The 57,671-nt window shown below is 64.0% G+C and carries 40 protein-coding genes and 3 rRNA genes (2 of these 43 only partly in view); 25 read left to right on the forward strand and 18 right to left on the reverse strand.

Annotated elements, in window-relative coordinates:
- Positions 1-613: the beginning of a helix-turn-helix transcriptional regulator gene (locus KG104_RS02865; protein WP_207348546.1), read on the reverse strand. It extends 1,754 nt beyond the left edge of the window; only the first 613 of its 2,367 coding nucleotides appear in the window; it begins with the start codon at positions 611-613; the stop codon falls past the left edge of the window.
- Between the two features lie 238 nt (positions 614-851).
- Between KG104_RS02865 and KG104_RS02870 the strand changes: the two genes are divergently transcribed.
- From KG104_RS02870 to KG104_RS02880, 3 genes are all read left to right on the forward strand, one after another.
- Complete coding sequence (locus KG104_RS02870) at positions 852-3,563, forward strand: CshA/CshB family fibrillar adhesin-related protein (protein ID WP_207348547.1); 2,712 nt, start codon at positions 852-854, stop codon at positions 3,561-3,563.
- A 69-nt stretch (positions 3,564-3,632) separates the two neighbouring features.
- Positions 3,633-5,117: a SpaH/EbpB family LPXTG-anchored major pilin gene (locus tag KG104_RS02875; protein ID WP_237687279.1), complete on the forward strand. Its 1,485-nt coding sequence runs from the start codon at positions 3,633-3,635 to the stop codon at positions 5,115-5,117.
- An 85-nt stretch (positions 5,118-5,202) separates the two neighbouring features.
- On the forward strand, positions 5,203-6,102 hold the full coding sequence (locus tag KG104_RS02880; protein ID WP_207348549.1) for a class C sortase: 900 nt from the start codon (positions 5,203-5,205) through the stop codon (positions 6,100-6,102).
- An 88-nt stretch (positions 6,103-6,190) separates the two neighbouring features.
- Here KG104_RS02880 and KG104_RS02885 read toward each other — a convergent pair whose 3' ends face one another.
- The 4 genes from KG104_RS02885 to uriT (KG104_RS02900) all read right to left on the reverse strand — a co-directional run bounded on the left by KG104_RS02885 (position 6,191) and on the right by uriT (KG104_RS02900) (position 11,326).
- Positions 6,191-7,105, reverse strand: a complete 915-nt coding sequence (locus tag KG104_RS02885) for a ribokinase (RefSeq protein WP_207348550.1) — start codon at positions 7,103-7,105, stop codon at positions 6,191-6,193.
- Positions 7,106-7,154: 49 nt separating this feature from the next.
- Positions 7,155-8,585, reverse strand: coding sequence for a uridine transporter UriT (gene uriT, locus KG104_RS02890; protein WP_372434208.1), 1,431 nt, complete (start codon positions 8,583-8,585; stop codon positions 7,155-7,157).
- Positions 8,582-9,529, reverse strand: a complete 948-nt coding sequence (gene uriH, locus KG104_RS02895; RefSeq protein ID WP_207348551.1) for a uridine-preferring nucleoside hydrolase UriH — start codon at positions 9,527-9,529, stop codon at positions 8,582-8,584. The genes uriT (KG104_RS02890) and uriH overlap by 4 nt, the downstream gene beginning before the upstream one ends.
- A 321-nt stretch (positions 9,530-9,850) precedes the next feature.
- The gene (gene uriT / locus KG104_RS02900) at positions 9,851-11,326 is read right to left on the reverse strand and encodes a uridine transporter UriT (RefSeq protein WP_273545204.1); all 1,476 of its coding nucleotides are present in this window, start codon (positions 11,324-11,326) and stop codon (positions 9,851-9,853) included.
- Between the two features lie 214 nt (positions 11,327-11,540).
- Between uriT (KG104_RS02900) and KG104_RS02905 the strand changes: the two genes are divergently transcribed.
- On the forward strand, positions 11,541-12,209 hold the full coding sequence (locus tag KG104_RS02905) for a CE1759 family FMN reductase (RefSeq protein ID WP_207348573.1): 669 nt from the start codon (positions 11,541-11,543) through the stop codon (positions 12,207-12,209).
- A 116-nt stretch (positions 12,210-12,325) separates the two neighbouring features.
- Entirely contained in the window at positions 12,326-13,351 is a 1,026-nt protein-coding gene (locus KG104_RS02910; protein WP_207348552.1) for an NAD(P)-dependent oxidoreductase, read from the forward strand.
- 35 nt (positions 13,352-13,386) lie between these two features.
- Here the strand turns inward: KG104_RS02910 and KG104_RS02915 are convergent, their stop codons facing one another.
- Entirely contained in the window at positions 13,387-14,187 is an 801-nt protein-coding gene (locus KG104_RS02915; RefSeq protein WP_104162164.1) for a cyclase family protein, read from the reverse strand.
- 140 nt (positions 14,188-14,327) lie between these two features.
- On the opposite strand from KG104_RS02915, the gene KG104_RS02920 reads away from it, so the two are divergent.
- Positions 14,328-16,019, forward strand: a complete 1,692-nt coding sequence (locus KG104_RS02920; RefSeq protein ID WP_207348553.1) for a thiamine pyrophosphate-binding protein — start codon at positions 14,328-14,330, stop codon at positions 16,017-16,019.
- 8 nt (positions 16,020-16,027) lie between these two features.
- On the opposite strand, the gene KG104_RS02925 is transcribed toward KG104_RS02920, so the two are convergent.
- From KG104_RS02925 to KG104_RS02945, 5 genes are all read right to left on the reverse strand, one after another.
- Positions 16,028-16,477 carry a MarR family winged helix-turn-helix transcriptional regulator gene (locus KG104_RS02925; protein WP_104104929.1) on the reverse strand — a complete coding sequence of 150 codons (450 nt, stop codon included), beginning with the start codon at positions 16,475-16,477 and terminating at the stop codon, positions 16,028-16,030.
- A 575-nt stretch (positions 16,478-17,052) separates the two neighbouring features.
- A complete protein-coding gene (locus tag KG104_RS02930; protein WP_207348554.1) occupies positions 17,053-20,418 on the reverse strand; it encodes a DEAD/DEAH box helicase in 3,366 nt (1,121 codons plus the stop codon).
- 279 nt (positions 20,419-20,697) lie between these two features.
- Complete coding sequence (locus KG104_RS02935) at positions 20,698-22,314, reverse strand: HNH endonuclease signature motif containing protein (RefSeq protein ID WP_207348555.1); 1,617 nt, start codon at positions 22,312-22,314, stop codon at positions 20,698-20,700.
- Positions 22,315-22,471: 157 nt separating this feature from the next.
- Positions 22,472-23,482, reverse strand: a complete 1,011-nt coding sequence (ppk2, locus tag KG104_RS02940) for a polyphosphate kinase 2 (protein ID WP_207348556.1) — start codon at positions 23,480-23,482, stop codon at positions 22,472-22,474.
- Positions 23,483-23,560: 78 nt separating this feature from the next.
- Positions 23,561-25,531 carry a S8 family serine peptidase gene (locus tag KG104_RS02945; protein ID WP_237688651.1) on the reverse strand — a complete coding sequence of 657 codons (1,971 nt, stop codon included), beginning with the start codon at positions 25,529-25,531 and terminating at the stop codon, positions 23,561-23,563.
- Positions 25,532-25,700: 169 nt separating this feature from the next.
- Between KG104_RS02945 and KG104_RS02950 the strand changes: the two genes are divergently transcribed.
- The gene (locus KG104_RS02950; protein ID WP_207348557.1) at positions 25,701-26,606 is read left to right on the forward strand and encodes a GmrSD restriction endonuclease domain-containing protein; all 906 of its coding nucleotides are present in this window, start codon (positions 25,701-25,703) and stop codon (positions 26,604-26,606) included.
- Positions 26,607-26,648: 42 nt separating this feature from the next.
- Here the strand turns inward: KG104_RS02950 and KG104_RS02955 are convergent, their stop codons facing one another.
- Positions 26,649-28,454, reverse strand: coding sequence for a glycoside hydrolase family 15 protein (locus KG104_RS02955; protein ID WP_207348558.1), 1,806 nt, complete (start codon positions 28,452-28,454; stop codon positions 26,649-26,651).
- Positions 28,455-28,639: 185 nt separating this feature from the next.
- Between KG104_RS02955 and KG104_RS02960 the strand changes: the two genes are divergently transcribed.
- On the forward strand, positions 28,640-29,644 hold the full coding sequence (locus KG104_RS02960; protein WP_207348559.1) for a TIGR03557 family F420-dependent LLM class oxidoreductase: 1,005 nt from the start codon (positions 28,640-28,642) through the stop codon (positions 29,642-29,644).
- 3 nt (positions 29,645-29,647) lie between these two features.
- The gene (gene cofE, locus KG104_RS02965) at positions 29,648-30,454 is read left to right on the forward strand and encodes a coenzyme F420-0:L-glutamate ligase (protein ID WP_207348560.1); all 807 of its coding nucleotides are present in this window, start codon (positions 29,648-29,650) and stop codon (positions 30,452-30,454) included.
- On the opposite strand, the gene KG104_RS02970 is transcribed toward cofE, so the two are convergent.
- From KG104_RS02970 to KG104_RS02980, 3 genes are read right to left on the reverse strand one after another with little or no spacing between them, the layout of a single operon-like run.
- Positions 30,451-31,299, reverse strand: coding sequence for an ABC transporter ATP-binding protein (locus tag KG104_RS02970; RefSeq protein WP_207348561.1), 849 nt, complete (start codon positions 31,297-31,299; stop codon positions 30,451-30,453). The genes cofE and KG104_RS02970 overlap by 4 nt on opposite strands.
- Positions 31,296-32,378: a putative F420-0 ABC transporter permease subunit gene (locus tag KG104_RS02975; protein WP_372434209.1), complete on the reverse strand. Its 1,083-nt coding sequence runs from the start codon at positions 32,376-32,378 to the stop codon at positions 31,296-31,298. The genes KG104_RS02970 and KG104_RS02975 overlap by 4 nt, the downstream gene beginning before the upstream one ends.
- Positions 32,375-33,373 carry a putative F420-0 ABC transporter substrate-binding protein gene (locus tag KG104_RS02980; RefSeq protein WP_207348562.1) on the reverse strand — a complete coding sequence of 333 codons (999 nt, stop codon included), beginning with the start codon at positions 33,371-33,373 and terminating at the stop codon, positions 32,375-32,377. Before KG104_RS02980 ends, KG104_RS02975 begins: the two co-directional genes overlap by 4 nt.
- Positions 33,374-33,748: 375 nt before the next feature.
- Between KG104_RS02980 and KG104_RS02985 the strand changes: the two genes are divergently transcribed.
- The 10 genes from KG104_RS02985 to rrf all read left to right on the forward strand — a co-directional run bounded on the left by KG104_RS02985 (position 33,749) and on the right by rrf (position 47,084).
- A complete protein-coding gene (locus KG104_RS02985; protein ID WP_207348563.1) occupies positions 33,749-34,597 on the forward strand; it encodes a nitrilase-related carbon-nitrogen hydrolase in 849 nt (282 codons plus the stop codon).
- Positions 34,598-34,646: 49 nt separating this feature from the next.
- Positions 34,647-36,068, forward strand: a complete 1,422-nt coding sequence (hydA, locus tag KG104_RS02990) for a dihydropyrimidinase (protein WP_207348564.1) — start codon at positions 34,647-34,649, stop codon at positions 36,066-36,068.
- A 44-nt stretch (positions 36,069-36,112) separates the two neighbouring features.
- The gene (locus KG104_RS02995) at positions 36,113-37,129 is read left to right on the forward strand and encodes a TIGR03842 family LLM class F420-dependent oxidoreductase (RefSeq protein ID WP_104056214.1); all 1,017 of its coding nucleotides are present in this window, start codon (positions 36,113-36,115) and stop codon (positions 37,127-37,129) included.
- A gap of 7 nt (positions 37,130-37,136) precedes the next feature.
- Positions 37,137-38,018, forward strand: a complete 882-nt coding sequence (locus KG104_RS03000; RefSeq protein ID WP_207348565.1) for an ABC transporter permease — start codon at positions 37,137-37,139, stop codon at positions 38,016-38,018.
- A complete protein-coding gene (locus tag KG104_RS03005; RefSeq protein ID WP_207348566.1) occupies positions 38,015-38,866 on the forward strand; it encodes an ABC transporter ATP-binding protein in 852 nt (283 codons plus the stop codon). The genes KG104_RS03000 and KG104_RS03005 overlap by 4 nt, the downstream gene beginning before the upstream one ends.
- Positions 38,863-39,690, forward strand: a complete 828-nt coding sequence (locus KG104_RS03010; RefSeq protein WP_237688652.1) for an ABC transporter permease — start codon at positions 38,863-38,865, stop codon at positions 39,688-39,690. Before KG104_RS03005 ends, KG104_RS03010 begins: the two co-directional genes overlap by 4 nt.
- An 82-nt stretch (positions 39,691-39,772) precedes the next feature.
- Positions 39,773-40,918 carry an ABC transporter substrate-binding protein gene (locus KG104_RS03015; RefSeq protein ID WP_104056220.1) on the forward strand — a complete coding sequence of 382 codons (1,146 nt, stop codon included), beginning with the start codon at positions 39,773-39,775 and terminating at the stop codon, positions 40,916-40,918.
- Between the two features lie 557 nt (positions 40,919-41,475).
- Positions 41,476-43,002 (forward strand): 16S ribosomal RNA (locus KG104_RS03020).
- Positions 43,003-43,505: 503 nt separating this feature from the next.
- A 23S ribosomal RNA gene (locus KG104_RS03025) occupies positions 43,506-46,670 on the forward strand.
- Between the two features lie 297 nt (positions 46,671-46,967).
- Positions 46,968-47,084: ribosomal RNA gene (gene rrf / locus KG104_RS03030) — 5S ribosomal RNA — on the forward strand.
- Together the 16S, 23S and 5S rRNA genes form the textbook arrangement of a ribosomal RNA operon.
- 98 nt (positions 47,085-47,182) lie before the next feature.
- On the opposite strand, the gene KG104_RS03035 is transcribed toward rrf, so the two are convergent.
- The 3 genes from KG104_RS03035 to KG104_RS03045 are packed head-to-tail and all read right to left on the reverse strand — an operon-like array spanning position 47,183 to position 49,910.
- Positions 47,183-48,418, reverse strand: a complete 1,236-nt coding sequence (locus tag KG104_RS03035; protein ID WP_207347207.1) for an N-acetylglucosamine-6-phosphate deacetylase — start codon at positions 48,416-48,418, stop codon at positions 47,183-47,185.
- Complete coding sequence (locus tag KG104_RS03040; RefSeq protein ID WP_207347208.1) at positions 48,418-49,134, reverse strand: glucosamine-6-phosphate deaminase; 717 nt, start codon at positions 49,132-49,134, stop codon at positions 48,418-48,420. The genes KG104_RS03035 and KG104_RS03040 overlap by 1 nt, the downstream gene beginning before the upstream one ends.
- A 38-nt stretch (positions 49,135-49,172) precedes the next feature.
- Positions 49,173-49,910: a FadR/GntR family transcriptional regulator gene (locus KG104_RS03045; RefSeq protein WP_237686967.1), complete on the reverse strand. Its 738-nt coding sequence runs from the start codon at positions 49,908-49,910 to the stop codon at positions 49,173-49,175.
- Positions 49,911-50,209: 299 nt separating this feature from the next.
- On the opposite strand from KG104_RS03045, the gene KG104_RS03050 reads away from it, so the two are divergent.
- The 6 genes from KG104_RS03050 to KG104_RS03075 all read left to right on the forward strand — a co-directional run.
- Positions 50,210-51,814, forward strand: coding sequence for an ABC transporter substrate-binding protein (locus KG104_RS03050; RefSeq protein WP_207347209.1), 1,605 nt, complete (start codon positions 50,210-50,212; stop codon positions 51,812-51,814).
- An 81-nt stretch (positions 51,815-51,895) separates the two neighbouring features.
- The gene (locus KG104_RS03055; RefSeq protein ID WP_104054897.1) at positions 51,896-52,855 is read left to right on the forward strand and encodes an ABC transporter permease; all 960 of its coding nucleotides are present in this window, start codon (positions 51,896-51,898) and stop codon (positions 52,853-52,855) included.
- A gap of 2 nt (positions 52,856-52,857) precedes the next feature.
- Positions 52,858-55,026, forward strand: a complete 2,169-nt coding sequence (locus tag KG104_RS03060) for a dipeptide/oligopeptide/nickel ABC transporter permease/ATP-binding protein (protein ID WP_207347210.1) — start codon at positions 52,858-52,860, stop codon at positions 55,024-55,026.
- Entirely contained in the window at positions 55,023-55,853 is an 831-nt protein-coding gene (locus KG104_RS03065) for an ATP-binding cassette domain-containing protein (protein ID WP_237686966.1), read from the forward strand. The genes KG104_RS03060 and KG104_RS03065 overlap by 4 nt, the downstream gene beginning before the upstream one ends.
- 88 nt (positions 55,854-55,941) lie before the next feature.
- The gene (locus tag KG104_RS03070) at positions 55,942-56,874 is read left to right on the forward strand and encodes a dihydrodipicolinate synthase family protein (protein ID WP_237688653.1); all 933 of its coding nucleotides are present in this window, start codon (positions 55,942-55,944) and stop codon (positions 56,872-56,874) included.
- A 2-nt stretch (positions 56,875-56,876) separates the two neighbouring features.
- Positions 56,877-57,671: the 5' portion of an ROK family protein gene (locus KG104_RS03075; RefSeq protein ID WP_207347211.1), read on the forward strand. 222 nt of this gene lie beyond the right edge of the window; 795 of the gene's 1,017 nt are visible here — the first part of the coding sequence; its start codon is at positions 56,877-56,879; the stop codon falls past the right edge of the window.

A 57,671-nucleotide genomic window follows, 5' to 3' on the forward strand; every position in this document is an offset into this window, starting at 1 on the left:
GCATTGAATCCGTGAAGAACGGCAAAAAGGCGGCTTCAGACAGGAAACCGGTTGGGTCCAGGCGGGAGACCCAAGGTGCGATGGCCCGGCCGAGAGAGCTCGCCACCTGCGTTTCTGCGGCGGGATTAGACAAGAGCGTTTCCACTCCGTACAGCCAACCGCCGGTCAGGCGCCACAGCTGCTCCGGCGACCGCTCGGGAACCGTGCCCGCTTCATAAGGAACGGTTGCGGCTGTCGGGCGACATCTGAACTGCGCGCTGACGAGCTCCACTTCGGACACCGTCAGAAAGAGGTCGGACGCGCCCACCATCTGCGCATCCGGTCTCTGAGCCAACCCGTAGGCCTCAGGTGATGGCGGAAGCACAGCGGCAACCCGGATATCCGGATGCTTCTGGTGCTCCGCGAGAACCTCGGCAACGGCCCTAGCCGGTGTGGTGCCTGTCGGCATCCCGCTGTAATCCACCACCCGTCCCTCGGTGCCCACCCAGGAACGAGCAAGACGCAGTCTGCCTGAACCCCGGGGAGCGATGACCACCAACAGGGAGGAACCCGGATCAAGGCTCGCCAAGATCCGCTCCCATACGGGGCTGGCAGGTGTTGGTTCAACGGTCATTTCCTGCCAGCTTATGACTCAAGCTCAAGAAAGACGCAAACTATCCCATTCAATAAGTCTGCTGTCAATATATTAAGGGTTAAAAATCGGGTGAATCGGTTGGAGTTCTGCCTCATCCCCGCCTTCCCCGACGGTTCCTCCGCGTTGAATGGAGGCAGATCTCCCTGCCGTCAATGACCACGCCGCGCCGCTCCGGCCCGTGCTGTCCGCAGGACCCTTCAAAGAATGAGGAATCCCTTTGTCGCGCATACCCAGCCGGCTCCACGCCGCCATTGCCGGTGTCCTGGTGCTTCTGTGTTTCGCTGCGTTGCCGCTTGTTTCCCCGGGCGAGGCCAGCGCCGCTACGGCGGCCGGCAACGGACGCTCTGCCAGTTCGGTCTACTGGCTCGACTGGTCCAAGGCGACAAACACGGCTGGGTCCGGCGTGTTCCGCAACCGCCCATATTTCAAGGTGCAGCCGGGAACCAAGCTTGTTGAAACACCGGCCCGGGACTTCGAAATCTCGGCAACCTTCGGACAAGTTTCCGCGGCACCGCGTGCCGGAGGAACGGGAACCCGCGCCGTCCACGTCACCCGCCAGGACCCGGACTGGTCTGAACTCAAGCTCAACGGGTACGACACCGGAAACCAGTACTCCGTGATCACTCCCAGCGATGACCGGAGCACAGTGTCCTTCACTCTGCAGTTGACCGCCACCTTCCGCGGGCAGCCTGTCGCCGTAGACGTGGTGGCCACGGACGGCGAAAGCGCCGGACCCTGGGCAAACGAAAGCAACGTTATTACCACCAACGGTGCTCCCTGGCAGAACATCGACAACAGCAGCCGTCCCGGAGCCGGAATGTGGACCTCGTCTCTGGCGAACGGTGGATTCGGAACACGGACCATGGGTCCCTGGCTCACCGAAGGGAAGTCAGGCAAGGGGACCGCTCCCATCGGCGTTTCCAGGGGTGCCACGGAAATCCGTGCGGATATCACGGCCACCGGCATGCAGAACGTGATGATCGGCGTCATGCTTCCCATGGATTTCGGTGACGCACCGGCGTCCTACGGTCCCGCTGTCCACCTCACCGATTGGACTGCTGTCGGCACCAATCCACAGGCTTTCACCGGGACGCCCGGCGCACCCGGAGTGGCTTTCAACACCGCCCTGGGCAATCCCTTCCTCGGCTGTGTTCCGGGCGACCCGGACCATGACCCCCTCTACGGACGTGACAACGCTGTCCCCTGGACCGGAGATGACGATACGGGGGCAGGAAACACGGAGAGCACCGGCCCGTGCGGCCTCGACGCATCCGGTATAAAGACGGGGGATGAGAACTGGTCTCAGCTCACGGGGACTTCTGCCCCGCCGCCGATCCCCAGCCGCACACAGGACTATTCCGTCACTTTGAACGCCGGCAAAGCTGACGGCATGACCGTCGCCGGTTGGATCGATTGGAACAACAACGGAACCTTCGACGCCGTGGAACGCGCCCAGGCGACGGTCGCCGGAGGCAAAGCGACCCTGACCTGGACCGGTGTAACCCCCGCTGCGGGAGTCACCGCCGTCGGCTCCCGATTCCGCATTGCCGCAAGAAGCAGCGAAACCACCCTCCCGACCGGAGCTGCAGCTACCGGCGAGGTGGAAGACCACCTGCTGCCGGTCACGCCGGACGCCGTCCTAACCAAGAGCTCCAATCCGGCTAGCGGCACCACCGTGCTTCCCGGCAGCCTCGTAACCTACCGCCTGCTTTTGTCCAACAGCACTAACGTCGCAGCCGCCGTGGACTTCACCGATCATCTGGGTTCCGTATTGGATGACGCTGTTCTGGACACCACCTCCATCTCGGTACCCGCCGGCATTTATGCGGAATTCGATCCGGATGCCCGTACATTGCGGATTACCGGATCCCTGGCGGCGAACTCCGAGGCAGAGGTTACGTACCGGGTTCGGGTAGCGCAGACCGGATTCGGGGATTCCCTGCTGGAAAACGCCGTGGTGCATCGGGATAGCCTGCCGCCCGCGGAATGCCTGCCCGCGAACTCCATGTGCACCTCCCACTCCGTAACGGATGTTCTGCTGTCCAAGGGAGCGGTACCCGTCACCGGCAGCACGGTATCCCCGGGGGACACCGTCAGCTACACCGTGTCTGCTCAAAGCCTGGCCGGACCGGCAGACGGCCTGATGATCACGGACAACCTCAGCGACGTCCTCGACGACGCTGTGTTCGTCCCGGGATCGGCCCGCCTGTCCGTCGTCGGTTCCCCGGCGCTAGCGGTGGCCGATCCCGGTGCCAACGGCATCCTGGCCGCCGGCCCCGTCACACTGCCCGCCGGAACCACTGCCGAGCTCACCTACTCAGTGCGGATCCGGGACGATGCCTGGGCAACCACCCTGCGCAACGTCGCCACCGGTGCCAGCAGCACCGAAGGCGCAGTGCGGTGTGACTTCTGTACCACCACGCACAGCACCAATGCCGTGGTCCTGATTCAAAAAATAGGCGAATCAGCCGATGCCGGCTGGGTTCCGATGGACGGTTCCGCGTGGAGCATCCGTCAGGACAACGCAGGCGCCCCCGGGCCTGAACCCGCCGGTGCTGCTGTGAACGCCGTTACCGGGAAAACGGGTGCGTTCCGTGCTGAGAACCTCCCTGCGGGGACCTACTGGCTTGAGGAAACCCAGGCACCTGCAGGCTTCAACCTGCTGGCTGAACCGGTGAAGTTTTCCGTCACGGCTGACGGGACCGCAGCCATCCTGGGCGGGGCCGGGAACGGCGTCGTCTCCGTTGCCAGGGAACCCGCGTCCGGCATCTATCAGATCACTGTTCGAGATGTACCGGCGCTGCAACTGCCTGAGTCAGGCGGGCGCGGAACCACCACTTTCCTGATTGCCGGCGGACTGCTTCTGGCAGCAGCCGCGCTTGCTCTTCTGATGCCGCGGTCTGCGCCGCGCCGCTCGAAGAGCACCTAAGACCGCACCACCTAAACCGCACCACCAAGCCTCACCACCTAAGAGGCAACCACTATGAGGAGCACTACATTGGAATCAAAGCAGAGGGGACTCCGCTGGCGCAGCGCGTCGGCACTGGTCGCCGGAGCGCTGGTAGCCCTGCTCGGCGTCTCGGCACCGGCCCACGCATCGCCCGTCGTCGACGCGGCCCAAAAGGGTTCGCTGACGGTCCACAAGTTCCACAAGCCCGATGCAGCAACAGGCCTGCCCGCCAACGGAGCAGCTGTTACCAGCGGATTGGACGGACTCACCCCACTGGCGGGCGTCGAGTTCACCATCGAACAGGTGAATCCCGTGGACCTGGCGGCGAACAGCGGATGGCAGGCTGCCGAGGACATCAGCAGGGTGTTTGACCCCGCCAACCCCGCCGGTTCCATCACCTCTGCCTCCGCCGTGCTCGGCGCAGCCAAAAGGGCGCTCACGGACAGCACGGGCTCGGCCGCCTTCAGCAACCTGGACCTGGGGCTTTACCTGGTCACGGAGACTTCCTACCCGGCCGGTGTTACCCCGGCGGCGCCGTTCCTGGTCACCGTTCCCCTCACGGACCCCAACCAGCGGGACGGGTGGCTCTATGACGTGCACGTCTACCCGAAGAACTCCGTCTCCACTCTGTCCAAGACCGTCACCGACAACGCCGACACCCGGGTTGGGGATGAAATCGACTTCACCATCACCGGCGATATCCCCAACGAAACAGTCATCGACGGCTACAAGTTCGTGGACGAACTGGATTCCAAGCTGAAGTATGTCCGTGCGGAGGTCGCCCTGACCAACGGCACAGCCATCGTCGAGGGAACGCACTACACGGTTGCCCATGAGACTGCCTCCAACCGGGTAACCGTCGAATTCACCGCAGACGGACGCGGGGTGCTGGCCGCGAACCACACCTCGGAAGTCCAGGTAATCCTCACCGCCGAGGTCACTGCCGCAGGCGAAATTGAGAACCAGGCTCTGCTGTACCCCAGCGCGCCCAGCTTCAGCGTCACCCCCGGTGATCCGAACGGACCTACGCCGTCTCCCACGGTCATCACCAAGTGGGGCGGGCTGACAGTGCAGAAGACCAACGAGGCCGGTGCAGCGCTCGCCGGAGCGAAATTCTCAGTCTTTACGAGCCAAGCCGACGCCGTCTCCGGCACCAACGCCGTGTCCCTGGAGGGCAGCACCGTCTTCACCACGGCCGCCGACGGCACCCTGACACTGTCCGGGCTCCGCTACTCGAACTGGGCAGACGGCCGGGAGATCACTGACGCCGCCGCGTTCCAGAAGTACTACCTGGTGGAAGTTGAGGCACCGGCCGGATACGAACTGCTCGCCCAGCCCATCGAATTCACCGTCACCGCAGCGACCACCGCTGCCGGCGTCGACCTGCAGGTCGAAAACGTTCCGTCCAACGGCGGTTTCAAACTGCCGCTGACCGGTGGCAGCGGCACCGCGCTGCTCTACGCAGCGGGTGTCCTGCTGGTGGGAGGAGCGGCCGCCCTGCTCCTGAACTCCCGCCGCCGCGCCGGGGAATAACCCGCAACAGGCCGGGGAGGACGCCGCGCGTCCTCTCCGGCCTAGTCGTTCTTAACAAACGCCCCAGACGGATCCGAAGGAAGCAATGGGAAGAAGGAAGCGCCAAGCGGCCCGGCACCGGAGCCGCAGTTGGGATCTCCGGCGGCTGCTGACTGTGCTGGCGGCCGCGGCCGGCGTGGCAGTACTGCTGTATCCGAGCGCCGCGGACTGGTTTTCCGACCGCGGCCACGCCGAACAAATCAATGCCTATGTGCACCAGTCCCAGGGCCTTCCGGAAGATACCCGCCAGGCGATGCTGGCCGAGGCGCGCCTCTACAACGCCAACTCGCCCGGAGGTCCGCTGCGGGACCCCTACACGCTGGAAGCCGACGGCAGCCCAAGCGAGGTCGGTGGCGGGGCCCAGACCTATCGTGAGGTACTGGGCGGGCTTCCCGGGGGGATGATGGCGCGGGTGCAGATACCTGCCGTGGGGGTGGACCTCCCCGTCTTCCATGGAACCGACGAAGATACCCTGGCCCGCGGCGTCGGGCACCTCTTCGGCTCCTCGCTTCCGGTGGGCGGGGCCGGCACCCACAGCGTCCTCACGGCACACTCCGGGCTGATGGATGCCACCCTGTTCACCGACCTGAACAAACTCGAAAAGGGCGACACTTTCTCGGTCACAGTGTTGGAGGAGCAGCTTCATTACCGGGTCGACCAGATCACTGTGGTGGAGCCGGGAGACACTCAGGCCCTGCGCCCTGACCCGGGCAGGGACCGTCTGACACTCATCACCTGCACTCCCACCGGCGTCAACTCGCACCGCCTGCTGGTCCGCGGCGAACGCACAGAGTCTCCTGTTGTCGCAGAAAAAGACGACGTCGAGTTGGAGTCAGGCGTGCGGATGCCCGGTTTCCCCTGGTGGTCTCTGGGGGTTCCGGCCGCCACCGCCGCTGCAGTTCTGCTGACCCGGCCGCGGCGCCGCGTCGTTGCCGAGGCTAACTAACTGCCATGCCCAGTGGAAGACATGCCAACGGCAGAGGCCCCGCACCATGTGGGTGCGGGGCCTCTTGTTCCAACCGGAGAAGCGGGTATTAGCCCGCCAGCTCAGCCAGTGCCGAGTAGGAGGACTGCGCACCCTCGCGGGTGGCGGCCAATGCACCGGCCCGAGCTGCGAAAGTCGCAGCCTCCACCAGCGAATCCCCGGCGGCAAGCCGCGCTGCGGTAGCCGCGGTGAAAGCATCGCCGCAGCCGGTGGTGTCCACTGCGGTGACACGGGTGGGTGCCACGGAGACCACTCGATCCGCTCCCTGGGCTGTGCCGTCCAGCACGACGGCGCCGTCCCCGCCGAGCGTGATGATGGTGCGCCGCACGCCGAGCTGTCCCAGGACAGCGATGACCGCTTCCCAGTCGGCGGCCGGATCAGTAAGACCGGTGACCAGCGCCGCTTCGTGGGTGTTGAGCAGCAGGACATCGGTGAGTGCGAGCAGCTCGGCCGGAACCTCCCGGTACGGGGAGAGGTTCAGCAGGACCTGCGCGCCGGCGTCGTGCCCCGCGCATGCCGCGGCAGTGACCGCGTCAAGCGGAACCTCCAGGCTCAGCGTAAGGACTGCGGCGTCGTCGAACAGGTTCTCCGGCAGCTCAGCGCCGGTGACGGTGCCGTTGGCGCCCGGGGAAACGATGATGGTGTTTTCCCCGGCTGCATCCACCACAATCATGGCCGTCCCGGTTGCCGTGTCCGTGCGGCGCAGGACGCGGGAGGCGTCAACACCGGCAGCAGCCGCGGCCTTCAGCAGCAGATCCCCGTGTCCGTCGGCTCCCACGGCGCCGAACAGTCGAACGTCGGCACCCAGGATGGCCGCTGCAGCAGCCTGGTTGGCGCTCTTTCCGCCTGGAACAATGACCAGTTCCGAGCCGTTGAGGGTTTCCCCGGGCTGCGGGAAGCGGTCGGTGCGGACGGTTAGGTCGGCGTTGAGCGACCCTACAACTACAACTTTTCCGGCGGACATGCGGGACGTTCTCCTTTGGGGCGGATCAGGCGGGTGAGGCGGACTGTGCTTACCGGACGGCTTTCTCAGCAGTGGTTTCCACTTCGGCGTTGGCCGGCTTCGGGATCAGGAAGGACGTGGCCAATGCCAGCACCAAAATGACCAGACCGGCGATGAGACCGCCGTAGTAGCCCTCAGTTCCGGATCCGTCCGCAGCCGTGGTGGCAGTCTTTACAGCGTAGATCACGGCGAAGCTGAGCCCGGCGCCCAGGTTGAACGCACCGGCGTTCAAACCCGGCAGGAAGCCGGGGTTCTCCTTGGGGGAAAGCACAATGCCCAGGCCGTTGAGCATGATGTTGCCGATGCCGGCGTAGGTGATGCCGATCAGCACCGAGACGCCCAACAGGCCCAGTTTGGAATCGCTGCCGACGACCAGGAGCATCAGGGCCAGCGCAATCACTGAGCCGATCATGCCGGTCCGCAGCATCTTGCCGTAACCCCAGGTGGCGGCAAGGCGGCCGGCGATCGGGCCCATGACCAGCCCGGCGATGGCGTACGGGGTGAGCGTCCACCAGGCTGACTCTTCGGCGCCCATGCCGAACCCGACGACGCCGTCCTGCGCCAGGGCGGGAATGATGCCGTTCATGACGGCGAAGACACCGGTCATGGTCAGCAGCGTGGTCAGCAGCAGCGCCCAGGTGGAACGCTGCTTCAGCAGATAGGTGGCCACCAGCGGCTCTTCCGTGCGGTTTTCAACCTTCCAGAACACCGCGAAGGCAATGGCGGCGATGACCATGAGGCCGATGACCAGCGGCCAGTTGGCGTCCGCCAGCTTGCCGGCCTCGTTGAAGGCGGTCAGCAGGGTGCCCACCGAGATGACCAGGGGAACCACGCCCACCCAGTCCATCTTTTCCTTCTTCTCGGCCCGGGATTCCGGCGCCAGGAACAGCAGGAGCGCGGTCGCCACGGCGCCCACGGCGGCCATTGCCCAGAACACCGACGCGAAGCCGTGGTTTTCAGCCAGATAGCCGCCGGCAATGGCGTCAACGCCGGCGATGCCGCCGTTGACAGCCGTGATGACACCCATCAGGGTGCCGTAGAGCTTGGCGTCACGAATTTCCACGCGCAGCATGATCAGGGTCAGGGGCACCACAGGTCCGGAGACGCCCTGGATCAGGCGGGCGATGAACAGGACCTCGATGCTGGGTGCCAGTGCGGCCACCACGGAACCGATGGTGAGGACCACCAGCATGCCGCCCAGGACCTTCTTGCGGCCGATGATGTCGCCCAGGCGGGGAAGGAACAGGGAGAAGAGGGCAGCGGCGGTGAAGAACGCCGTCTGGGTCAGACCCACGGCAGCGGAGGTGGTGTTGAGTTCCTCCTCGATCTTCACGAGAGCGGGGGAGAGCATGGAGGCGTTGAGCTGGAAGGCCACACAGGCAGCCAGCAGGGCCGTCATCAGGGCGGCCACATTGACGCGGCGCTGGGTTGTTTCGCTCACAGGTCTACCTCACCAATTCGCTCCAGAGCGTCGACAACCAGGTCCCAGAATTTCTGGTGATCCAGGTCAACAGCCACGGAGGTGTTGCAGTCAGCGGGCGCCGGTGCACGGAAATCCGCCACCGTCATGCCCAGGGTCAGGGTGCCGGTCAGTTCGACATCCAGCGGAACACGCCGGGTGGTCATGACCGAGGGGTCGATGACGTAGGCGACGGCGCACGGGTCATGGACAGGCGGGAAATCAAAACCCTGATTGTCCTTATAGGCCTGACCGAAGAATTCGAGGAGTTCCCCGACGAACTTGGCGGGCTTGGTGCCCACCGCGGCGATGCGGTTGGCAACCTCGTCCGTGGCCAGGGCCTGATGCGTGAGGTCCAGGCCGACCATGGTCAGCGGCCACTTTTCGTTGAAGACGATATGCGCGGCTTCGGGATCAATCTTGATGTTGAATTCGGCCACCGCAGACCAGTTGCCCACGTGGTAGCCGCCGCCCATGAGGACAACTTCCTTCACGCGCTCGGCAATGCGCGGTTCCTTGCGCACTGCCAGCGCAATGTTGGTCAGTCCGCCGGTGGGCACCAGGGTGACGGTGCCGGGGGCATGGGACATGACCGTGTCGATGATGAGGTCCACGGCGTGCCGCGGATCCAGGTCGATGGCAGGCTCGGGGAGCTCAGGGCCGTCCATGCCGGACTCGCCGTGGATGTCCGGTGCGTTTTCGATGGTGCGGACCAGGGGCCGCGGGCTGCCCGCAGCGAAGGGAACACCTGTGATATTTGCAACACGGGCAATCGCCAGCGCGTTGCGCGTCACCTTCTCTAAAGTCTGGTTTCCGACGACGGTGGTCACCGCCAGAAGCTCGATCTCCGGGCTGCCGTGTGCCAGCAGCAGGGCGACCGCATCATCATGGCCGGGATCGCAGTCCAGGATGATTTTGTGGGGCATTGCATCTCCGCTTCGTTGAGGTTCTCGCTGGGGGACCGGAGTCCCCGTGGTGCAGTGCCCCGCCTGGGCGATCCGTTCAGCAGGCGCAACAATGCGGTGCGGGAGGAGGCCACGGCGGAGTGCGGCGCGCTGCGGAACGGGTTCAGGCGTTGACCGGGAAACCGTTCGAAGGGCAGCACTTTCCCTTGACGGGAGGGGGCACTGCATTAAAGATAGCGGCGTTTTTAGGCCTCTATTTCCTGATGTTGCTGTCCCATCCCGCCGGACCCGCGGCCAATTTGCCTGTGTTCGGGGCAGGCCCTAACCTTTGCGCTGCAGCAGTCAGCGAAGGGCAGGTTCGGCAGGTTCGGCGTTGGCGAGCCGATCTGTTTCTGCGGCTGCTTCAGGGCTGGCGCCGGCTTCCGGCGTTGCCGGTTTGGGGATCAGGAAGGAGGCGGCCAGGGCCAGCACCAGGATGACCAGGCCGGCAATGATGCCGCCGTAGTAGCCCTCGGTGCCCGACCCGTCCGCTGCTGTAGTGGCCGTTTTGGCCGCGTAGATCACGGCGAAGCTGAGCCCGGCGCCCAGGTTGAACGCACCGGCGTTCAGCCCCGGCAGGAAGCCGGGGTTCTCCTTGGGGGACAGCAACACGCCCAGGCCGCTGAGCATGACGTTGCCGATGCCGGCGTAGGTGATGCCGATCAGCACCGAGACGCCCAGCAGGCCCAGCTGGGAATCGCTGCCGACGATCAGGAGCATCAGGGCCAGCGCAATGACGGAGCCGATGGTGCCGATCCGCAGCACCTTTGCGTAGCCCCAGCTGCCCGCGAGGCGTCCGGCGAAGGGTCCGATCACCAGTCCGGCGAGGGCATAAGGGGTAATGGTCCACCAGGCAGAATCCTCGGCGCCCATGCCGAACCCGACGACGCCGTCCTGCGCCAGAGCGGGAATGATGCCGTTCATGACGGCAAAGACGCCGGTCATGGTCAGTACGGTGGTCAGCAGCAGCGCCCAGGTGGAACGCTGCTTCAGCAGACGGGTGGCTATCAACGGCTGTTCGGTGCGGTTTTCAACCTTCCAGAACACGGTGAAGGCAATGGCGGCGATGACCATGAGGCCGATGACCAGCGGCCAGTTGGCGTCCGCCAGCTTGCCGGCCTCGTTGAAGGCGGTGAGCAGGGTGCCCACGGAGATGACCAGGGGAACCACGCCCACCCAGTCCATCTTGGCCTTTACTGCCGCGGAGGATTCCGGAACGACCACAATCACCAGAGCAGCGGCAAGGACCCCCACGGCGGCCATGGTCCAGAAAACGGAGGCGAAGCCGTGATTCTGCGCCAGGTAACCGCCGGCAATGGCGTCGACGCCGGCAATGCCTCCGTTGACCGCGGCGATGACACCCATCAGGGTGCCGTAGAGCTTTGGTTCACGGATTTCCACCCGCAGCATGATCATGGACAGCGCCACCGTGGGCCCGGAGACGCCCTGGATCAGCCGGGCGAGGAACAGCACTTCGATGCTGGGGGCGAGGGCGGCCACCACGGAGCCGATGGTCAGAACCACCAGCATGCCGCCCAGGACCTTCTTGCGGCCGATGATGTCACCGAGCCGGGGAAGGAACAGGGAGAAGAGAGCGGCAGCGGTGAAGAACGCCGTCTGGGTCAGGGCGACGGCCGCAGAAGTGGTGTTCAGCTCTTCTTCAATGGTCAACAGTGCGGGGGAAAGCATGGAGGCGTTCAGCTGGAACGCCATGCAGGCGGCCAGCAGCGCCGTCATCAGCGCTGCAACGTTGACGCGGCGTTTGGTTGTTTCACTCACAGGTGTAGTACGTCAATTCATTTCGGGGATCTTCATCGGGTCCAGGAGCTTTTGCGGGCCCGGCACTGCGTTAACGATATCTGCTTTCGGGTACGGGTTTACCGCCTTGCCGGGCAGGCGAGGGGCCGGCAAGGAATAACTGCCGACCCGCAAAGGTTGGATCAGGCAGGATAAAAAATAGATGCATATGCATGAAGTAGCGGAGGTTGCCGAGATGGCAGATCGCAGAATAGTAGTTGTAACGGCAGGATTGGGCGTTCCCTCGTCCAGCCGGATGCTTGCCGACCAGTTGGGGCAGGCCGCCCGCCGGGCACTCGAGACCTCCGGCGGCTCCGCCTCGGTGAGCACCTTCGAACTCCGCGAGTACGCCGTGGATATCGCCAACAACATGGTGACCGGTTATGCGCCGCCGAAGTTGGAGACGCTCATCAATGAAGTAGTGGCCGCAGACGCGCTGGTGGCCGTAACCCCCGTTTTCACTGCCTCCATGAGCGGCCTCTTCAAATCGTTCTTCGACGTTATCGACAACACCGCCCTGGATGGAAAGCCCGTGATCCTGGGAGCGACCGGCGGCAGTTCGCGGCATTCCCTGGTGCTGGACTTCGCAATGCGGCCCATGTTCAGCTATCTGCGGGCCAAAGCCACGCCGACGGCGGTCTATGCGGCACCGGAGGACTGGGGCTCAGCCGGCGACGCCGGATCCGCTCCCTCCGGCACAAGCGCATTGGATGCCCGGGTGCGCCGTGCGGCCTCCGAGCTCGCTGCACTCTTGGGAACCCAGGGAGCCCAAGGACCGCAGGGAACCCAGGAGCCTGCAAAGCGTCCGGATCCCATGGTTTCGCTGCCTTTTGAACAGTTGCTGGCCCAAACCCGCCGGGGATAGGGAGCCTCTTCTAACGCTGCCCGGCCGGAACTAAACTCGACAGGATCCGTCTCGGCCGGGCCCGGCCTTCAGGCCGGCTCGTAGGCCGGGAACCTCACCAGCGGCAGGAGCCGTGTATGGCCAAGCATGCCGATTCCGAATCCTCTTTCGCCGGTTCATCTTCCGGACCGTCCGTTGCCGGGAGTAACACGGTGCCCTCCGTTGATCCGTTCACACCCACTGCGCCCGCACCCTCCATTGCCATTCTTCCGGCGTCCACCTCGGAACTGGTGGCTGCCGTGGCCGAGGGCGGCGGCATTGTGGAGGCACTGTCGGACAGCACCGCCGGCGTGGTGCTGGCGGACGTCGTCGGTCCCGAAGCGGTGGAACGCGCAGTAAAGGGACGCCCGGGCATCCGCTGGGTCCAGCTGCCCCTGGCCGGGGTCGACCAGTATGACGATCTCATGCGGGCCCACCGGAATATTTCCTGGACCAGCGGGAAGGGTGCCTTCCGGCAACCGGTGGGGGAGTTCGCACTGACGCTGACGCTGGCGCTCATGCGCGGCATTCCGGTGTTCGCGCGGGCCGGCACCTGGGGGCCGCCGCAGGGCACATCACTGCACAACCGGCACGTGGTCGTGGTGGGAGCAGGCGGGGTTGGACAGGAGATCCTGCGGCTCCTGCGCGCCTTTACCGAGCACATCACGGTGGTTCGGGCACACGACCACCCGGGGGCGGGCGCCGAACGCACGGTCACCGATGCAGGGCTGGACGACGTGCTGAAAACGGCCGACGTCGTGATCCTTGCTGCTGCCATGACGGAGGGCACCAGGCACCTGATGGATGCCCGGCGGCTGGCGCGGATGAAGGATCATGCCTTTCTGATCAATGTTGCCCGCGGCCCGCTGGTGGATACGGATGCCCTGACGCAGGCGCTTGCCGAGGGCAAACTGGCCGGCGCTGCCCTGGACGTCACGGATCCCCAGCCGCTGCCGGACGGGCATCCGCTTTGGTCCGAACCGCGGGCCCTCATCACGCCCCACACCGCGGAAACTCCGGAGATGGTGGCGCCGCTGCTGGCCGGCCGGGTGCGCGACAACGTTCGCAGGCTCGCCGCGGGACAACCGTTGGACGGCCTCGTGGACGTTGACGCGGGGTACTGACTGGTTACTGACTCCTCAGCAGCTGCCGCTGTTCCCTAACGGCCGTGTTCCACCAGTGCCAGCACCCGGGCCGGGCTTGCGGTGCCGCCGGTAATTTTCAGGGGCGCCACCACGATCAAAGCGCCGGTGGGCGGAAGCTGGGCCAGGTTTTGCAGCAGGGTGACGCCGTACTTGTTGTTGCCCAGCAGGTAATAGTGCGCCGGGAAGGGCGGATCGAACGCTCCGGCGTTGCCGGCGTCGATGCCAACAGTTTCCACCCCCAGCCCGGCGATCCCCGTCTCCTCACCCAGCCATTTGGCGCACGCGGCCGAGATTCCCGGCGTGTGGGAGCCGCCGTCGTCGATGTTGAGGAAAGCGTCAGCATCCTCGGCGAACTTGTCCCACCCGGTGCGCAGGAGCAGCCAGCCGCCGTCGGGCAGCGCTCCGTGCTCGGCCTCCCACGTCTTGACGTGATCAATCTCGAGCACAAAATCGGGATCCTCTGCTGCCTGGGCGCTGAAGTCCAGGACGACGGCGGGTGCCACCAGGCGTGTCAGCGGAAGCTGTGAAACGTCGTCGCCGTCTCGCCCGGAAATCCAGTGCGACGGCGCATCCACGTGGGTGCCGATGTGCTCGCCGGTATGAATGTTGTTGTGTTTCCAGAACGGACCGGGTTCGTCGAAGGCGCTGACCGCTTCCAGGCTGAAATCGATGAGGTTGACGAACGGTGCGGGCAGCTTCAGGGTGGGGGTGCTGCTGCTCAGCGGAGCTGTCAGGTCCACTATTTCCAGCGTGCCGCCGGCAACGGCGTCCAGCAGGGTGTTGATCAAACCGGAATCAGTGCGGTTGAGGCTCATATCGGTTCCTGTCCAGGCGGGGAGGCTTTGCCTGAGACTACCGGTGCGTCTGCGGCGCCGTGTCACACAGGCGTCACATGGGCCGCAATATGTCGGCAGCGCGGTTGGTGCCCCTGCGGGCGGGACCTATTGTTCAGGGTATGGATGCTCCGAATATTGCAGCGCTCGTAGGCCGTACCCTGGCCCGGCTCGGGGCGGGACGCGCCTTTGGCGTGGTGGGCAGCGGCAACTTTCACCTCACCAACGCCCTGCGGGAGAACGGTGTTCCGTTCACGGCGGCGAGGCACGAAGGCGGAGCTGCCACCATGGCGGATGCGTACGCCAGGATGTCCGGCCGGGTGGCGGTGCTGACCACGCACCAGGGCTGCGGACTGAGCAACGCGGCCACCGGAATCGGCGAGGCGGCCAAATCCCGCACTCCTCTGATCGTGCTCACAGCGGATACCGCCTCGTCCGCCGTGCGCTCCAACTTCCGGATCGACCAGGACGGCCTGGCCCGCAGCATGGGCGCGGTTGCGGAGCGAATCCACTCAGCGGACAGTGCTCTTGCTGACACCGTCAGGGCCTACCGCACAGCTGTCAACGAACGCCGCACCGTGGTCCTGAGCGTCCCGCTGGACCTCCAGTCCGCTGCGGCCCCGCCGAGCACGCTGCGGCTCACCCGGCCGATGGTGCCGGCCGGCAGGATGCGCCCGGACGCGGTACTGGTACGGGGCCTGGCCGACCTTCTGGCCTCCGCCCGGCGGCCGGTGTTTGTTGCCGGGCGGGGAGCCCGTTGTGCAGGAGAAGAAATTGCATCGCTTGCGGCCCACTCCGGTGCACTGCTGGCGACTTCGGCCGTGGCCAGCGGACTGTTCAACGGGGAAGACTTCAATCTGGGCATCTCCGGCGGCTTTTCCACCCCGGACACCGCGGACCTGATCCGCGGCGCGGACCTCATCATCGGCTGGGGCTGCACCTTGAACATGTGGACTATGCGGCACGGTTCGCTCATTGGCCCGGATACCGCCGTCGTTCAAGTGGATGTGGAGGATTCCGCACTGGGCGCCAACCGCGAGATTCATCTGGGCGTGCTGGGTGACTGCGCTGCCACCGCGGCCGATGTGCTGGAGCAGCTGAAAGCCGGCGTCCCCGAGCCGGCACAAAAATACCGGACAGCGGAAACCCTGCAGCGGATCAAGGCCGGCTCCCGCTGGCAGGACGTGCCGGTGACCGATGCGTCCACAGCGGACCGGATAGATCCGCGGGTCCTGAGCCTGGAACTGGACGCCCTGCTGCCGGCTGAGCGGCTGGTATCCGTGGATTCGGGCAACTTCATGGGTTACCCGTCCACCCACTTAGCCGTCCCGGACGAGTTTGGTTTCTGCTTTACGCAGGCCTTTCAATCGATTGGCCTTGGTTTGTCCACCGCGATTGGCGCCGCTTTGGCCCGCCCGGACCGGCTTCCGGTCCTTGGGGCCGGCGACGGCGGGTTCCTGATGGGAATCTCTGAACTGGAAACCGCGGTGCGGCTCCAGCTGCCTCTGGTGGCAATTATCTACAACGACGCCGGGTACGGTGCCGAGGTTCACCACTTTGCTGCGGGATCCGGGGTTGGCGGCTCAGACGCGGATTCGACGGTGGACCTGGACACCGTAACGTTCCCGGACACGGACATCGCCGCCATTGCCCGCGGCTACGGAGCTGCGGGAATTACGGTGCGACGCCGTGCCGACTTGGAAGCGGTGAAGGGCTGGCTGGCCGGACCGCGGAACGCCCCCTTGGTGATCGATGCCAAGATTGCGTCCGACGGCGGCGCCTGGTGGCTCGCGGAGGCGTTCCGCGGGCACTGATTTGGGGTTCACGCTCCGGCAGTGTCCTCCACCGAACCGTCCCAGCCGAGGTTCGTTGCCATCCGCTGCAGTACGGCAACCAGGGCGCCGTACTCGTCTTCGGACACGTTTTCCGTGAGCTGCTCGCGGATGCGTTCGACAGCGCCGCGAAGGTTTTCCAAGCTTCGCCGGCCCAAATCGGTCAGCTGGTACTGGCCGTCGTCCAGGGATACCCAGCCGCTTTCCCGCAGTTCCTCGATCAGCTCCGCTGAGGTGATGCTGCCCTCGACCACCGGGAAAAACGGTTTCAATGCGTCGGAGAGCTGCTTTCCTGAGGCAGGGCCGTCCGTCAGGAGGTTCATCATCTGCCATTGCCGCCTGGTGACGCCGTGCTCTTCGAAACTGGCGCCAAACTGGTCATCAACCAGCTGGTCCACGAGCTTGAGCCAAAATCCGATGGGGCGTTCGTCAGTAGCCATCACCCCACTGTACAAACCAATCAGGATCTGCGGAATGGCAATCAGGGTCCGGGGAAAGGGCGGCCGCGCGAGAGCTGTGTTTACAGCTGCGCGCGCATGCCGCACCTTGGACATGGGGCGGAGCGGGCAAGATCTATGCAGACCAGACAGACAGGAAGGGTGCCGTTGTCGTCACGGAGGGGACGGTTGGGCATGGTCTTGCCGCAATAGGGGACAGGACGCTGTGCATGGTGCATGGCCCGGCGCTTGCAGGGAGTGCAAAAAACGTGCACGAGTTCATCTTCATCCTTGGCGGTCACGTCCAACGGGCGGATGAGGGTTGATGCCTGAGTGCTCATGATCCTTTCCTGACGGCGGCACCGGGTGACCGGTTGGAGTGGTGCTTGTGCCAGCATCATAATTCGCCTGCGGAGTGCCCGAACGGCAGGGATGCGGGCCCCCTGTGAGCCGCCGATGCCCGTAAATATGCGGTTTCGGCGGGTCTTTACGGGTGGCTGACGGGGACGGCGACGTGCCTAACTTCATAGTCTCCGGACCGGACATGTACAGGACCGAACAGCGGACGGACCGGACGGCTAATCCAAGAGGGAACGGATGTCCTCGGCGGTGAGTGCGGAGCTGAACACCGCGTCATCGTCCATCACGGAGGTGAAGAGCTTGGCCTTCTGCTCCTTGAGCGCCATCACCTTTTCCTCGATGGTGCCGCGGGCCACCATCCGGTACACCATGACATTGCGGGTCTGCCCGATGCGGTGCGTGCGGTCCACGGCCTGCGACTCCGCTGCCGGGTTCCACCATGGATCCAGGAGGAAGACATAGTCCGCTTCAGTGAGGTTCAAGCCGAACCCGCCAGCTTTGAGGCTGATGAGGAACACCGGGGCCTGGCCGTCCTTGAAGGAGGCAATGACCTCTCCGCGGTCCCGGGTGGAGCCGTCCAAATAGGCGTAGGGAATTCCGGCGGCGTCCAGCCGGGCTGCGGCCTTCTTCAGGAACGAGGTGAACTGGCTGAAGATCAGGGCGCGGTGTCCCTCGGCGGTGACATCTTCGAGCTGTTCAAAGAGGGCATCGAGCTTGGCCGAAGGCACGCCGGCGTAATCGTCATCCACCAGGGACGCATCCAGGCTCAGCATCCGCAGCAGGGTCAGGGAACGGAAGACGATCATCCGGTTGCGGTCCAGATCCTTGATCAGCCCCATCAGCTTCTGCCGTTCACGCTGCAGGTGCGTCTCGTAGATCTTGCGGTGCTTGGGACTCAGCTCCACCTCCAGCACCTGTTCCTGCTTCTCCGGCAGATCCTTCGCAACGGCTTCTTTGGTGCGGCGCATCAGCAGCGGGCGGATCCGGCGGCGCAGCCTGGCCAGAAGCTTGGAGTCCTCACCGCGCTCAATGGGCCGCTGGTATTCCTCAATGAACTTCCGTGCGGAGGGAAACAGGCCCGGCGCCACAATGGCGAACAGGCTCCACAGCTCCAGCAGGTTGTTCTCCATGGGGGTGCCGGTGATGGCCAGTTTGAACGGAGCGTTGAGATCCCGGGCGCACTGGTGGGCGCGGGTGGTGCGGTTTTTCACGAACTGCGCCTCATCCAGGATGAGCCCGTCCCACTCCAGGGCACGGTAGGACGCAAAGTCGAGCCGGAACACGGCATAGGAAGTCACAACGACGTCGGCGTCCGCCGTGAGTTCGGCCAGCGGCACCTTGGACTTGGCGGTGGTGTCCGGAACAGCGACCGCACGGAGGCCCGGGGTGAAGCGTGCCGCCTCGGAGAGCCAGTTTGGCACCACTGAGGTGGGGGCCACGACCAGGAAGGGCCGGCGGACCTGGGCGCCGGTGGACATGCCGTCACCGGCGGCCCCCGGCGTCCCGCCGTCGTCGGGCTGGACTCCCTGCTCCCGCGCATGGGCCAGCAGCGCCAGCGTCTGGAGTGTCTTGCCCAGGCCCATGTCGTCGGCCAGGATGCCGCCGAGTCCGTGCTCCCAGAGGAACGCCAGCCAGTTAAAGCCCTCGGCCTGATAGGGGCGGAGATCTGCCTTCAGCCCGGCCGGCAGCGGCACCTGCTCCACTGAATCCAATTCCAGCAGCCCGGTGACTGAAGCACGCCAGGCTGCGGCCTGTTCGGTTTCCTCTGCCAACTCCTCCAACTCGGACCACAGCCCGGCCTGGTACCGGCTGATGGTCATTTCGCCGGTTTCCCATTCTTGCAGCCCTTCGGCCTCTTCCAGCAGGGCGTGCAGCTGCGCGAATTCGGGCCGGTCGAGCGAGAGGTAGGTGCGGTCAACAAGCAGGATCTTTGTTTTGCCCTGGGACAGTGCCTTGAAGACATCGGCAAAGGGCACTAGCCGGCCTTCGACCGTGATCATGATGCCGAGGTCGAACCAGTCCCTGCGCTCGGTTTCCACCGTGGTGATCTTCAGCTCCGGCACGCTGGTGAGCTCGCGGTAGGCGGGGCGCTCGCCGACGACGTCCACCCGTACGCCGTCGACTTTTTCGATCTTGGGGAGTAGATATTCAGTGAATTCCGCGGTGTCGATGCCGGAGTAGGAACGGCTGCGCGGCACCGATCCCAGGACTTTGCCGACGGCGGTGAGCAGGTCCGCTTCCGCTGCCACATCACGGTAACCGGAAGCGGGATCCGCCCGGGTTCCCAGCGGAATGCGCGTGAGGTCATTTCCCTGCCGGTATTCCCATTCCCAGTCGAGGAAGAGGGAATCATCGGGCTGGAAGGAGGCTGTGAGCACCAGCAGGGGTGGAGAAATCTCCGGGAACTCGACTGACTCATCGCTGCTGGTTACCGGCAGCACCTGGCGAAGCTTGGGGTAGAACTTCTCCAGAAAGACCGGGGCGTCCTCTTCGGGAATCATTACCGGGGCGCCGTTCAACAGCAGGCCCTTGTCCTGGTCCGTCAACGGGCGCGCGGTTGGCGCCAGAGTGATGACGTTTTCCGGACTGCGCACGTAAATGCCGTGCCCGGCGATCAGTCCGGCGGCATCGGTGGGGTAGGGCGCGCCGTCGATCTCCAGGACGGGCTGCAACTGCAGAGGTACGGCGGCGTCCGTTCCCGGGGATTCTTTGGCCGCACGCACATCGAGGGACAGCGCTGCCCGCTTGCCCAGCCGGACACTGGTGTCTTTCTTGGTACCGACAAACTGCACGCCGATGCGCTGAGCTTCTTCCAGCAGCTGCCACAGCAGGGGGTTGGAGAAATCATCCAGGTAAAGCCAGGAGTCATTCTGGCCGAAGTAGCTCACGCCGTTGGACCGGTGCAGAGCCGGAAACTGGGAAAACCAGCGGTGCTGTTCTGGATCCAGCTGCAGCCCGTACGTCTGATAGGCGATGTTGCTCCAGGCCAGATTGTTCTTGACCCAGTTGCCCTTCGTGTTGCGGACCACCGGGCGGACACCGAGCCGGAAAGAGGTCTTGCGGTGCGCGCTGCGGGGAGCCGGAGCACCCCAGCGGGCACTGATACCTGCGTCCGATGTCCGGATTTCAAACTGGAGCGCCAGGGGAGTGGCCGATGCCTTGGTGCTGCCCGTGAGCGCATGAAGGTCGGCGTCAATCAGCGTCTGCAGTGATTCCTGCCAGGCCGGCACCGCTGGTGCGCTGGCGGCGGAGGGCCGGATGAATTCCTGCCGTGCCACCAAATGATCGGTATTGCTTTGCAGTGCGACGGCGGCCACGTGCTTGCAGTCGAATCCAACGGGACAGCTGCAGTGGTTGTCCAGCAGGCGGTAGTCGCCCTGCCGCTTTTCCCCCAGCTGCAGCATGGTGCGGTACGGCACGGAAGAATGGCCTCGAACCTTGGCGCGGAGCACTTCGGCCTGCGGTTCCCACTCCAGTTCCGCTACTGCACCGCCCTTGGCATAGGTTTGGCCACGTTGAAACGCAGCTCCTCCGACAACCCGGATGATGTCCGTGACGTCGATCAGAGGCGGTGAGGAAGGCATGTTTTTATCGTCTCACGCAGGCCTGACACTTCCGCGATCGGACTCCTTGGGGCCTGATCCTCGGGGTTTGGTTCAGCATCCTCGGCGGGCCTTCCCTGCAAAGGACATGAAATATAGCTAACATCGTGGGCAACGCAGATCACAATGGCGTGATCTGCGTCTGACCACATTTACTGCACGAGGCCGACTGCAGTGGGCAATCCTGCCGCCGTCGGCGGATCATGAGACTGGCCGACAGCAGGGCGGCGGTTCGTCCGAACTATCTCGTCCGAACTATCGTCAAAAGGGTGGCGGATCGTCGCCGTAGTCTTCCGGAGGTTCTCCCGCAGGGATCCAGCCCGACATCCGGCTTACAGCAGCTTTCGTGGCTTCCACCCTGGGTCCCGCGCTGGGTCCTGTGTTTGGTGCTGTGGCCAGGGTGAGATGCGGATCGGTCCGGTAGGTCCGACCGCCCGGCGACGTCCACTCAATAATTCCGGGACTGTGTTGTTGTGCTTTCCAGAATCCCCGCGACTTGAACATGTGATGCCGCCGGCACAGATGCTCCAGGTTGTCGTGATCGGTGCTCCCGCCGTGGGACCACGGTCTGGTGTGGTCAATTTCGGCGATGACGGCGTTGGTCCGGCATCCCGGGAACCGGCAGGTTCCGTCACGGGCCCGCAGCCAGCGTTGCAGCCCGGCCGGGACTTTCCGCCGCCGCCCGACCCGCAGGATGTCGTCAGTGTCCGGATGTCGTTCCACCGGGGTCCAGTGCGCTGCCTGCCGGGCCAAACGACGGGCAGATTCCGGGCTGATCGGCCCGTATCCGTGCAGTTCGGCAGGCTGTTCATCAGCACCGAACAGGGTCTCGGCGGTGATCAGGACCAGGATCTCGGTGCGGGCCCGGGCACGGGACTTCTTGCCAAGGGCTTTGTCATCGCCGGCATCGCTACGGGTCTTGCCCTCACGGCCCGCAGTCCTGTGGTTACCACTGTTGCCTTCATGGCCACTGTCTTCGGCATCCCTGTCACCGTCGAGCAGGTCAGCCAGAATGTCCGCCCGCAAGTGATCCACTCCCCGCGGATCCCCCGCTCCCTGTTCACCCCGCGCCGCCGTGGTCAGCTGCGTATAAACCAGCTGCGCCCTCGCAGCGGGCAATAACGCCGACAGCCACGACATCCCGTCCTCATCCGGCGCCAAACAGACCCGCCGGCGTTCAAAAGCACTCTGGTGCCGGACCGGAATGGTGTCCGGATACCGGCCCTCCCGCAACCTTCTGGCCTTCACCCGGAACTGGGACGATGTCTGCCCCGCACCAGCGGCCTCCAGCAACACCGTTTCGAAACCGGCCAGTTCGGAGTCTGGGACGTTTTGGGATTGGTCCAGCACCGTCTGCACATGCCCGTAACCCAGGCTCCCGTCTTCCAGCCGGGCCAGGGTTGCGGTGTGGGTGGTGCACAACCGTCCCGCCTCACTCATCAGCATCTTCGCGGTGTTCGTGGGCAGGTGCAGGATGGCTGCGGCTTCCTCCGCGGCCAGGCTGAAGGTCAGGGCCGGATCTTCCCGGCCAACATCTTCGAGCAGGTCGTCACGGAAGAGGGTTTCCATCCGGTGCAGCACTTTGGCCTGCTGGGCCTGCGCCCACCGCACCAACGCATCCAACCGGGACAACACCGCACTGGTTTCGTCCTGGGTTAGGGCCTCCGCACCGTGCAGGACCAACGAACCGGTAAGACCCTCAAGGCTCTGGACAGTTCCAGGATCCGCGGTATCGGACTGAACGACCCCGGATTGAACGACCCCGGATTGAACGACACCGGGCGCGGCATCAAAGACCGACTGGCTGGACACAGCAGCCTGGCCGGCACCGGATGCTTCACCGGTGCCGCCTCGTCGAAAAGATCCGTTCTGATCCATGGCTTCAGGCTTTCACCTGCCACCGACATTTCCGTCCCGAAAACAGCCCCAAAAGCCCCAAAATAGGCCCTCTTGAAGCCCGCCAAATACTCGACTTTTTTGGGCCACTACCTATCAGAAATGAGGACTACCTGCGTACCGCCAGCAGGGCGGCCATCTACCCCTTCGGTTTAACCACGGGGAAACGGCCGCTCGGCTCTTCGTCTTCCTCGAAGTGGCTGGCGGCAGGACCGACAATCAGCGGATCAGGTGCGTGTGCCACAGAAGTGTCCTTGTTCGGATAATCCACGCTGTGCAGCACAAACCGCATGGCTTCCAGCCGGGCCCGCTTCTTGTCATTGGATTTCACCACGGTCCACGGGGCGTCACCGGTGTCGGTATAGAAGAACATTGCTTCTTTGGCTTCGGTGTAGTCGTCCCACTTGTCGAGGCTGGCGAGGTCCGTGGGGGAGAGCTTCCACTGTTTCACCGGGTCGGTTTCCCGGGCCGCAAACCGTGCCACCTGCTCCGCCCGGCCCACGGAAAACCACAGTTTATTGAGCAGTACCCCGGAGTTCACCAACATGCGTTCCAGTTCCGGCACTTCCCGCATGAACTCCAGATACTGGGCTGGCGTGCAGTAACCCATCACCCGTTCCACCCCGGCACGGTTGTACCAGGAACGGTCCATCATGACTATTTCGCCGCCGCTGGGCAGCTTCGCCACGTAGCGCTGGAAGTACCACTGGGTACGTTCGTTATCCGTCGGTTTCTCGAGGGCCACAATCCGGGCGCCGCGCGGATTCAAGTGTTCATTGAAACGCTTAATCGCCCCGCCCTTGCCTGCGGCGTCACGGCCTTCAAAGATGATGAGCATTTTCTGCCCGGTGTCCTTGACCCAGAGCTGCATCTTCAAAAGTTCTATCTGCAGCGCACGCTTTTGTTTCTCATAGCTTCGCCGCGTGAGCTTTTTGTCATACGGGTAGTTGTGCCGCCACGCGTCGTCGTCGGCATTTACTTTGAGTTTTTTGCTCTTGACCTTTAGCTCACGAAGCTCATCGAGTTCGTTGGTGTAGTCCTCCGTCACGGAGATTCGGGTTACCTCGTCGGAAACCTCACCGTTAGCGGCGGTATCCGGTTCAGCCAACTTTTTGTCATCTTCTTTGACGGTGGTCTTGTTTGTAGCCATGGGTATCTCCTGCACGCGGACGGTGACTACGAATCTACGTCTCCCCGGCAGGTCAGGGAAGGGGGAGTCCTCGGATCCTTAGTTGAACCTGGTGTCGAAACGGTGCATGAATGCTGCCATCGCGTCACGTTTCACGGAACTCAGCGGGCGGTACGTGCTGGTGCCGTTGCCCCCTGCCCAACCGGTGGAGATGCCTGTGGACGCCAGCCAGGAGATCTCCTTGTAGAACTGATTGGTTTTTGTGATGTCAGCAAACGGAGATTTCACCGGAACTGTGTAGGCCGGAGAGTCGGCGTAGCGGTACATGAAGGCGGCCATGGCATCGCGGTTTACCGGTTGAAGCGGACGGTACGTTTTGGTGCCGTTGCTTTCCAGCCAGCCGGTGGAGATTTCCTCCGCTGCCAGCCAGGAGATCTCCTTGTAGAACTGGTTCCCGGTCGAGACGTCAGCGAAGGGGGATTTCTGCGGCGGCGTGAAGGCAGGGCTGCCGGCGAGCCGATACATAAAGGCAGCCATCGCGTCCCGTTTCACGGATTCCAGCGGACGGTATGTGCTGGTGCCGTTTGTTTCGTTCCAGCCGGTAGAGATACCGGCCTCGGCCATCCACCGCATGTCGTCGTAGAACTGCATTGATTTCGGGACATCGGCGAACGGGGATGCCACGGCGGCCACTGCAGCTGAAATGTTCAACAATTGGGGTCCGCAGTGCGGGGCACAGCTGCCCGGCAGTTCCCGTGCCGTCTGAAGCAGGGTGGATTCCACTTGCTGGGACGTCAGGCCGGGGTCGGCGGACAGCAGGAGGGCTGCTGCACCGGCGACGTGGGGTGCGGCCATGGAGGTTCCCTGATAGTAGGCATAGCCCTCATCCGCGGGAACCGACTTGCCGTTGTTGATCGTCGAAAGGATGCCGCCGCTGGAATCGCCCATGGTGTTCCCGCCCGGGGCCATGAGGTCCACCAGCGGGCCGAAGTTCGAGTACGGCGCCCGTGACCCGTTTCGGTCGGTGGCGCCCACTACTATCACATTGTCGCAGTTGGCAGGCTGGCTCCGGTCAGCGGAAATGCTGTCATTGCCGGCCGCCGCCACAACCACGGCACCCCGCTCCGCAGCGAAGTTCACTGCCTGTTGCATGGCCGCGGAGCAGGTGCTTACGCCACCCAGACTCAGGTTGATGACGCGCGCCGGCGTGCGATTGAGGGGAACGCCGGGCAGCTGGCCGCCGGCAGCCCAAATGATGCCGTCCGAAATGTCGGACATATATCCGCCGCAGGTTCCAAGCGTCCGCACCGGAAGGATTTGGGCGCCGGGCGCCACTCCGCTGATGCCGGTGCCATTGTTGGCGCTGGCCGCGACGACGCCGGAGACGTGCGTACCGTGCCAGGTGGAGGCGCTGCCCACGGTCCTGCCGCAGGAGCCGTTCGGGTACCAGTCACCCTCATCACGGGGATCGGCGTCGCGCCCGTTGCCGTCGCCTGCCACGGCCGGGTCTGAAATCAGGTCATAGCCGGGAAGGACCTGCGCTTGAAGGTCCGTGTGGGCGGTGATGCCGGTATCCACCACGGCCACCACCTGGCCTTTTCCGGTGGATGACGGCCACGCAGGTGCCGCATCAGCCCCGCCTCCCGCGCCCTGAAGGTTCCACTGCCGGGGATAGAGGGGATCATTGGGGGTGACGGCGGACGGGTACAGGAGAACATCCGGTTCCACGCGTTCGACGTCGGGATCGGCGGCTAGGGCACTGACGACGGCGGCGGTTTCTTCGACGGTGAGGTCCGGGTCCACCTCCACCACGGTTCCGCCGCTGCCGGTCAGGTGGAGTTCGGTCACCGCGGCACCGACGGGACTGCCCGCGTCCAGATAGGTCTGCTCACGGGTGATGCTCGAAGCAGCTGCCCGATCGGCGAACGTGACGATGTAACGGCTGGGCGGCGCAGTGTCGCTGTTGCTGTCCGCTGAAGCCGGCGCGGCCACCAGCGGGCCGCTGAGCAGGAGCAGAGCGGCCGCACCCGTCACGGCGCGAAGCAGGAGACGGGAACTGGAAATTTTCACCAAGGGTGTACCTCTTCAAACGGGCCCGCAGAGCAGCACATTAAGCGGCAGGCGCATGGCTGACGCGGGTCAGCCGCGCACCTGAACTCTACCCGCAGGAATTATCGGATGCGCAAAGGGTATGAAGTGCGGAAAATCGAATCCAATCCGTCGTCCATAATTAATAGCGATGACTTCTCTACGCACCAAAGTTCTGGCCCTTGTCGCATTACCTGCAATTCTGCTTGGTTCCTCAGCCTGCACCCCGCTGGCGGACACCGGGACAGGAGCAAATGCAGGGTTCGGAGCCGGGGACAGCAGTTCATCGGTGCAGGAGGCAGCGTCCGGATCGGCGCTGGAACAGCTGGACACCCTTCCGATCAAGGGCCGCGCTCCGAAGACCGGATATGACCGGGACCAGTTTGGTCCATCCTGGGCCGACGTGGACCGCAACGGATGTGACACCAGGAATGACATCCTGGCCCGCGATCTCACCGCCGTCGTCTACAAGGACGGAACCAAGGAATGCGTGGTGGCATCCGGAACCTTCGCAGACCCGTATACGGGTACAACCATTAACTTTGTGCGAGGCAATGAAACAAGCACGGCCGTTCAGATTGACCACATTGTGGCGCTGTCCGATGCCTGGCAGAAGGGCGCCCAGCAGCTGTCCGCCGAAGAACGGCGCCAGCTTGCGAATGACCCGTTGAACCTCATGGCCGCGGACGGTCCGGCTAACGGATCAAAATCTGATTCCGACGCCGCCACCTGGCTGCCGGCCAACAAGGCCTTCCGCTGCGAGTACGTGGCCCGCCAGGTTGCGGTCAAAGCCCGGTATGAGCTGTGGGTGACCCAGGCTGAACACAACGCCATTGCCGGTGTCCTCGAGACGTGCCCGGACCAGCCCGTTCCCGACGGAAGCCGGAGCGCAGCAGCTGCCGTTGCGGGGCCGCCCGCCGCCGAAGCCGGTAAAGCACCCGTCTACGCCAACTGCGCGGCCGTCAAAGCAGCCGGCGCGGCGCCCATCCGCCCCGGCGATGCGGGTTGGGATCCCAAGTTCGACGGCGACGGCGACGGCGAAGGCTGCACTTCCTAGCCTGCACCCCCGGTCGGGTCCGTGCCCCTCAGCCGGGAGTCGTCAGTCCGTGCGGCTGTCGTTGACGGTCAGCGCCGCAGTGATCAGCGCTAGGTGGGAGAGTCCCTGCGGGAAGTTGCCTAGGAAGGCGGAGTCCTCCTCAGCGATCATTTCGGTGTAGAGCCCGACGTCGTTCGCCAGCGGCACCAGCTGGTCCATGAGCTCCACCGCTTCATCCCGCCGGCCAACGTGGGTCAGTGCGGACACCATCCAGAACGCACACGCCACGAAGGTGCCTTCCTCCTTTTCCGCGCCGCTGTACCGGTAGAGCAGAGGACCGCGGCCCAGCTCCTCCCGCAGCGCGTCGAGGGTGGAACTCATGCGCTCGCTGCGGTCGAAGCCGCTGATGGCATGGAGCAGGATGGAGGCGTCCAGCTTGTCGGATCCCGGATACCAGACGTAGCTGCCGCGTTCCTCGGACCAGCAGTTCTCCCGCACCCACGCTTCGATCCGATCTTTCTCGGCCCGCCACCGGTCTGAGGGGCCGGGAATCTGCCCCAGATCGGCCAGATGCGAGGCGCAGCTGAGGGCATGCCAGCAGCCCAGCTTGGACGTGGTGTAGTGCTGCTCGTCGTACAGTTCCCACATCCCGGCATCGCGTTTTTGCCAGGTGTCGCAGGCCAGATCCGCCAGATCAGCCAGCAGCCGCCCGGTACCGGTGTCCAGGACGTGGCCGGCATCCACGTAGAGTTGAACGATATTGAACAGATCCCCAAAGACTCCCATTTGGAGCTGGGATGCCGCATTGTTGCCCCGAACCACCGGTCCAATGCCCCGCCAGCCGGGCAGATCCAGCACCTCGGCGCCGTCCGCCGGTTCTCCGTTCAACGCGGTGAACACCTGCAGATCCTTGCCCTGGCTGCGGATGCTCTTCAGCATCCCGGCGACGGCGGCATGGACCTCCTCACGCAGGCCGAACCGGGTCAGGGCGTTAAGCGTGTAAGCGGTGTCGCGGACCCACGCGTACCGGTAGTCCCAGTTCTTGCCGCCGGCCAGGCTCTCGGGCAGCGACGTTGTAGCGGCGGCCGCCACTGCGCCCGAGGGACTGTGGATCAGCAGTTTCAGCGCCAGTGCGCTGCGCTGCACTGCCTCGGACCACGGTCCGTCGTAGGTGAACTCCTTCATCCAGCTCTGCCAGTTGGCGATGGTACGGTCGACGCCGGCATCCACGGTCTGCGGGTCCGGCAGCGCCAGCGGCTCGTCATGGGTGGAAACAACGGCCACCAAGTGCCGGGAGCCGGGGGAGGTGGAGAAGGAGCCGGAAATGCTGCGGTCAGAGACCTGCTGCCCGCCGTGCTGAAAGCCGCGGACCCCGATGGTGGTTTGCTGGGCGTGGAGCACCGGCCCGTGGGCGCTGTCCTCCACCCAGGGCGAGGCGGTGCCGAAACAATTGCCCGGTGCCACGGACCAGCGCATCCGCACGGTGCCTGCCAGCCCCTCGATCCGGCGTGCCAGCTCGCCCCAGGGCAACCGTCCGGCCACGCCGGTATTGAGGGAATCCGTGACGCGGACGCTTCCGGAAGCAGTGGTGAAGGTGGTCGCCAGGACATTCGTTCCGTCCACGTAGGCCCGTTCCACCCTGAAGTCCTCCTCCGGACGCAACTCGATCCGGCCGCCGTCGTCCGCATCCAGCAACGCTGCAAAGGAAGGAACCGAGTCAAGGTCCGGGGTGGGATACCAGTCCACTGCTCCGTCCCGGGCAACCAGCGCAACGGTGCGTCCGTCCCCAATAGCGGCGTAAGAACGCAGTTCCGCATAACCGTTGATGCGTTCGTTCGGATGGGGTTGCGTGGAGCTTTCGGCAGTCATCGGGGCCTTCCGTTGATCAGCGGATCCATTTGTCCATCCTAAAACCCGGCTACTGGAGCCGGAACGGCCGTAGGATGGGCCTTCAGCGTTCCGGCGCGTGGAAAAGTGCGCTTTTCCCTAAGTGCTGTATTCCATTGGAAACACCCGTTCTCCTTTTCGAAATGTCTGGCTGTAAGGATCGGAATATGACTTCTTCTCTCACTATTGGTTACGCGGCAATGCTGGAACAGTTCCATCCCACTGAAGCGGTGGCGTTGGCGGAATACGCGGAGAGCAAAGGTTTTTCCGGCGTTATGGCGGCCGATCATTTCCAGCCGTGGGTTCCCGCGCAGGGCCAGTCCGCCTTTGTCTGGAATGTTCTCTCCGCCCTGGGCGAGCGCACCAAGGGCGATATTGGGCCGGGCGTCACGGCGCCGACCTTCCGCTGGCATCCGGCGATGGTGGCGCAGGCTTCCGCCACCCTTGCGGCCATGTATCCCGGCAGGCACTGGCTGGGACTGGGGTCCGGTGAGGCGCTGAACGAGCACATTACCGCCCAGTACTGGCCGGAAGCACCGGAGCGCATCAACCGGATGTTCGAAGCCATCGAAATCATCACCAAGCTCTTTACCAACTCCCTGGCCGGCAAGGACGTGCGCCACAAGGGCGAGTTCTACAAAATGGAGTCCACCCGCCTGTGGACCATGCCGGAGACGGCCCCGGAAATCCTGGTGGCCACCGCAGGACCGGTCACGGCAAAGCGTGCCGGCCGGCACGCCGACGGACTGATCACCGTGGGAGCTCCGCTGGAGAAAATCGGGATGCTCTTTGAGAAGTTCGACGCCGGAGCCCGCGAGGCAGGCAAGAACCCGGACACGATGCCCAAGGTCCTGCAGCTGCACATGAGCTGGGCCGAGACGGACGAGGAAGCCCTCACCAACGCCATGGTGGAATGGCCCAACGGCGGCATGAAGTTCCCCAAGGGGGACATTCGGTCTCCGTTCGAGCTGGAGCAGATGGCCAAGCTCGTCCGGCCCGAAGATTTCGAGGGCCGGATGGTCATTTCCAGCGATCCCGATGTCCACCGCGCCTACATCCAGAAATTCGTGGACCTGGGCTTTGACCGCATCTATCTGCATAACGTGGGACGGAACCAGCGCCAGTGGATCGATGTGTTCGGCGCCAGCGTCCTGCCGGCACTGCAACGCTGACCGATGCGCACCATCACGGTCTTTGTCCTCCCCGGTATCAGCGAAATCACGCCCGGCGCCGATCTGGTGTCTGTCATCCTGGACGCCGCAGCATCAACTCCGGACGCGGCACTGCGGCCGGGAGACATCCTGGTGGTCACCTCCAAGATTGTGTCCAAGGCCGAAGGCCGGCAAGTAGCGGCGGAGGACCGGGAACAGTGCATCACCGAGGAAACCGTTCGGGTGGTGGCCAGCAAGGTTCATTCCGGAGGCGTGACCCGGATCGTGGAGAACAAGCTGGGGATCGTGGCCGCCGCAGCGGGTGTGGACAACAGCAACACCCCTGCGGGGACGGTCCTGCTTCTTCCCGTGGATCCGGACGCCTCGGCCCGGGCACTGTGCGCCGGCCTGCGCCGGAAGCTGGGGTTCGACGTCGGGGTTCTCATCACCGACACCCTGGGGCGCGCGTGGCGTGACGGGCAGACCGACGCCGCCATCGGAGCCGCCGGCGTGGACGTTCTGCTGGACCTGCGGGGAACCTCCGATGCCTTTGGCCAGGAGATGAAAGCCACCCTGACGGCGGTTGCGGACGAGATCGCCGGCGCCGCGGACCTGGTCAAAGGCAAAACCAGCCAATGCCCGGTGGCAGTGCTCAGAGGCCTGCCGGATTTGGTGCATCCTGAAGGATATTTCGGCGGCGACCGGGGAGCCCGGGCACTGGTGCGTCCTCCCGCACATGACCTGTTTCGGCTCGGCAGTGCGGAGGCATGGCGCGAGGGCTACGCAGCGGCCTGCCGGGACGCCGGCCTGCCGGAGCCGCTCTGGGACTAGGCGGAGGCCTCGAGCCGAGGGGCCGCCGCGTTGGCCGGCGAGGGCAGGGACAGGGCAATCAGCGGACGCCCCGTGGCGGGGTGGACCAGCACATGCGCCTGGACTCCGTACACCTCGCGGATCAGTTCCGCGGTCAGCACCGTCCGCGGATCACCGGCCGCCACCACGGTGCCGCCGGACAGGACAATCACATGGTCGCAGTGGGCTGCGGCGTGGGTGAGGTCATGAAGGGCGGCGACGACGGCGATGCCGCTTCCGGCCAGCTCCCGCAGCAGCGCCAGGGTGGTCAGCTGGGCGTGCGGATCGAGGTGGTTGGTGGGCTCGTCCAGGAGCAGCAGCTGCGGGCGCTGGGCCAGGGCCCGGGCCAGCTGGACCCGCTGCCGCTGTCCGCCGGAGAGTTCGTTGAACAACCGGTCCGCAAGCTCCGGCACCCCGGCGGTCCGCAGTGCGGCGGTAACTTCGGCGTCGTCGTCACTGGTGCCGAAACCCAGCAGGGACCGGTGCGGCATGGTGCCCAGGGACACGACGTCGCGCACGGTCAGCGGTGCATCGGTGCCGGATTCCTGCTCGGCCAGTGCCGCAATCCGGGCACGATCCCGGCGCGGACGGCGCAGCAGATCCCTGCCCTCCCACAGCACGGTGCCGGTGCGCACGGGCACCACGCCGGCCAGCGCCCGCAGCAGCGTGGACTTTCCGGCGCCGTTGGGGCCCACCAGTGCCGAGAGGGCGCCTGCCGGAACCGTGCAGTCCACCCCGTCCACCACCAGCTTGCCGCCAAGGCGAATCTCAAGGTTCGCGGCATCAAGGGTCTTCACGGGCCGGCCGGCTCCGGGTGCGCCGCTCATGCTCCGCCCTTTCGCCGGGCGAGCACATAGGCGAACACCGGGGCCCCGATGACGGCGGTGACCACTCCCACCGGCAGCTCCCGCGGCTCGAAGGCGGCCCGGGCCGCAGTGTCGGCCCAGACCAGGAACACGGCACCCAGCAGGGCGGACAGCGGCAGCAGGCTGCGGTGGCCGGGGCCCGTGACCAGGCGGACCACATGTGGAAACACCAGTCCGATAAAACCAATCGAACCGCTGACGGACACCATGGCTCCGGTCAGCAGCGCAGTGGCGGCCAGCATGGACCACCGAACGGCCGGAACATTGATGCCCAGGGCGGAGGCGGCGTCGTCCCCGAAGGCGAACCCGTCCAGGAGGCGGGCTGTGCCCAGCAGCGGAAGACCCACCACCAGGAGGGCCCCGGCGGCAATGCCCGCGCTGGACCACTGCGTGCCGGCCAGGGAACCGAGCAGCCAGCCCAAAATGTTGCGGTAGGAATCTCCGGTGGCGGTCCAGAAGATCACCAGGCTGGTGAGGGCGCTGCCCAGGGAGGACACCGCCACTCCGGCCAGGACCGTGCGCGACGGGGTGAGCCCGCCGGCCAGCCGGGCCAGGAGCAGGGTTGCAGCCAGTGCGGCCAGGGCCCCAATGAACGCTGCCAGCGGCAGCAGCAGCTGAGCACCCAGCAGCACCACGCACACGGCCCCCAGCGATGCACCGGAGGACAGGCCCAGCAGATACGGGTCGGCAAGGGCGTTGCGGGTCAGCGCCTGCATGACCGCACCGCTGACGGCCAGCCCGGCGCCCACCGCCGCGGCGGTGAGCACCCGGGGCAGCCGCAGTTCCCAAATGATCCCGTCCTGCAGGGCGGACAGCGGGCTGGCGCCGATGCCCAGACGGGCGAGGATGGAACGGAAGGCGTCCGGCACGCTGATGTCCGCCGGTCCCACGGTCGAGGCGGCGGCGACGGACAGCACCAACGCCGCAGCCAGCACCGCCGTTGCGGTGCCCGTGGGGAAGCGGCGCCGGGGTGCCGGCAATGCCTCACCGAGCCCGGGCAGCGAACCGGCGTCTTCCCGGTGCAGGCGGAGGGCCGTCACGGCAGCCTTGTGAGCTGATCGGCGAGGTCTGCCACGGCGTCGGCATTGCGCACCCCGGCCTCGCCCGCAGCGAAGGGAAGGACCAGATACCGCTCATTGATCACCGCGTCCATGCCGGCGGTGGCAGGGTTGGCGGCCAGCAGCTCCTTCTTTGACTCCGCGGTGTTCCGGTCCGCGTCCACCAGCACAATGACGTCCGGATTGGCATCCACCACGGTCTCCCAGCTCAGGGACGCCCAGGATTCCTGGACATCCGCGGCGATGTTCTCCAGTCCCAGCTGCTCCATCATCATTTGCGGAGCGCCCAGTCCTGCCCCCGCGTAGGGAGTGTCCCGGCCGGAGGAGAACCAGAAGGCCGTCATGCCGTCTCCCGCCGGCGATACGCCGGCCAGGATCTCCCGCTGTTCAGCCACCAGGGCAGCCGCGGCCTCGGGGGCGCCCAACAGGGCGCCGGCTTCCGTGATGTCCTCGAAAACGGATTCAAAGGTCAGCTTGCCGGGAAGTCCCTCTTCCCGGCAGGCCGCCGGAGAGACATAGGTATTAATCCCGAGCGAGGCCAGGACACCGCGCTCGCCGGCTGCATCGGCACTCAGATTGGACTCCCATCCGGCGTAAATGAAGTCCGGTTCACGCTCCAGCACCACTTCCTGCGAGGGCGCGGCATCGGACAGCGACGGCAGGGAATCCGCCTCGTCCGCCAGGGATTCCGGCACCGGTCCGTCCAGGAACGCCGTACCCACTACTTTGCTGCCCAGCCCCAGGGCCAGGACTGTTTCCAGCGAGGTGGATTTGATGGCCACGATGCGTTCGGGGGCGGCAGTGAGTGTCACCTCCGTGCCGCAGTTGGAAACGGAGACCGGGTACGACGACGACGGCGGTGCTGACGGTCCGGCGTCCGGCTGGGCGGCCGGCGCTTCAGCCGTGGAACAGCCAACTGTGCCGGCAAGGGCTGCGGCCAGAAGCAGGGAAAGGGCAGACACGCGGGTTCGGTTCATAGGTCCTCTTGGTGCGGCGTAGTGCGGCGGGAAATCGGAGGGGATCTATGGCCCAAGTCCAGACCAGAGTTACCGGCCATACGCGGCCGGTGATCTTCGATGAACGCTAGCACTCCTTTGTTTGCTGAATTCTTTGTTGCGGCCCGTTACGCACCACGGATAACCGCATCACGGCCCGCACCTCTTTGAGAAAAGCAGCACCAAAACCCTTGCGGGTTCCGCAATAAAGGCGAAGGATGAACCCACCCTGCGACAAATGGTGCACCAGCTTTTACGCCGCGGAAATGTTAAGGAAACGTTCGGCACAAAGACTGATAAAGGCCCTGAACCGGCCGATCGACACTGCGGCACAACACGCCGCTACTAGGAGGCACAATGACAATCATCCGCACAGCCCTGACCCAGACAACGTGGACCGGGGATGAAGAGTCCATGGTTGCCAAGCACGAGGAGTTTGTCCGCAAGGCTGCTGCCGAGGGCGCTCAGATCATTTGCTTCCAGGAGCTTTTCCACGGCCCGTACTTCGGAATTGTGCAGGACAACAAGTATTACGACTATGCGCAGAAGGTTCCTGGTCCCCTCACCGAGCGGTTCTCTAAACTCGCGGCCGAGCACAACATGGTGATCATCCTGCCGATCTATGAAGAGGAGCAGCCCGGAGTCCTCTATAACACTGCGGCGGTGATCGACGCCGACGGAACATATTTGGGCAAATACCGCAAAAACCACATTCCCCATGTGGAGAAATTCTGGGAGAAGTTCTACTTCCGGCCGGGAAACATGGGGTGGCCGGTTTTCGACACTGCAGTCGGAACCGTGGGAGTCACCATTTGTTATGACCGGCACTTCCCCGAAGGCTGGCGCGTACTTGGCCTGAACGGCGCCCAAATTGTCTTCAACCCCAACGCTTCCAAACCGGGACTCTCCAACCGGCTTTGGGAACTCGAGCAGCCCACCGCTGCGGCAGCCAACGGGTATTACGTGGTGGTGCCCAACCGGGTGGGCAGCGAGACCAATGAGTTCGGCGACGAAGCAGTCGATTTTTACGGAACGTCCTATGTTGCCGATCCGCAGGGCAACTACGTGGGGGAGCTGGGGGACCGCCACAACGAAGAACTGTTGATCCGTGATCTGGACATGGACCTGGTTCGCACGGCGCGCAACAACTGGCAGTTCTACCGGGACCGCCGGCCGGATGCGTACACGCCCATCACCAACCCGTAACAGCCGGTTCATCGGACGAAAGCACCAGAAGGCAGACAAGGGAGTCGTTTTGAGTACAACACTGATCACCGGAGGAACGGTTGTTACCTCCACCGGCCGCAGCGAAGCGGACGTTCTCATTGACGGGGAGAAGATCGCGGCGGTACTCGCACCCGGTTCCACCCTGCTGGGGCATGACCTGGCCGGTTCCGTAGACACGGTCCTGGATGCCCGCGGCAAATATGTGATTCCCGGCGGCATCGATGCGCACACCCACATGCAGATGCCCTTCGGCGGCACCGAAGCCTCCGACACCTTTGAAACCGGCACCCGCGCCGCGGCCTGGGGAGGTACGACGACGATCGTGGACTTCGCGATCCAGCGGTACGGCGAGCGGGTGATGGACGGTTTGGGCGCGTGGCATGAGAAGGCTGCGGGGGAATGTGCCGTCGACTATGGCTTTCACCAGATTGTGGGGGACGTCAATGATGATTCCCTCAAGGCGATGGCGGGGCTCATCGATGAGGGGGTGTCCAGCTACAAGCTGTTCATGGCCTACCCGGGGGTTTTCTACAGCGACGACGCGCAGATCTACAAGGCTATGCGGGTGGGAGCCGAAACCGGACTGATGACCATGATGCATGCCGAGAACGGTCCGGCCATTGATGCCATGGTCAGTGAACTGCTGGCCCAGGGCAAAACCGATCCCTACTACCACGGGGTGGCGCGGGCCTGGCAGATGGAGGAGGAGGCCACCCACCGGGCCATCATGCTGGCCAACCTCACCGGTGCGCCCCTGTATGTGGTCCATGTGTCCGCGAAGCAGGCGGTGGAGCAGCTGGCCGCAGCCCGGGACAACGGGCAGAACGTCTTCGGCGAAACCTGTCCGCAGTACCTGTACCTGAGCCTGGAAGACCAGCTCGGCGCTGACGGCTTCGAGGGTGCGAAGTGGGTTTGTTCCACGCCCCTGCGTTCCAAGCACGAGCACCATCAGGACCACATGTGGCAGTCGCTGCGCACCAATGACATCCAGATGGTGGCCACGGACCACTGCCCGTTCTGCATGAAGGGGCAAAAGGACCTGGGCCAGGGGGACTTCTCCAAGATCCCCAACGGCATCGGGTCGGTGGAGCACCGTATGGACCTGATGTACCAGGGCGTGGTGGACGGCAAGATCTCGCTCGAGCGCTGGGTGGAAATCACCAGTACGACGCCGGCGCGCATGTTTGGCATGTACGGGGCCAAGGGCGTGATCGCCCCGGGTGCCGATGCCGACGTCGTTATCTACGATCCCAACGGCCACACCTCGATCGGATTGGAGAAAACCCATCATATGAACATGGATTACTCCGCTTGGGAGGGCTACGAGATCAACGGGCACGTGGACACGGTGCTGTCCCGGGGACGGATCCTCATCAATGACAACGAGTACCTCGGGTCCAAGGGCCACGGCCGGTACGTCCGCCGGGGACCCAGCCAGTACCTGATCTAAGCCAGTACCTGATCCAAGTCAGTACCTACAAGGAGCGGAACAGCATGGAATTTGGCGCAGTACTGCAATGCAATCCGCCCGCAGCCCGAACGGTGGCGCTCGCGAAGCGGGCCGAGGAATTCGGGTTCGACTACGTGTGGACGTTTGACTCTCACATCCTGTGGCAGGAACCCTATGTGATTTACAGCCAGATCCTGGCCGAAACACAGAACATCAAGGTGGGGCCCATGGTCACCAACCCGGCCACCCGGGACTGGACCGTCACGGCTTCCACCTATGCCACGCTGAACTCGATGTACGGCAACCGTACGGTGTGCGGCATTGGCCGCGGGGACTCCGCGCTGCGGGTCAGCGGGGGATCGCCCACCACCCTGAAGACGCTGCGCGAATCGATCCATGTGATCCGCGAGCTGGCGAACTCGCGGGCGGTGGAATACAACGGGCGGACCATCCAGTTTCCGTGGAGCACCGGTTCGGAACTGGAAATGTGGGTGGCTGCCTACGGGCCGCTGGCATTGAAACTCACCGGCGAAGTGGGAGACGGGTTCATTCTGCAGCTGGCCGATCTGGACATAGCGGAATGGATGATCGCCACCGTGCGGAGCGCCGCGGCAGCGGCGGGACGCGATCCAATGGCGATCAAATTCTGCGTGGCCGCGCCCATGTACATAGGGGATGACTGGGAGCACATGCGGGACCAGTGCCGTTGGTTTGGCGGGATGGTGGGCAACCATGTGGCGGACATCGTGGCCAAGTACGGGGCCGACGCCGCCGTGCCGCAGGCGCTGACGGACTACATCGCCGGTCGGGAAGGCTACGACTACAACGAGCACGGACGGGCGGGTAACACCCACACCGCCTTTGTACCGGACGAGATCGTGGACCGGTTTTGCCTCATGGGCACCGTGGAGCAGCACATCGAAAAGCTCGAAAAGCTGAAGGCGCTGGGCGTGACCCAGTTCGCCGGCTACCTGCAGCATGACAACAAGGAGGAAACCCTGCGGGTCTACGGCGAGAGCATCATTCCGGCACTGCGTGAGCACGTGAGCGCAACGGCATGAGCAGGGCATGAAAACGACGGCGGGGCCGGCGGCCCGGATTGGATGGGCCGCCGGCGGAGTCCTTGCCCCGGTGCTGCTGTGGGAAGGGTACAAACTTGCCGGTCCGGTCAACGGACTGAATGTCGCGGGGATACCGCTGCTGCCGCGGAACTCCGACCTCGCCATGCCGCACATCTGGACCATGCTCGGGAGGCTGGCCGAGCCGGCCACCTCGGCAGCAGGGGCCTCGCCGCTGTGGATGGCCGTGCTGCAGGCTGCCGCCTTCACCCTCGGGATCGCGGCACTGGGCTGGCTGATCGGGGTCACGGTGGGCGTGGGCCTGGCCATGCTGATGCAGCGCTTCCGGTCCGCGGGCTCCGCACTGCTGCCCTGGATCATCCTCAGCCAGACCGTCCCGCTGATCGCCATTGCGCCGCTGGTGCGGCGGTGGGGTTCCCAGCTGGAGATCGGGTCCTTTAGCTGGGAGAACTGGATGTCCGTGGCGGTCATCGCGTCCTATCTGGCCTTCTTTCCGGTGGCGATCGGTGCCCTGCGCGGATTCTCCGCTCCGGAGAACAATCATGTGGACCTGATGCACACCTACTCCGTGGGCTGGTGGCGCAGCTTCCTGTTCCTGCGGCTTCCGGCCAGCGTTCCCTTCCTGCTGCCGGCCCTGCGCCTGGGCGCCGCCAACGCGGTCATCGGGGCCGTGGTGGCTGAGGTGTCCATCGGCCTGAAGGGCGGGATCGGCCGGATGATCGTGGAGTACGCCGCCGCGGCCGGCGGTGACCCGGGCAAACCCTGGGCTCCCATTTTCGGGGCCGTCCTGCTGGGACTGGCAGCTGTCGCTGCCACCACGGTGTTGGGACTGTTCCTGCACCGCTACCGCAGAGGAGAACAAGCATCATGAGCGGACCAATTGAGCCGGCCGTGCAAACAGCAACGGTGACCGCACCCGAACCCGCAGTCCAGGTCCGCAACGTGCACCGGGTGTTCTCCACCGGGCGCGGAACCGTGACAGCGCTGGAAGACGCAAACCTGACGGTTGCGCCGGGCGAGTTCGTGTCGCTGATCGGGCCGTCGGGCTGCGGCAAGTCCACCCTGCTGCGCCTGATCGCAGACCTGGATGAACCGACCAGCGGAACCATCAGCGTTTTCGGCCGCACCGCCCGGCAGGCCCGCCGTGAACAGGCATACGGCATTGCGTTCCAGCAGGCAGGACTTCTGCCGTGGCGCACCGTGCGGGCAAACATAGAGCTGCCGCTCCAGCTCCACGGAACGGCAGCCGCCGTCCGCCGGAAACGAGCCGACGAGCTCCTGGCCATGGTGGGTCTGACCGAATTTGCCGATTCTTTTCCGGACCAGCTCTCCGGCGGGATGCAGCAGCGAGTGGCGATTGCCCGGTCCCTGGCCGAAAGCCCGCGGCTGCTGCTGATGGATGAGCCGTTTGGCGCCCTGGACGAAATGACCCGCGAACGGATGCAGAACGAGCTGGTGCGGATCTGCGCGGAAACCGGCGCCGCCGTCGTTTTTGTCACGCACTCCATTCCGGAAGCTGTTTTCCTTTCCGACCGGGTGTTCGTGATGTCCGCCCGCCCGGGCCGGATCAAGGAGGTGCTGCAGATGCGGCTGGGTTCGGCGGGGGAGCGCGGGGAGGACCTGCGTGAGGAAACGGCCTTTTACGCCGCCATCACGGCCGTCCGGGAGTCACTGCACGGCACCGAAGTGGAGCAGCTGCGCGGAGTTGAGACACGGTGACGGTGCTGAAGCCGGCGGCGCTGAAGACGGCACCGGCTGCTGCCGCCGCCACCTCGCCCGCACTGTTGGGCCGGGCGGTCGACGGCGGCCGGAAAGCGGCACTGCCGGTGCTGCTGGGAGTAGCCGCGGTGCTGATCTGGCAGGGAGTCGTGAGCCTGTTCGCGGTCCCGGCGTTTGTCCTGCCGGGTCCCTTCGCCATCGCGGCGGCCTTCTTCGGGAACGCAGCAAACATCGCCTCCGCCTCGCTCGTGACGGGAAGCAATGCCCTGGCCGGGCTGGTGATCGGCGGCCTGATTGGAGTGCTGGCCGCCGTCGTGGCCGCCTTCCTGCCAATTTTTGACCGCCTCGCCGGCCCCACCGTCACCGCGCTGTCCGTGGTGCCCATCGTGGCGGTGGCTCCTGTGCTGTACACAATGTTCGGCGCCGGCGAAGAAGCGCCGCGGCAGATCGTGGCCGGAATAGCGGTCTTTGTGCCGGTCTACGTAAATTCGCTGCGCGGGTTTCGGCAGGTGCGCCCGGTGCACCGGGACTTGATGCGCTCCTATGCCGCGGGCCGCTGGCAGGCAACGCGTGCGGTGACCCTGCCCAGTGCAGTGCCCTACATGTTTACCGGGCTCCGGATCGCGTCCTCGCTGGCGGTGATTTCCGCGCTGATTGCCGAGTACTTCGGCGGTCCGGTGGGCGGACTGGGCAAATCCATCACGTCGGCCGCTGCCGGCAGCAACTACACACTGGCGTGGGCCTACGTGCTGGGCGCCGTCGTCGTCGGCCTTCTTTTCTTCTGCGCAACCGCAGTGCTGGAGAAATACAGTTCCCGGCACTGACTCTGCCGGTCCTCATCTGACCATCCCTTCCGTCCGAAGGGGAGGCCACCTCGACCCATTCACACTCACTGGAGGCAATGACATGGCAAGTGGAAAACGCATCCGCACGGCCGCGGCGGCCGGAACCGCCGCAATTCTGTTCCTGGCAGGCTGCGCCTCGGACAGCGGGGCAGAAGCTGACGGCGAATCTGCCGAAGGGCTGACGCCGGTGACGCTGCAGCTGCAGTGGTTCTCGCAGGCCCAGTTCGCCGGCTATTACGCGGCTCTGGACCAGGGCTTCTTTGAAGACGAAGGCCTGGACGTGGAGATTGTTGAAGGCGGCGCGGACATCGTGCCGCAGGACGTGCTTGCCTCGGGAGACGTGGACTACGCGATTTCCTGGGTGCCCAAAGTCCTGGGGTCGATCGAGCAGGGCGCCAACATCACCAACGTGGCGCAGATCTTCGAACGCAGCGCCACCCTGCAGGTGGCCATGGCTGATTCCGGCATCGACGGACCGGAGGACCTGGCCGGAAAGAAGGTGGGGTCCTGGGGTTACGGCAATGAATGGGAGCTCTTCGCCGGAATGCAGGACGCAGGCGTGGAACCCGGGGACATTGAGCTGATCCAGCAGGCGTTCGACATGAACGGGTTCCTGTCCGGGGACATCGACGCAGCGCAGGCCATGACGTACAACGAGTACGCCCAGGTCCTGGAAACCGTCAATCCCGACACGGGGGAGCTGTACCAGCCCGAGGACCTAACCGTCATCGACTGGAATGAAGAGGGCTCGGCCATGCTGCAGGACGCCATCTGGGCTGACGCGGACCGGTTGGCCGATGACTCCGAATACCAGGAGACCACCACGGCGTTCATCAAAGCCGCCATCAAGGGCTGGATCTATGCCAAGGACAATCCGGAGGACGCGGCACGGATCGTGACTGAATCCGGATCCACCCTGGGCCAGAGCCACCAGCTGTGGATGACCAACGAGACCAACAAGCTGATCTTCCCCTCCACCAACGGTGTCGGAATGATCGATGAGAGCGCGTGGCAGAAGACGGTGGACATCGCCATGGGCACGCAGAACGAAACCGGAGCCACCATCCTCACCACCGAGCCGCCGGAAACCGCCTACACCAACGAGTACGTTCAGAAGGCACTGGCTGAATTGGAAGAGGAGGGCGTGGACACCAAGGCTGCGGATTACCAGCCCGTGGAGGTGACCCTGGCCGAGGGCGGAAACTAAGCAACGCACGACGGCGGCCGGCAGCTTTGCTGCCGGCCGTCTGCCATGCGCCTCGCCCCTGGATTGTGCCTGTCGGGGGTCGAGTTGCGCGGACCTGAAACCTTGTGTAGAGTCTTCTAAGTCGCCGCGGCCGGGAGTTGGAAAACATCCCGAGCATGGCGGCCAAACCCCACCAAAAACTTCCTGGTGATCCATCCTGCGCCTTACGGCCCGGGAGCGGAAAGCCGGGGCTTTTGCGCGGGGTCAGCCGGACAAAATGAAGCAGTCTTCGGGAATTACCCCGAATTGCCAAATACGGTCCGGATGAAATAGAATAAAGAAACACTGCAGCGAAGAGAAAAGAAAAACATTCTTTGTTTTTCCGAGTATTTCGGATGCATCTGTTGTTTGAGAACTCAATAGTGTGCCAAGTTTATTGATACCAATTATTTTAATTGGTTGAACTGGTTGTTTCCGCCCACCCCGTGGGTTGGGAGCAGCTTTTTTAGCTGGTTTCGAATTTAGTGCAGGACTGTGCAGCCAATTTTCCTTGGCTCCGGTCTTGTGTCTGTAACACATTTACGGAGAGTTTGATCCTGGCTCAGGATGAACGCTGGCGGCGTGCTTAACACATGCAAGTCGAACGATGACTTTTGTGCTTGCACAAAATGATTAGTGGCGAACGGGTGAGTAACACGTGAGTAACCTGCCCTTAACTTCGGGATAAGCCTGGGAAACCGGGTCTAATACCGGATACGACGGATTCCCGCATGGGGGTCCGTGGAAAGCTTGATGCGGTTTTGGATGGACTCGCGGCCTATCAGCTAGTTGGTTGGGGTAATGGCCCACCAAGGCGACGACGGGTAGCCGGCCTGAGAGGGTGACCGGCCACACTGGGACTGAGACACGGCCCAGACTCCTACGGGAGGCAGCAGTGGGGAATATTGCACAATGGGCGAAAGCCTGATGCAGCGACGCCGCGTGAGGGACGAAGGCCTTCGGGTTGTAAACCTCTTTCAGCAGGGAAGAAGCGAAAGTGACGGTACCTGCAGAAGAAGCGCCGGCTAACTACGTGCCAGCAGCCGCGGTAATACGTAGGGCGCAAGCGTTATCCGGAATTATTGGGCGTAAAGAGCTCGTAGGCGGTTTGTCGCGTCTGCTGTGAAAGCCCGGGGCTCAACCCCGGGTCTGCAGTGGGTACGGGCAGACTAGAGTGCAGTAGGGGAGACTGGAATTCCTGGTGTAGCGGTGAAATGCGCAGATATCAGGAGGAACACCGATGGCGAAGGCAGGTCTCTGGGCTGTAACTGACGCTGAGGAGCGAAAGCATGGGGAGCGAACAGGATTAGATACCCTGGTAGTCCATGCCGTAAACGTTGGGCACTAGGTGTGGGGGACATTCCACGTTTTCCGCGCCGTAGCTAACGCATTAAGTGCCCCGCCTGGGGAGTACGGCCGCAAGGCTAAAACTCAAAGGAATTGACGGGGGCCCGCACAAGCGGCGGAGCATGCGGATTAATTCGATGCAACGCGAAGAACCTTACCAAGGCTTGACATGAACCGGAAAGGCCTGGAAACAGGTCCCCCACTTGTGGCCGGTTTACAGGTGGTGCATGGTTGTCGTCAGCTCGTGTCGTGAGATGTTGGGTTAAGTCCCGCAACGAGCGCAACCCTCGTTCTATGTTGCCAGCGGGTTATGCCGGGGACTCATAGGAGACTGCCGGGGTCAACTCGGAGGAAGGTGGGGACGACGTCAAATCATCATGCCCCTTATGTCTTGGGCTTCACGCATGCTACAATGGCCGGTACAAAGGGTTGCGATACTGTGAGTGGAGCTAATCCCAAAAAGCCGGTCTCAGTTCGGATTGAGGTCTGCAACTCGACCTCATGAAGTTGGAGTCGCTAGTAATCGCAGATCAGCAACGCTGCGGTGAATACGTTCCCGGGCCTTGTACACACCGCCCGTCAAGTCACGAAAGTTGGTAACACCCGAAGCCGGTGGCCTAACCCCTTGTGGGAGGGAGCCGTCGAAGGTGGGACCGGCGATTGGGACTAAGTCGTAACAAGGTAGCCGTACCGGAAGGTGCGGCTGGATCACCTCCTTTCTAAGGAGCACCTCAAAGTTTTCGTGTTCTTCCACAGTGTTGGATGCGGGCTTTGCAGGAGATGCCCATATCGGGAACATATGTTTTCCGGTGGGTGCTCAAGGGTGGAATATCAATAGGCAGGTGCCCGGCGTTGAGCCCGGCAGCACAGTACGTTCTTCCTTCGGGGAGGACTGGAAACGCTGCCGGTGTCTTCAAGTACCGGGTTTTTCCGTTTGGCACACTGTTGGGTCCTGAAATAACAGGACCGAAGAATTTCAAGCCTTCATTGGAGGGGTTGGAAGGGACACGGGTTCGTGTTGTTTCTGATTGTTCCTGCGCAGGCCCAAGACTTCCACGGTGAATACGTGGTGGTGGCGGGGTGTGACGGGGTTGTTGTTTGAGAACTACATAGTGGACGCGAGCATCTTAAAATTATTAAGTGCAATTTCAGATAAACCTGGTGACCGGTTTTACCGGCCTCCATGGTTTTCTCGATAGCGATAATATTTATTGATCTTTGTGGTCAAGTTTTTAAGGGCACACGGTGGATGCCTTGGCATCAGGAGCCGAAGAAGGACGTAGGAATCTGCGATAAGCCTGGGGGAGTTGATAACCGAGCGTTGATCCCAGGATGTCCGAATGGGGAAACCCCGCCCGGCGCGCGAGTGACCGGGTGACCCGCATCTGAACACATAGGGTGCGTGGAGGGAACGTGGGGAAGTGAAACATCTCAGTACCCACAGGAAGAGAAAACAACAGTGATTCCGTTAGTAGTGGCGAGCGAACGCGGAAGAGGCTAAACCAGTGGTGTGTGATAGCCGGCGGGCGTTGCATCACTGGGGTTGCGGGACTTTCCGTACCGATTCTGCCGGATTGGTGAAGTGAGTGCAGATGCATAGGTGAACGGGTTTGAAAGCCCGGCCGTAGAGGGTGTTAGCCCCGTAACCGGAATGTATGCTGCCGCTTGGAGAGGATCCCAAGTAGCACGGGGCCCGAGAAATCCCGTGCGAATCTGCCAGGACCACCTGGTAAGCCTAAATACTCCCTGATGACCGATAGCGGACAAGTACCGTGAGGGAAAGGTGAAAAGTACCCCGGGAGGGGAGTGAAACAGTACCTGAAACCGTGTGCCTACAATCCGTTGGAGCAGGGCGATGCCACTTGTGGTGTTGTGCTTGTGACAGCGTGCCTTTTGAAGAATGAGCCTGCGAGTTAGTGTTACGTCGCGAGGTTAACCCGTGAGGGGAAGCCGTAGCGAAAGCGAGTCTGAACAGGGCGATGCAGTGGCGTGATCTAGACCCGAAGCGGAGTGATCTACCCATGGCCAGGTTGAAGCGCGTGTAAGAGCGCGTGGAGGACCGAACCCACTTCAGTTGAAAATGGAGGGGATGAGCTGTGGGTAGGGGTGAAAGGCCAATCAAACTCCGTGATAGCTGGTTCTCCCCGAAATGCATTTAGGTGCAGCGTTGCGTGTTTCTTACCGGAGGTAGAGCTACTGGATGGCTAATGGGCCCTACAAGGTTACTGACGTCAGCCAAACTCCGAATGCCGGTAAGTGAGAGCGCAGCAGTGAGACTGTGGGGGATAAGCTTCATAGTCGAGAGGGAAACAGCCCAGACCACCAACTAAGGCCCCTAAGCGTGTGCTAAGTGGGAAAGGATGTGGAGTTGCTCAGACAACCAGGAGGTTGGCTTAGAAGCAGCCATCCTTGAAAGAGTGCGTAATAGCTCACTGGTCAAGTGATTCCGCGCCGACAATGTAGCGGGGCTCAAGTACACCGCCGAAGTTGTGGCATTCAAATATTAGCCAAGCGGATGGTTTATCCATTTTCGTTCAAGCGTTTGGATGGGTAGGGGAGCGTCGTGTGGGCAGTGAAGTCGCGGTGTAAACCAGCGGTGGAGCCTACACGAGTGAGAATGCAGGCATGAGTAGCGAAAGACGGGTGAGAAACCCGTCCGCCGAATGATCAAGGGTTCCAGGGTCAAGCTAATCTGCCCTGGGTAAGTCGGGACCTAAGGCGAGGCCGACAGGCGTAGTCGATGGACAACGGGTTGATATTCCCGTACCGGCGAAAAACCGCCAATACTGATCGGGGGATACTAACCGCCCAATACCTGACCGTTAGCCCTTGTGGCGACACGGTTTTTGGTGGAGCGCGGGACCTGATCCCGGGAGGTAAGCGTATTAACAGGTGTGACGCAGGAAGGTAGCCGGGCCGGGCGATGGTTGTCCTGGTCTAAGGATGTAGGGTCAGTGATAGGTAAATCCGTCACTGTGTCTTGGATGACGCACCTGAGATCTGACGGGACCCACTTTGGTGGGAATCCGGTGATCCTATGCTGCCTAGAAAAGCATCGGCGCGAGGTTTTAGCCGCCCGTACCCCAAACCGACACAGGTGATCAGGTAGAGAATACTAAGGCGATCGAGAGAATTATGGTTAAGGAACTCGGCAAAATGCCCCCGTAACTTCGGGAGAAGGGGGGCCCCAACCTTGATGGACACTTGCTGTCCGGAGGGGATCGGGGCCGCAGAGACCAGGGGGAAGCGACTGTTTACTAAAAACACAGGTCCGTGCGAAGTCGCAAGACGATGTATACGGACTGACTCCTGCCCGGTGCTGGAAGGTTAAGAGGACCGGTTAGCCCTTACGGGCGAAGCTGGGAATTTAAGCCCCAGTAAACGGCGGTGGTAACTATAACCATCCTAAGGTAGCGAAATTCCTTGTCGGGTAAGTTCCGACCTGCACGAATGGAGTAACGACTTCCCCGCTGTCTCAACCATAAACTCGGCGAAATTGCAGTACGAGTAAAGATGCTCGTTACGCGCAGCAGGACGGAAAGACCCCGAGACCTTTACTATAGTTTGGTATTGGTGTTCGGTGTGGCTTGTGTAGGATAGGTGGGAGACTGTGAGACCCGGACGCCAGTTCGGGTGGAGTCATCGTTGAAATACCACTCTGGTCATACTGGATATCTAACTTCGGCCCGTAATCCGGGTCAGGGACAGTGCCTGATGGGTAGTTTAACTGGGGCGGTTGCCTCCTAAAGAGTAACGGAGGCGCCCAAAGGTTCCCTCAGCCTGGTTGGCAATCAGGTGGCGAGTGTAAGTGCACAAGGGAGCTTGACTGTGAGAGAGACATCTCGAGCAGGGACGAAAGTCGGGACTAGTGATCCGGCGGTACATTGTGGAATGGCCGTCGCTCAACGGATAAAAGGTACCTCGGGGATAACAGGCTGATCTTGCCCAAGAGTCCATATCGACGGCATGGTTTGGCACCTCGATGTCGGCTCGTCGCATCCTGGGGCTGGAGTAGGTCCCAAGGGTTGGGCTGTTCGCCCATTAAAGCGGTACGCGAGCTGGGTTTAGAACGTCGTGAGACAGTTCGGTCCCTATCCGCTGCGCGCGCAGGAAATTTGAGAAGGGCTGTCCTTAGTACGAGAGGACCGGGACGGACGAACCTCTGGTGTGTCAGTTGTACTGCCAAGTGCACCGCTGATTAGCTACGTTCGGATGGGATAACCGCTGAAAGCATCTAAGCGGGAAGCCCGCTTCGAGATGAGATTTCCATACACCTTGTGTGTGAGAGGCCCCCAGCCAGACCACTGGGTTGATAGGCCGGATGTGGAAGCGGGGACTAAAGACCCGTGAAGCTGACCGGTACTAATAGGCCGATAACTTACACCACACCACAGTCTGGGCAGGAAACGACTTCAAACGTTCCCGCCAAAGAAGGATTGTGTTGATCATGCTGCTTGCGTCCACTATGTGGTTCCCGGATAACAAACCCGTGTGTGGTTTGTCACCGTGGAACCGGTATTCGATCACCTGTGATGGGTGGTGGGATGCCGTAGAATTAAGGAAGTGTTCATTCTTACGCGTGGATACTTTTTCATGACAGGCACTGTTGTTTGAGTGTTTGGTTGTGACCCATTGTTTTCCCCTCCACCAGGAGTATTTTGGCTGGTGGTGTGGGTGGTAGGGTTACGGCGGTCATAGCGTGGGGGAAACGCCCGGTCCCATTCCGAACCCGGAAGCTAAGACCCACTGCGCCGATGGTACTGCATCCGGGAGGGTGTGGGAGAGTAGGTCACCGCCGGACAATATTTGTTGAGAGGTTGAGGCCCGTACCTTTTGGTACGGGCCTCAACTGTTTAAGGCCCCGCCCTGGTTGGCGGGGCCTCACTCGTTTAGCCCTGTTTACGCCTCAGAGATCCATACGCCGCGGCGCAACACTCGGAGCAGGCGCAAATCGGCGTCCAGCAGCAGGATGTCGGCGGCCGCGCCGACGCTGAGGGACCCGATCTGTCCAGCCTTGCCCAGCACCCGGGCGGGAACCTCGGACGCCGAGCGCAGGGCGGATTCCAGGGGGACGCCGGCAGCAACGGAGTTGCGGACCAGGTCCAGCATGCCGGCAGTGCCGCCGGCGATGGAACCGGAATCCAGCCGGGCCACGCCGTTCCGGACCTGTACCTCGGCCGGGCCCAGGCGGTACGATCCATCGGCGAGCCCGGCAGCGGCCATCGCATCCGTCACGAGGACAATGTTCTCGGCACCGAGAAGTTCAAACATCGAGGCCACCACAAACGGATCCAGGTGGGTGTTGTCCGCGATCAGCTCCACAACGGCGGACCCGGCCCGCGCCGCCCGCAGTGCCGCCGTCACCGCACCCGGAGCACGGTGGTGGATGGGGTCCATACCGTTGAACAGATGCGTGACCGTCGGGACACGGCCCGCCTGGGTCGAGAGCCCGGCTGCCGCGCGCGCCAGTGATGCACCGGCGTCGTCCGCGGATGCGGCGGTATGCCCCAGCGACGGGACCACCGAATGCGAGGTCAGCAGGTCCACCAGTTCATCCGCGCCGGGAAGCTCCGGCGCATACGTCATGGTGCGCAGATATCCTTTGCCGGCGGCGATCAACGCGGCGGCAAACTCGCGGTCGGGGGAACGCAGCCAGCGCGGGTCCTGGGCGCCGCAGCGGGCGGCCGCGAGGAACGGCCCTTCCAGATGGATGCCGGCAATATCGCCGGCCGCAGCCAGCCCGGAGAGCATCTCCAGGCCCGACAGCAAATCCGCAGGCGCAGCGGTGACCAGGCTGGCCAACACGGTGGTGGTTCCGGCGGCATGCATCCGGTGCAGCGCGGTGCGGGCGGCGGCGACATCCGCAGACGGGAAGTCGACGCCGTAGCCGCCGTGGCAGTGCAGGTCCACCAGCCCGGGAACGGCCAGCTGGCCCCGGGCAAGCCGGATGTCATTGACGGCGGGCTCAGACGAAAGGTCCGCTGCGGCCAGTGCCGCGTCCAGCCCGTTTTCCGAACCGGCGTAAAGGATCTCGGTCCCGGCCACGGCAACCGCACTGTCCTCCGCCAGGCCGTTTTCCAGCAGCACCCGGCCCCGAATCACCGTGACCGGCCGGGTGTGGCTTACCGGCTTCATCAGCGGAGCCCGGCGGCGGCAGCCTGGTCAAGGATTACCGTGACCCGCGGATGCAGCTGCAAAGCGGATGCCGGGCAATCCGGGGTGACGGGGCCCTGCAGCGCCCGCGCAATAATGTCGGCTTTATCAGCGCCGTGCGCGATCAGGAGCAGCTGCCGGGCATCCAAAATGGTGCCGATTCCCTGGGTCATGCAGCGGGTGGGCACCTGGTCGGGGGAGTCGAAGAAGCGGGCATTCGCACGGCGGGTCCGTTCGGCGAGCTGCTCCACCCGGGTGCGGGAATCCAGGGCGGCACCGGGCTCGTTGAACGCCAGGTGGCCGTTGTGGCCGATACCCAGAATCTGAAGATCCACGCCGCCGGCCTCGCGGATGGCCTGCTCATACTCCCCTGCGGCGGCTTCCAGGTCCGCGGCTGCGACATCGGGTAGGAGCACGGATCCGGGCCGCATGCCCAGCCGCTGCACTACTTCACTGTCGATCACGGCACCGTAGCTGCGGGGATCTCCCGGCGGCAGCCCGATGTACTCGTCCAGGGCAAATCCGCGCACACGGGAGAAGTCCAGACCGAAGTCCGCCAGGGCGTCGTAGAGCGGCAGCGGGGAGGACCCGGTGGCAAACCCCAGCACCGCATCAGGTTTGGCCTGCACGCACTCCCGAACGACGACGGCTCCCGCGGCACCGGCGTCTCCCCGGTTTTCTCTGGTCAAAACCTTCATGGCGTGGTCCTTTGCAGCAGTTCCGGCATACGAGGCGGTCATCGGCTGACCAGTTCGGCAATAGCCTCGCGGATGCCGTCAAAGTGGCTGTTGATCCGTTCGGACGCCAGCGCCTTGTCTCCCACGCGCACCGCTTCGAAGATCTCGCGGTGCATGTGCGCGGTGGCGTGCAGGCTGGCGGCCTTCATTCCCGCTTCGGCATGGATCCGGCTGTAAACATCCCAAAATACCGACATGAGGTGGGTCAGCAACTCGTTGCCCAGCGGCTCAAAGAGCTGCCGGTGAAATTCCGAGTCCACTGCAGCCAGGGCCTGGCCTTGATCAGCCAGGGATTCCATCTCCTCGACGGTGGCCTCGATGGCGGCCAGATGCTCAGGGGTCATGAGTGTCATTGCCTGACCGATCAATCCTGATTCCAGTGTCTGCCGGACGTCCACCAGTTCCAGTGCCTCCTTGCCCTGCTGCCGCAGTGATAACCGCCCCCGGAAGCTCAGCCCGGCGGTCAGGGCATCGAAGTTGGTGGGCGCGACAAACATGCCGTAACCGTGCCTAATCTCCACGACGCCCAGGGCCTGGAGGACTTTCAGGGATTCGCGCAGCGTGTTCCGTCCAACGCCCAGTGCCGAGCAGAGTTCAGCCTCAGTGGGCAGCGGACTTCCGGCCTGCAGCTTGCTGTCCAGAATCAGGTCCATGATGTCGCTCTGCAGGGCAGCAAGCCGCGCCTGGGCGCTGAAGCGCGGCGGCCGGGCCGGCGCGCGGGCCGGGAGCGCCGGCAGGGGAGCGTCTTCGGTGGAAAGCGGCTGCGTGGTGTCATTCACCAAAATCGGCACTCCTTGGCAAGGTCATCGAGCAAATCTTCACAGTTCAGGCAACAGATGGTGCACCTGTTGGAGCAGGCCGGCAGCACACTGTTCCTGGTCACAGTGCTGGCCCGGGTGTGGCGGGCCGGAGCTCCACTTAGTCACAGAGGCAGTGTGCTTGACCGCATCTTGTGATTCAGCTTACAGTCTACTCAACCCGCATGGGATGTCCTACGTCCGATATCCGCATCACACCAGAATGGTGAGGCACCTTCATGAGTACAACTTCCGAGAGCACCGGCTTCCTCCGGAACGCCAGCCGGCGCGACTTTCTGCGCATTGCCGGTGTCCTGGGCACCGCTTCGGCATTTGCCGGCTCCCTGGCTGCATGCAGCCCCGGCGGCGCTCCTGCTGCAACCGGCACCGGCGCCGCTGCAGCAGACTCCATTGAGGCAGGCATTTCCTATTCCCTCTCCACCGGCTTCGACCCGATGACCGCAACCGGCGCCACCCCGGTGGCCGCCAACCTCCACATTTTCGAAGGCTTGACGGAACTGCACCCGGCCACCCGGAAGCCGTACCTGGCCCTGGCCGGAGCCGAACCCGAAAAGGTGGACGACACCACGTACCGCGTCACGCTCCGTGACGGGGCCACCTTCCACAACGGCGAGCCCGTCACCGTCGACGACGTCGTCTACTCCTTTGAGCGCGTGCTCGACCCGGCCAACGCCTCCCTGTTTGCCGGTTTCATCCCCTTTATCGCATCCGTCACCGCCGACGGCGACGCGGTGAAGTTCGCCCTGAAGTACCCCTTCGCCGAATTCGGTCCGCGCATTTCCGTGGTCAAGATCGTTCCCAAAGCCCTGGCCTCGAACCAGGCGGCCTTCGATCTGGCGCCTGTGGGCAGCGGACCGTACAAGTTTGTCTCAGCGGTCAAGGAAGACCGGATTGTCTTCAAGAAGTTCGAGGAATACAACGGTTCCTACCCGGCCAAGGTCACCGATATGACCTGGCTGCTGCTGGCTGACCCTGCGGCACGGGTGGCAGCAGTTCCGTCCCGGACCCAGGCCATTGAGGACATTCCGTACCTGGACGTAGACCAGCTCAAGGCCAAGCTGGATGTGGAGTCCGTGCAGTCCTTCGGCCTGCTGTTCATGATGTTCAACTGCGCCTCGGAGAAGTTTGCAGACAAGCGGGTACGGCAGGCACTGCATTACGCCACGAACACCGAGGACATCATTTCCAAGGCACTGCTGGGCAACGCCGCCGCAGCAACCTCCTACTTCCAGAAGGGCCACCCGTCCTACACGGAGGCCGGCACTGTCTACGGCTATGACCCGGAGAAGGCCAAGGCCCTGCTCAAGGAAGCCGGGATGGAAAACATGACCGTGACGCTGACTTCCACCGACGCCGGCTGGGTTACCAAGGTGACCCCGCTGATCAAGGAAAGCTGGGACGCGATCGGTATCACCACCACGCTGGAACCCCTGCAGTCGGCGGCGGTCTACGCTCCGGAGAAGGTGGGCGGCCAGAACTTTGACGTCCTGGTTGCTCCGGGCGATCCCTCCGTCTTCGGCAACGACGGCGACCTGCTGCTGAGCTGGTTCTACCGCGGCGACACCTGGGCGAAGAACCGCATGGCCTGGTCCGGCACCCCGGAGTACGCGGAGGTCCAGGCAAAGCTGGACGAAGCAGTCCAAATGGACCCGGCCGAAGCGAAAAAGCTGCACGCCGCCGTCGTCGACATTGTTGCCGAAGAGGTTCCGCTGTACCCGCTGTTCCACCGGCAGCTTCCCACCGCGTGGGACAGCAGCACACTCGACGGCTTCGCGCCGCTTCCGACCACCGGTCTCTCCTTCGTCGGCGTCGGACGGAAGTAAGACCCGCCCTGCCGGATGAGGGACATCCCCCAGACGCCCTCCTCCGGCAGGGCGGCCCCGCACCACTTGGAGAAATAAAACATGGCAACACTTTTGCGCCTGCTGGGCCGCAGGCTGGCAGCTCTGCCGTTCATGCTGCTCGGCGTGACCATCATGGTCTTTATCGTTCTGTCCGTGATCCCGGCGGACCGCGCCACGGCCGTCCTGGGCGAAAACGCCAGTGAAGAAGCCAAAGACGCCTTCCGCGAGGACCGCGGCCTGAACGACTCCCTGCTGGTGCAGTTCCTGCGCTATCTGGGCGGCGTGGTGCGGCTGGACTTTGGCTTCACCAACCCGCCCGAGGAATCGGTGGCCTCCAAGATTGCCTCGGCATTCCCGGTCACCCTGCAGCTGACCCTGCTGGGCATCCTGCTGGCCGTGTTCCTGGCCCTGGTGCTGGGCGTGACCAGCGCCCTGTACCGTGACCGCTGGCCCGACCAGGCCATCCGCGTCTTCTCGATTGCGGCCATCGCGACGCCCTCGTTCTGGCTCGCGATCCTGCTCATCCAGTGGTTTGCGCTGCCGGCGGGCTCGATCTTCCCCACCGGCGGACTGGACTGGGCCGATCAGTACGGCTTTGTCGGCTGGATGTACTCCATGGCCCTGCCCGCGCTGGCCCTGGGCCTGCCGGTTTCCGCATCCCTCATCCGGGTGGTGCGGACCTCCATGGTCGAGGAGCTGGACCGCGACTACGTGCGCACGGCCATCGGCAACGGAGTTCCGTACCGGACCGTCGTGGCCCGGAACGTGCTGCGCAACGCCCTGGTGACCCCGGTTACCGTCCTGGGCCTGCGCATCGGATACCTGCTCGGCGGCGCGGTGGTGATCGAGAAAATCTTCAACCTCAACGGCATGGGAGACCTGATTATTGTCGGGCTCAACACCTCCGACACCAACCTCGTCCAAGGTGCGGTGCTGACCATTGCAGTGGCCTTCGTCGTCGTCAACATCCTGGTGGATGTCCTCTACGTACTCATCAATCCCCGGATCCGGACGGTATAACCATGCGCAACGGACTCGCTGAACGGCTCGCCACTTCCGGCGCCCGCTTCACCTCCCTGAAACTCAGCTCCAAGCTCGCCCTGGGGTTCCTGGTCCTGGTGGCGTTCATCGCCGTCACCGGGCCTATGCTTGCCCCCTTCGGCGAGAACGAATCCAGTGCCCCGGTGCTTCCTCCCGGCGGAGAGCACCTGATGGGCACCGACGGAAACAGCTACGACGTGTTTTCCCGGCTGCTGTACGGTGCCCGGGTGTCGGCCGCGATCGGCCTCGGGTCAGTGCTTGTGGCCGTGGTCCTGGGCGCCGTCCTCGGAGCCCTGGCCGCGACCTCCCGGAAAGCGGTCAACGAAGGCATCATGCGGGTCCTGGACATCATGATGGCGTTCCCCGGCATCGCTCTGGCCGCCGCACTGCTCTTCGCGCTCAAGGACTATTCGGTCGCCCTCTTCGGGTCCACCGTTCCGGTGATCATCTTCGCCATCGCCATTGTCTACACGCCGCAGCTGGCCCGGGTGGTCCGTGCCAACGTGCTGGCCCAGTACGGGGAGGACTATGTCCGCGCCGAACGCGTGATCGGCGCCGGCCGCCTGTTCATCCTGACCAGGCACGTGGTGCGCAACACCGCGGCTCCCGTGCTCGTCTTTGCCACGGTGATGGTGGCTGACGCCATCATCCTCGAGGCATCGCTGTCCTTCCTCGGCGCCGGCGTCCAGCCGCCGTCCGCTTCCTGGGGCAACGTGATGGCCGACGGCCGCAACGTGGTCTTCAGCGGCGCCTGGTGGCCGACGACGTTTGGCGGCATCGCCATCCTGCTCACCGTCCTGGCCCTGAACATCCTGGCCGAGGGCCTCACCGACGCCATGGTCAACCCGCGTCCGCGCCGGGCCGCACCGGTGAAGGAAGTCCTGTTGAAGGACAGCACAGCGAAGGACAGCACAGTGAAGGTCGCCACTGCCGCAGCCGCTGTTCCCTCCGCCGTCGTTCCCGCGCCTGCCGCCGCCGTCGTAACCCCGTCCGCGGATACCGAAGGAACCGTGGTGGAGGAAACCACAGCCGGAACCCTCATCAACCAGCCCGGTTCGCTGGCCGCCCTGGCCGAGGAACTGCAGCTGCTCGCCGCCGTGGAGAACCGCCGAACCGACCGGCTGCCCGCCGTCGGCACCGACGCGCCGGTGATCCTCGAGGTGAAGGACCTGTCCATCCGCTTCCCGGGCCGCTACGGCGACACCGCCATTGTGGACCGGGTCAGCTTCACCGTCCGCGAGGGCGAAACCATGGGCCTGGTGGGAGAGTCCGGCTGCGGAAAGTCCATCACGTCCCTGGCCATCATGGGACTGCTGCCGCCCACCGCGGTGCTCAGCGGATCCATTACGTTCAACGGCAAGGAACTGCTGACCAACGACAAGCGCGAACGCGACCAGCGCTACCGCGGCCTGCGCGGCGAGCAGATCGCCATGGTCTACCAGGACGCGCTGAGCTCGCTCAACCCTTCCATGCTGATCAAGGACCAGCTGCTGCAGCTCACCCGCCGCAACGGCCGCAAGTCTCCCCGCGAACTGCTGGAACTGGTGAAACTGGATCCGGAGCGGACGCTCAAGAGCTATCCGCATGAGCTGTCCGGCGGACAGCGCCAGCGCGTGCTCGTGGCCATGGCACTGTCCCGGTCGCCGAAGATCATCGTCGCGGACGAGCCGACCACCGCCCTTGACGTCACCGTCCAGAAACAGGTGGTGGACCTGCTCAACGAACTGCGCGAGGAACTCGGTTTCGCCATGGTCTTCGTCAGCCACGACCTGGCCCTGGTGGCATCCCTGGCACACCGGATCACGGTCATGTACGCCGGCCAGGTGGTGGAATCCGCCGGCGCCTCCGAACTGATGCGCAACCCGCACCACGAGTACACCCGCGGCCTGCTCGGCGCCGTGCTGTCCATCGAATCCGACGCCGACCGGCTGCACCAGATCCAGGGCACGGTTCCCTCGCCGCGCGAATTCGCCGCCGGAGACCGGTTCGCCGAACGCTCCCTGCGTCCGGACGCCGATCCGAACCAGGTCCTGTCCTTTGTCCGCGTGGGCGAGGGCGAGCACTACTGGGCCAGCCACCTGACAGATTGCCACAACGACGACGGCGCCACCCTGGCCGCCGCCGGCACCAGTGCCGAAGGACAAGCATGAGCACCGATTCCATGAGCACCGAGGCGCCCGCCCGGACCACACCGGTCCTGGAACTGCGCGGCCTCAAGGTCCATCACCGCACCCGCACCGGATCCATCTTCCGCCCCAACATCGTCAAGGCCGTGGACGGCGTGGACTTCACCGTACGCCGCGGGGAAACCGTGGGCGTGGTGGGGGAGTCCGGCTGCGGCAAGTCCACCCTGGCCTCGGTCCTGGTGGGGCTGCAGCAGCCCACGGCGGGGGAGGTCCTGTTCCACGGGCAACCGATCAGCATCCGCCGCGCCGCGGAACGGAAGCGCTTCGGCCAGGACGTCGCCGTCGTTTTCCAGGATCCGTCCACCGCGTTGAATCCGCGGATGACCATCCAGGACATCCTCACGGATCCGCTGCAGGTCCACGGCATCGGAGACGCCCGCTCCCGTGCGGCCAAGGTCAAGGACCTGCTAGCGCTGGTGGGCCTGCCCTACACCGCGGCCGAGGTGACCCCGCACCAGGTCTCCGGCGGACAGCGGCAGCGCGTGGCCATCGCCCGGGCCCTGGCCCTGGATCCCGCGGTGATCGTGGCGGATGAGCCCACCTCGGCGCTGGACGTTTCCGTCCGGGCCCAGGTGCTGAACCTGCTGGCTGACCTGAAGCGCGAACTGAACCTGGGCATGGTCTTCATTTCCCATGACATCCAGACCGTCCGCTATGTTTCCGACCGCATCTGCGTCATGTACTACGGCCGGATCGTCGAAGAAGGACCGGCCGAAGGCATCTTCGCCAGCCCGAAGGACGACTACACCCGCAAGCTGCTCGGCGCCGCGCCCAGCCTGCTGCACCCCTGATTTTTACCCTGTTTCACTGCACCACCTTGTTTCACTGCACCACCTTGTTCCACTGCACCAACCCATTACCAGCACCTTGGAGATATCTGTGGCCTCTCAGCCCATCCGCCAGTTCACCGGCGTCATTCCCCCCGTCGTCACCCCGCGTTCCGCGGACGGCAGCATCGACACCCACTCCCTGACCCGGGTCACCAAGCACCTGCTGGAGGGCGGCGTGCACGGCCTGTTCGTCCTCGGCTCCTCCGCCGAGGTGCCGTACATGACCAACGACGAGCGGGAACTGGTGGTCACCACCATTGCCGGAGTCAATGCCGGCCAGGTCCCGCTGATCGTCGGGGCGTGCGAGCAGACCACCAACCGCGTCATCGAGGAGGGCCGGAAAATGGTGGGCCTGGGCGCCGACGCCCTGGTGGTGACGTCCCCGTTCTACGCCATCCCCAACGTGCAGGAAACCGACACCCACTTCCGCAGCATCCACGCCGCCCTGGACGTGCCGCTCTTCGCCTATGACGTGCCGGTCCGCACCCACTTCAAGCTGCCGCTGAACCTGCTGATCCAGCTGGGCCGGGACCAAGTCATCGCCGGCGTCAAGGATTCCTCCGGCGACGATGTGTCCTTCCGCCAGCTTGTCCTCGCCGCCCGCGGCATCGACAACTTCTCCATCTTCACGGGCCACGAAGTGGTGGTGGACGGCGCCCTGCTCGGCGGGGCAGACGGCGTGGTGCCCGGTCTGGGCAACGTGGACCCGGCGGGCTACCGCCGGCTGTTCGACGCCGCCGCGGACGGAGATTTCGTCAAGGCTGCCGCGGAACAGGACCGCCTGGCCGACGTCTTCAACATTGTCTACACGCCCACACCGGGCCGGGTTTCGGGCGGCGCCGCCGGCCTGGGCGCCTTCAAGACCGCGCTCATGCTGATGGGTGTCATCGACACCAACATCATGTCCGCGCCGATGCTGAGCCTCAACGACGCGGAAACAGCAGCCATCCGCACCATCCTTGAGCGCAACGGCCTGATCTAGCCATGCCTTCCGGCACACTGCTTTCCCCGGCCCGGCGCTGCGTCATCGGGGTGGACCTGGGCGGCACCAAGACGGCCGCCGGCGTTGTTGACGAAGACGGCACGGTGCACGCCTCCGGATCCCGGCCCACCCCCGCGACCGCCGGAGCGGCGGCGATCCTGGCCACCGCCGTCGGGCTCGTTGCGGGCATGCTGGAACAGGCCCGCGCTGCGGGGCTGGAGCCGGTGGCGGTGGGCATCGGCTCGGCCGGTGTGATCAACACCTTGGACGGGTCGGTGGTATCAGCCACCGATTCGCTCACCGGCTGGGCGGGCACTCCGCTGGCGGCGCATGTCGCCGAGCAATCCGGGCTGCCGGCCTTCGCAGTCAATGATGTGCATGCCCACAACCTGGGCGAACACTGGGTGGGCGCCTCGGCCGGCGCGGACTCCAGCCTGCTGGTGGCTGTGGGCACCGGCGTGGGCGGCTCCCTGATCCTGGCCGGTGCGCCGCACCTGGGCGCACGTGCCGTGGCCGGGCACGCGGGGCATCTGGCATCGCCCTTGGCGTACGACGACGGCGGCCGTCCGCTGCCATGCAGCTGCGGACGGGCCGGGCATGTGGAGGCCATTGCCTCCGGACCGTCCATCGCCCTGCTCTACCGGCGGCTCGCCGGCGGGGACGGCGCCGCGGATCCCGTTTCTGCCGTGGATGTTGCCGTGCGGGCTGCCGCCGGGGAGCCGCTGGCCCTTCGTGCCCTGACCACGGGAGCAACAGCCGCCGGACAGGCCGTGGGCGGGCTCGCCAACATGCTGGAT

This window comes from Arthrobacter sunyaminii, assembly GCF_018866305.1.
Taxonomy (GTDB): Bacteria; Actinomycetota; Actinomycetes; order Actinomycetales; family Micrococcaceae; genus Arthrobacter_B; species Arthrobacter_B sunyaminii.

Excerpts from the sequence above, each read along its gene's own strand:
- KG104_RS02880 (WP_207348549.1), top strand. The coding sequence starts at position 5,203 with ATGGGAAGAAGGAAGCGCCAAGCGGCCCGGCACCGGAGCCGCAGTTGG.
- KG104_RS02885 (WP_207348550.1), bottom strand. The coding sequence starts at position 7,105 with ATGTCCGCCGGAAAAGTTGTAGTTGTAGGGTCGCTCAACGCCGACCTA.
- uriH (WP_207348551.1), bottom strand. The coding sequence starts at position 9,529 with ATGCCCCACAAAATCATCCTGGACTGCGATCCCGGCCATGATGATGCG.
- KG104_RS02905 (WP_207348573.1), top strand. The coding sequence starts at position 11,541 with ATGGCAGATCGCAGAATAGTAGTTGTAACGGCAGGATTGGGCGTTCCC.
- KG104_RS02910 (WP_207348552.1), top strand. The coding sequence starts at position 12,326 with ATGGCCAAGCATGCCGATTCCGAATCCTCTTTCGCCGGTTCATCTTCC.
- KG104_RS02915 (WP_104162164.1), bottom strand. The coding sequence starts at position 14,187 with ATGAGCCTCAACCGCACTGATTCCGGTTTGATCAACACCCTGCTGGAC.
- KG104_RS02920 (WP_207348553.1), top strand. The coding sequence starts at position 14,328 with ATGGATGCTCCGAATATTGCAGCGCTCGTAGGCCGTACCCTGGCCCGG.
- KG104_RS02925 (WP_104104929.1), bottom strand. The coding sequence starts at position 16,477 with ATGGCTACTGACGAACGCCCCATCGGATTTTGGCTCAAGCTCGTGGAC.
- KG104_RS02930 (WP_207348554.1), bottom strand. The coding sequence starts at position 20,418 with ATGCCTTCCTCACCGCCTCTGATCGACGTCACGGACATCATCCGGGTT.
- KG104_RS02935 (WP_207348555.1), bottom strand. The coding sequence starts at position 22,314 with ATGGATCAGAACGGATCTTTTCGACGAGGCGGCACCGGTGAAGCATCC.
- ppk2 (WP_207348556.1), bottom strand. The coding sequence starts at position 23,482 with ATGGCTACAAACAAGACCACCGTCAAAGAAGATGACAAAAAGTTGGCT.
- KG104_RS02950 (WP_207348557.1), top strand. The coding sequence starts at position 25,701 with ATGACTTCTCTACGCACCAAAGTTCTGGCCCTTGTCGCATTACCTGCA.
- KG104_RS02955 (WP_207348558.1), bottom strand. The coding sequence starts at position 28,454 with ATGACTGCCGAAAGCTCCACGCAACCCCATCCGAACGAACGCATCAAC.
- KG104_RS02960 (WP_207348559.1), top strand. The coding sequence starts at position 28,640 with ATGACTTCTTCTCTCACTATTGGTTACGCGGCAATGCTGGAACAGTTC.
- cofE (WP_207348560.1), top strand. The coding sequence starts at position 29,648 with ATGCGCACCATCACGGTCTTTGTCCTCCCCGGTATCAGCGAAATCACG.
- KG104_RS02970 (WP_207348561.1), bottom strand. The coding sequence starts at position 31,299 with ATGAGCGGCGCACCCGGAGCCGGCCGGCCCGTGAAGACCCTTGATGCC.
- KG104_RS02980 (WP_207348562.1), bottom strand. The coding sequence starts at position 33,373 with ATGAACCGAACCCGCGTGTCTGCCCTTTCCCTGCTTCTGGCCGCAGCC.
- KG104_RS02985 (WP_207348563.1), top strand. The coding sequence starts at position 33,749 with ATGACAATCATCCGCACAGCCCTGACCCAGACAACGTGGACCGGGGAT.
- KG104_RS02995 (WP_104056214.1), top strand. The coding sequence starts at position 36,113 with ATGGAATTTGGCGCAGTACTGCAATGCAATCCGCCCGCAGCCCGAACG.
- KG104_RS03000 (WP_207348565.1), top strand. The coding sequence starts at position 37,137 with ATGAAAACGACGGCGGGGCCGGCGGCCCGGATTGGATGGGCCGCCGGC.
- KG104_RS03005 (WP_207348566.1), top strand. The coding sequence starts at position 38,015 with ATGAGCGGACCAATTGAGCCGGCCGTGCAAACAGCAACGGTGACCGCA.
- KG104_RS03015 (WP_104056220.1), top strand. The coding sequence starts at position 39,773 with ATGGCAAGTGGAAAACGCATCCGCACGGCCGCGGCGGCCGGAACCGCC.
- KG104_RS03035 (WP_207347207.1), bottom strand. The coding sequence starts at position 48,418 with ATGAAGCCGGTAAGCCACACCCGGCCGGTCACGGTGATTCGGGGCCGG.
- KG104_RS03040 (WP_207347208.1), bottom strand. The coding sequence starts at position 49,134 with ATGAAGGTTTTGACCAGAGAAAACCGGGGAGACGCCGGTGCCGCGGGA.
- KG104_RS03050 (WP_207347209.1), top strand. The coding sequence starts at position 50,210 with ATGAGTACAACTTCCGAGAGCACCGGCTTCCTCCGGAACGCCAGCCGG.
- KG104_RS03055 (WP_104054897.1), top strand. The coding sequence starts at position 51,896 with ATGGCAACACTTTTGCGCCTGCTGGGCCGCAGGCTGGCAGCTCTGCCG.
- KG104_RS03060 (WP_207347210.1), top strand. The coding sequence starts at position 52,858 with ATGCGCAACGGACTCGCTGAACGGCTCGCCACTTCCGGCGCCCGCTTC.
- KG104_RS03065 (WP_237686966.1), top strand. The coding sequence starts at position 55,023 with ATGAGCACCGATTCCATGAGCACCGAGGCGCCCGCCCGGACCACACCG.